Origin of the sequence: Streptomyces sp. NPDC057010 (genome assembly GCF_042673805.1) — a bacterium.
Lineage (GTDB): Bacteria > Actinomycetota > Actinomycetes > Streptomycetales > Streptomycetaceae > Streptomyces.
On sequence record NZ_JBHUSC010000013.1, the window covers coordinates 1 to 57,185 of the forward strand.

The following is a 57,185-nucleotide window of genomic DNA, read 5'->3' on the forward strand; positions in this document are numbered from 1 at the left end:
CGGAGCCCCAGGAGGCGGAGCCGCAGGGTCCCCCGCCCGGCTCCCCGCAGGGGCGCGGCATGCTGGGCGGCATGGATCCGCATCTGCTGCGCACCTTCGTCGCCGTCTCCCGGCTCGGCTCCTTCTCCGGGGCCGCCCGGGAGCTCGGCTACACCCAGTCCGCCGTCTCCCAGCACATCGCCGCCCTCGAAGCCGATCTGCGGGCCGAACTGCTCACCCGGCGGCCCGTGGCACCGACGCCGGCCGGGGTGCGGCTGCTGGAGCACGCCGGGCCGCTGCTGCTGCGGCTCGACGCCGCCCGCGCCGACGTCCTGCGGCTGGCCGCCGCGCCGCCCGGGCGGGTCACGGTCGCCGCGTCCCCGCTCGCCGTCGGCCCCCGGCTGCTCGCCGCGCTGCCCGCCACCGGGGTGACCCTGCGGGTGCTGCCCCCGGCCGAGGTGCCCGCCGCGGTCGCCTCCGGGGAGAGCGATCTCGGTCTCGTCGACGGGCCGGCCGCGCCCAGCGATCCGCTGCGCCTGCCCGACGTGGCCCCGCTCACCGTGACGGGCGTCGGGGAGGAGGAGCTGGCCGTACTGCTGCCGGCCGGGCACCCCTTCGCCGGGCGGGCCGCCCTCCGGATGGACGACCTCGCCGACGCCCGCTGGCTGGACGCCCCCGGCGTGGGGCTGCCGCTGACCGCCGCGCGCACCGCCGCCCGCTACGAGGGCACCGACGTGCAGGCCCTCTGCGCCCTCGCCGCCGCCGGCCACGGCCTCGCGCTGCTGCCGCGCCGCGTCGCCGAGGCCGCCGGCGCGGGGGTCGCCGTACCGCTGTCCGTGCCCCGCCTGGTGCACCGTACGGAACTGCTCTGGTCCGGAACCCCCACCGGCGCGGCCGCTGCGCTCGCCGCACGGCTCGCGGCAGGATCCCCCGTATGACCCATGACACCCATGCCGAAGGCCCCGCCCCCTTCACGGCCGCCGACTACGCCGCCCGCATGGCCGCCGCCGCGCAGACCGCCGCCGACGCGGGACTGGCCGGGCTGCTCATCGCCCCCGGGCCCGACCTCGCGCACCTCACCGGCTACCGCCCCACCGCCGAGACCGAGCGGCTCACCCTGCTGGTGCTCGCCGCCGGCCAGGACCCGGTGCTCGTGGTGCCCGCCCTGGAGGCCCCCGACGCCGCCAAGGCCCCGGGCGCACCGGCCCTGACCCTGCGCGACTGGACCGACGGGAAGAACCCGTACGCCGTGACCGCCCCCCTCCTGGACGTCGCCGGCCGCTTCGGCGTCAGCGACAACACCTGGGCCCTGCATCTCCTCGGCCTCCAGCGGGAGTTGCCCACCACCTCCTACGTGCCGCTGACCGACTCCCTGCCCATGCTGCGCGCGGTGAAGGACGCACGGGAGCTGGAGCGCCTCGCGGCCGCGGGGGCCGCCGCCGACGCCGCCTACGCGCAGGTCCTGCACCTCCCCTTCGCCGACCGCCGCGAGACCGACGTCGCCGCCGACCTGGCCGGACTGCTGCGCGCACACGGCCACTCCCAGGTCGACTTCACCGTCGTCGGCTCCGGCCCCAACGGGGCCAACCCGCACCACGAGGCCGGCGACCGGGTCATCCGCCGCGGCGACATGGTGGTCCTCGACTTCGGCGGCCTGCGCTACGGCTACGGCTCCGACATCTCCCGCACCGTGCACGTCGGCGAGCCGACCGCCGAGGAGCAGCGGGTCCACGACGTCGTCCGCGAGGCCCAGCAGGCCGGCGTGGCGGCGGTCCGGCCCGGGGTCTCCTGCCAGGAGGTGGACCGGGCGGCCCGCGCGGTGATCACCGAATTCGGCTACGGGGAGCGGTTCATCCACCGCACCGGCCACGGCATCGGCGTCACCACCCACGAGCCGCCGTACATGGTCGAGGGCGAGGAGCAGCCCCTCGTCCCCGGCATGTGCTTCTCCGTGGAGCCGGGCGTCTACCTGCCCGGCCGGTTCGGCGTCCGCATCGAGGACATCGTGACCGTCACAGAGGAGGGCGCCCTGCGCCTGAACAACGCCCCGCGCGAGCTGGCGATCGTCGAGTAGCCGCCACGGGCCTCACGGGCCCAGCACCACCGCGGATTCGGCCGACAGGTGGATCCGCCCGTCCGGGCCGGGGTGTTCGAGCGGCTCCCACGCGGCCAGTACCCGTACGCCGTTGCGGCCCAGCGCGATCGTCGCCGGCTCCGGCGAGAGGTTCACCGCCACCCGTACGTCGCCCCGCCGGAAGGTGATCCAGCGGCGCTCCTCGTCGTGGGCGACCCGGACCGCGGCCAGGTCCGGGTCGCGCAGGTCCGGGTGCGTGCGGCGGAGCGCGACGAGGGTGCGGTACCAGGCCAGCAGGCGGGCGGGGCCGGGCTGCCCGGGCTCCTCCCAGTCCAGGCAGGAGCGGTCCCGGGTGGCCGGGTCCTGCGGGTCGGGGATCTCTTCGGCCTTCCAGCCGTGCGCCGCGAACTCCCGGCGCCGGCCGGTCCGTACCGCCTCGGCGAGCTCCGGATCGGGGTGGTCCGTGAAGTACTGCCACGGCGTGGTCGCGCCCCACTCCTCGCCCATGAACAGCATCGGCACGAAGGGCCCGGTCAGCGCGAGCGTGGCGGCGCAGGCCAGCAGCCCGGGGGAGAGGGAGGCGGACAGCCGGTCACCGAGCGCCCGGTTGCCGATCTGGTCGTGGGTCTGGGTGTAGCCGAGGAAACGGTGGGCGGGGGTTCGGCGGCGGTCCACCGGGCGGCCGTGGGTGCGGCCCCGGAAGGAGGACCAGGTGCCGTCGTGGAAGAAGGCCCGGGTCATGGTCTTGGCGAGGGCGGCGAGCGGGGCCTCTGCGAAGTCGGCGTAGTACGCCTGGGATTCGCCGGTCAGCGCACAGTGCAGGGCGTGGTGGAAGTCGTCGTTCCACTGGGCGTGCAGGCCCAGGCCCCCTTCGCCGCGCGCGGTGGTGGTGCGCGGGTCGCAGCGGTCCGACTCGGCGATCAGGAACAGCCTGCGGCCGCTCTCCGCCGCCAAGGCGTCGACGGCCGCGGACAGTTCCTCCAGGAAGGTCAGCGCCCGTCCGTCGGCGAGCGCGTGCACGGCGTCGAGCCGCAGCCCGTCGATCCCGTAGTCGCGCAGCCAGGCGAGCGCGCTGCCGAGGAGGTACGCGCGCACCTCGTCGGAGCCGGGCGCGTCCAGGTTCACCGCCGCGCCCCAGGGGGTGTGGTGGGTGTCGGTGAAGTACGGGCCGAAGGCCGGGAGATGGTTGCCGGCGGGCCCGAGGTGGTTGTGGACCACGTCCAGTACCACGCCCAGCCCGGCGGCGTGCGCGGCGTCCACGAACCGGGCGAGCCCGGCCGGCCCGCCGTAGGGCTCGTGCACCGCCCACGGCGCGACCCCGTCGTAGCCCCAGCCGTGCCGCCCGGGGAAGGGGCAGACCGGCATCAGCTCCACGTGCGTGACCCCGAGCGCGGTGAGGTGCCCCAGGCGGGCGGCGGCGGCGTCGAACGTGCCCTCGGGGGTGAAGGTGCCGATGTGCAGCTCGTACAGGACCGCGTCCTGGAGCGGGGTGCCGGGCGCGGCGGCCTCCGGGGAGGGGAGAGCGGCGAAGTCGACCACCGCCGACGGGCCGTCGGGGCCGTCCGGCAGGCGCCGCCCGCGCGGGTCCGGGCGCACGGTCGTCCCGCCGTCCAGGAGGAACCCGTAGCGGCTCCCGTCGGCGGCCGGGGCCGTGACGGTCCACCAGCCGTCCCGGTCCTGATCGCGTGCCATGTCGTACGTCGCGTCGTCGAGTCGCACGGCGACACGACCTGCCAAAGGTGCCCAGACCTCGAACTGCACGGACGGTCCCCTCGTCTCCGGCGGTGCCCAGCATGCGTATCCTGCCCATCATTCCGGGCGCGGCGCGGGTGTTCTGGACACTCCGGCCCCGACGGGCCGACAATCACCCTGTGACGTCGAGTTTCGAGTTCCCCGCCTTCCCCGCGCCGCGGCTGTCCGACGCCGAGCGCGACCGGGCGCTGGGCCAGCTCAGGGAGGGCGCCGCCCTCGGCAAGCTGTCCCACGACACGTTCCTGCGCCGGATGGAACTCGCCCTCGTCGCGCGCCGCTCCGAGGACCTCGCGGTCCTCACCGCCGACCTCCAGTCACGGGAGGGCGCCGAAAGCCCGTGGACCCGTCGGCTGTTCGGCTGGGTCGGCCGGGCCTCCGCCGTCACGGCCGGAGTCCGGCGGGCCTGGGCCGTCGAGCGGCTGCCGAAGCTGCTGCTCCCGTACCCGAGCGCGGCGGCCCTGCACATCGGCCGCGACCCGGGCAACGGGCTGCGGCTCAGCCACGAGACGGTCTCCCGGGCGCACGCGGAGCTGCGCATGCGCGACGGCGTGTGGGTGCTCACGGACCTCGGCTCCACCAACGGGACCACCGTGAACGGGCGCCGGGTGACGGGCTCCGCGGTGGTCCGGGATGGCGACCAGGTCGGCTTCGGGAAGATGATGTTCCGGCTGTCCGCGCGATAGCGCACCCGGCGGTCGCCGGCGAGGGGCCACCGCGCAGGATGGCACCCATGGAAAACACCGCACACACGCACACGAAGAACGCCGGAGCCCCGGTGGACGGGCCGGTCGTACGCCGCGCACGCGTCGGGGACCTGCCCCGGCTGGTCGAGCTCATGCACGAGCACATCGCGTACGAGAAGTCGGCCCCCCGGCCGCCCGGCCTCGCCGAGCGGCTCGGGCCGCAGCTGTTCGCCGAGGACGCCCGCCTGTGGGTGCTGCTCGCCGAGGACCCGGACGGCACGGTCGTCGGATACGCCGCCTGCTCGGCCGAGTTCGCCTTCTGGGACGCCGGGTACTACCTCCACATGGACTGCCTCTACCTGGCCGAGGACGCCCGCGGCCACGGACTCGGCGCCGCCCTGATGGCCGGCGTGACGGACCTCGCCCGCGAGCTCGGTCTCGTACAGGTCCAGTGGCAGACCCCCGACTGGAACGAGGGCGCGGTCCGCTTCTACGACCGGCTCGGCGCCACCGGCCTGCCCAAGCGGCGCTACGGGCTGTCCACGGACTGAGGGCGCTGGGCCGCGAGGAGGCGCTCGTACGTCGCCAGGACGGTACGGGCCTGGTGCTCCACCTGGGTGGCCACCGGGACCCAGCGGGCCTGGAAGCGCGCCGCGAACTCCTCGCACCACCCCGTCACCAGCCGGTCCAGCCCGGGAGCCGACGGATGGCCCTGCACGCGCAGCACGCGCAGCAGCATCGCGGCGGCCCGCAGCGACAGGCGACGCCCGAAGGCGTCGATGCTGGCGATGTACGCCGCCGTGGCCTCGGCCGGGGCCCCGCTGCCCGCCCATTCGGCGGTGATCCGGGGGATGAGGGCGAGCGTCCAGTCCACCGCGCGCAGCAGGGGCGCCGCGGCCGGGTCCCCGTACAGCAGCGGGCGGGGCCGGAAGGCCTCCCGCATGCGGGCGACGAGCGCGGCGTCGGCGGCGAGCCGCCCGGCCAGTACGCGCAGGGCGCCGCGCGGGTCGGGGTGCGGGGCCGGGTCGTCCACCAGGTCGGAGGCCCACATGGGGACTTCGACGATCGCGGTGGTGCCGGCGTACCGGTGGGCGTGGTACCAGGTGCTGAGCCGGGTGTCCTCCGGGTGGAAGACCCCGGCGGCCTCGCTCCCGGGCTGCGGGATCACGAAGATCCCGGGCCCGGGGGAGGGCCAGCCGGCGGCGTCCGAGGCCCCGTTCTCCACCGGGATGCGCAGCTCGGCGGCCGACTTCCCGAAGGGCTCGGCGAGGCCCGGTATGTCCCGGGTGAGCTGCACCCAGGAGCCGCCGAGGTCGGTGGCGTGCAGGGAGACCTGGAGGACGGGCCGCAGCTCGTCGATGAGGGCGGTCAGCGCCACGGTCTCCGGCGGCAGCCGGTCCGGGGGCAGTAAAGACGGCGCCCACTCCGGCTGTTCGGGCCCGGGAGGGCGGAAGAAGTTCCGGTGGTAGTCGAGGAGCGAGTACGGGCGGGGCGTGCGGTGCAGGTCCGCGCCGTCGGGATCGGCGCAGAGGAGGAAGTGCCAGCCGCAGCCGGCCCGGGGCGCGGGTTCGTGCAGGAGCCGCCGGGCGAGGGAGAGCGCGGTGGCCCCGCCGACGGGCTCGTTGGCGTGGGCTCCGGCGACGACGAGGACGTTGTGGCTGCCCCGGGCGCCGGCGGGGGCTGCGGTGGGGGCGACGGACAGCACCCACAGGGGCTGCCCGGCGCGGGAGGTACCGGCCTGGCGGAGCCGGGCGTGGCCGGGGTGCTCGTCGGCCAGGGCGCGGGCGGTCAGGGCGAGTTCGTGCGGTGTGGGGTAGCGCGTGTCGCGGAGGAGGGTCACAAGGGATGCCATGCCCGCCGGGCAGGCCCCCTACTGCTCCCGGAGCCCCGGATTTCCCCCGGCTTGCGGGGGAACGCCCCTGACCGGCCCACCTCCTTTCGTACTTAGCCAATGTGCTAAGTTCCTCGGCATGGGTACAGCGGACGAGGACGAGGCAGGCGCGTTCCGGGCACTGGCCGACCCCACGAGGCGCCAGATCCTCGAGGACCTGCGGGACGGCGAACTCGCGGCCGGGGAGATCGCCGGCCGGTTCTCCATCAGCGCGCCGTCGATCTCCCGGCACCTGGGCGTGCTGAAGGGGGCGGGGCTGGTCACCGAACGGCGCGACGGCAACCGCATCCTCTACGCGCTGGCCGAGGAACGGCTGGCCATGCACGTCGGCCGGTTCCTCAGCGCCGTCTGCCCCGAGCAGGTCGTGCTGCGCCACACCAAGTGGCGCAAGGCCGACGGGAGCGGGCCTGGGGCCGCGGCGACCGGCACGGACGGCTGAGGCGCCCTGCTGTAACACCGACCCACCCTCCCGCCGCCGGCCCGTGCCCCCGCCGCCCGCGGCTACTGCTGGTGGAGGCCCCGCCCCGCCAGGGAGAGGAAGGCCTCGCCGACCGCCTCCGACAGCGTCGGGTGGGCGTGGACGTGGCGGGCGACATCCTCCGGCGCCGCCTCCCAGCCCACGATCAGCTGGCTCTCCGCGATCATCTCCGAGACGTGCGGCCCGACGAGGTGGACCCCCAGCACCCGGCCGTCCCGCTCCGCGACCACCTTCACCGTGCCGCCCTGCCCGTGCACCATCCCCTTGGCCACGGCCGTCAGCGGCATCGTGTTCACCACCACGTCGTACGCCGCCTCGCGCGCCTGTGCCTCCGTCAGGCCGACGGCCGCCGTCTGCGGCGCCGAGTACGTCACCCGCGGCACGGCCGCGTAGTCCACCGGCACCGAGGGGACCCCCGCCAGGGTCTCCGCGACCAGCAGGCCCTCCGCGAAGGAGGCGTGCGCCAGGCCCAGCGAAGGGGGCGGCAGCAGATCCCCCACGACGTGGATCCCCGGGACCGAGGTCTCCAGCCGGGACCAGTCGGCCGGCGCCACGAACCCCCGCTCGTCGGTGGCGAGCCCGGCCGCCGCCAGGTCCAGCCCGTCGGTGACCGGGACCCGCCCGACCGCCACGAGCAGCCGCTCGGCCTTCAGCTCGCGCAGCTCCCCGCGCGCGGTGCGCACCGTGGCCCGTACGATCCCGCCCTCCACGACGGCCCCCTCCAGCCGGGCTCCGGTCTGCACGTCGATCCCGCGCTTCTTCAGGCCCCGCGCCAGATGCCGGGACACGTCCGCGTCCTCCAGCGGGACCAGCCGGTCCGCGGCCTCGACCAGGGTCACCTCGGCGCCCATCGAGCGGTGGAAGGAGGCGTACTCCACCCCGATCGCGCCGCCGCCCAGCACCAGCACCGACCCGGGCAGCCCGGGGGCGAACAGGGCGTCGTCGCTGGTCACCACCGTGTGCCCGTCGGGCTCCAGCCCGGGCAGGGTGCGCGGCCGGGACCCGGTGGCCAGCACGATCCCCCTGGTGGCGGTGAACTCCCGTCCGTCCTCGATCCGGACGGACCGCGGCCCGGTCAGCCGCGCGCTGCCGGCCACCACGCGCACCCCGGCGTGCGCCAAGTGCCCTTCCACGCCCTTGTGGTTGCGGGAGACGATGTCGTCCCGGGTCGCGGTGAGCGCCGACCAGTCCACCGACTCCACGCTCGCCCGCACCCCCCACCGCTCGCGCGCCTCGGCCACGCCGTCGACGAGTTCGGCCGCGTGCAGCATCGCCTTGCTCGGGATGCAGCCGCGGTGCAGGCAGGTCCCGCCGACCTTGTCCCGCTCGGCGAGCAGGACGCTCAGGCCCAGGGCCGAGGCGCGCAGGGCGGTGCTGTAGCCGCCGGTGCCACCGCCGATCACGATCACGTCCACCGTGCCGTTGCCGTTGCCGTTGCTGTTGACGTCTTCGTTGGTCATGTGCCAAGCCTGTCCGGCCCGTTCCCCGCAGTCCAAGGAAATGATCTTCTGGGGTCCATGCACGTTCTTTATGCTTCCCGGTCATGAGCCTGCGCCAGATGGAGTACTTCCTCGCCGTCGTGGAGGAGTCCTCCTTCACCCGCGCCGCCGACGCCCTCCACGTCACCCAGCCCGCCCTCTCCCACCAGGTCAAGGCGCTGGAGCGGTCCGTGGGCGGCGCCCTCCTGGAGCGCATGCCGCGCGGGGTGCGGCTCACCCCCATGGGCCGTGCCTTCCTCCCGCACGCACAGCTCGCCGTCCGCAGCGCCCGCCAGGCCGAGCGGGCCGCCCGCGCCGCCGCCGGTGTCGCCGGTGGCGAGCTGCACCTGGCCACCGTGCACGCCCTGGCCGTCGGCATGCTCCCCGTCATCGCCGCCCGCTGGCGGGCCCTGCACCCGGGCGTCTCGCTGGTGGTGCGCGAATACGGCTCCAACGAGGCCCTGGAGGAGCAGCTGGAGCGCGGGGTCGCCGACCTCGCCGTGGGCCCCGAGCCCAAGGAGTGGACCGGTCCGGTGCTCCGGGTCGGCCGCGAGGAACTGGTCCTCGTCGTCCCCTTCGACGATCCGCTCGCCGGCCGGGGCGCCGTCCGCCTCGCCGAGCTCGCCGACCGCGACTGGGTCCGCTGCGCCATGGAACCGCTGGTCGAGGGGCAGCTCGTGCTGGACTGGGCCTGCGGAGCGGCGGGTTTCACCCCGCGCACGGTCCTGCGTACGGAACACACCTCGACGGCCGTACGGATGGCGGCCGCCGGGGTCGGCATCGTCGTGGCCCCGGCCCACATGGTCCGCGGCGCCGTCGGCGAGGAGTGCGTACTGCTCTCCCTCGACCCGCCGTGGCACCGGCCCCTGGCCGTCTTCTCCCGGGTCCCGCTGACCGGCGCGGCCGCGGCCTTCGCCGAGCTGACCGCCGACAGCCAGGCGGCCGTCGATCCGGCGCCGCGGTCCTAGCCGGCTCCACCGGCCCATGTAGCGCTCGTAGGCGTCCCCGGCCGCCCACACGTCGTACCGCTGCTCCTCCATGCCGTCAGCCTTCCACGCGGGACCGGCTACGCCGTGGCGCGCAGCAGCAGTGCCACGGGCGCGTCGGCGAGCAGGTCCGCCGGCTGCAGCCCGTTCTCGTACGAGGTCTCCCGGGCGCCCGGCATCCCCGCGAGCGGTACCCACCGGCCCGGCGGCAGGGGCAGCACGGTGTCGCGCCAGCCGCCCGCCGCGGCCAGCCGGTGCGAGAGCCGGGTCGCGACCGCCAGCAGCCCGGGCGAACGGGTGAAGGCCAGGCAGTGCTCCGCCGCCGGGCCGCGGGCGGAGAGGGGGGCGTAGCCGTCGAACAGCTCGGGCCGGTCGCGGCGCAGTCGCAGGACCGCGGCCGTGAGCGCCAGCTTCTCCTGCGCGGGCCCGAGCGGCGCGCCCCCCGCGTCCAGCCGGGCCAGGGCCTCCCGCGGGAAGTGGGCCGGCCGCCGGTTGTCGGGGTCCACGAGGGCGCGGTACTCCGTCTCGGCGCCCTGGTAGACCTCCGGGACCCCGGGCATCGCCAGGTGCAGCAGCGCCATCCCGAGCAGGTTCGCCCGGGCCGCCTCCGCGACGTGCGGCGGCAGGTCCAGGGGGTGCGGGGCGTAGCCGGGGACGGTCGCCTCGTAGGCCTCGTCCCGGTCGGTCCAGCTGGTGTGCAGGGCGGCCTCGCGGACCGCCTTGAGCAGCGCCTCCTCCAGCCGGGGCACGGCCTGCGGGACCTCGCCCAGCCCGAGCGCGGTCTGCCGGGCCGTCCACGCCAGCTGGGGGTCCGGGCCGGCCAGGCCGTCCATCAGCTCCGGCGCCTGTGACAGCACCGAGATCCGGGCCCGGACGTCCGCGCTGCGCTTGGTGTCGTGCGTGGACAGCACCGTCCCCGACCGGGGCCAGTCCCGGGCCAGCGCGGCGCAGTACGCGTGGAACTCCTCGGCCGACACCGCCGGATGCCCCGGGTCCCCGCCGACCTCGGTGGCCGACAGCAACGCCCCGTACCGGTAGAAGGCGCGGTCCTCCAGGGACTTGGCGCGCAGCGCGGCCGAGGTCTGGGCGAAGCGGGCCGCGAACGCCGGGTCCCGCAGCAGCAGTTCCCGTACGCGGGCCACAGCGGCCGGACCGGCCGGCGAGGCGGCCCGTTCCAGGGCCTGCGGCGCGGGCTCCGGCTCGTCGGGGTACGGCCGGTAGACGGGATGGGCGATCAGCAACTCCCGTACGGTCTCCGCGAGTTCCGTGCCCACGTGCCGTTCGAGCGCGCCCAGCTCGGCGGCCAGGTCGCCGGTCAGGACCTCCCGCGCGCACGCCGCCGCCGTCCGCTCCCATTCCGGGATTCCGGTGAACTGCACGTACCGCCGGGCCAGTTCGGCGGCGCCGGCCGGGTCGGTGAACACGCCGTCCACCCGGTGCAGCGCGTCGTAGCCGGTGGTTCCCGCCACGGGCCACGCGGGTGGCAGCCGCTCCTGGCGGGCCAGGATCTTCTCGACCACCACCCAGCAGTGCGGTCCCGCCGCGGCCCGCAGCCGCCGCAGGTACTCCCCGGGATCCGCCAGCCCGTCCACGTGGTCGATCCGCAGGCCCTCGACGACCCCGTCCCGCACCAGTTCCAGCACCTTGGCGTGGGTGGCCGTGAACACCTCCGGATCCTCCACACGGACCCCGATCAGGTCCGAAATGGTGAAGAAGCGGCGGTAGTTGAGCGAGGTGCGGGCTTCCCGCCACCACGCCGGCCGGTACCACTGGGCGGCCAGCAGCGCGGGCAGCTCCAGCCCCGCCGTACCCGCCCGCAGCGGGAACTCCTGCTCCCCGTAGCGCAGCACCTCGCCGTCGGCCTCCAGCGCGCAGGTCTCCACCGGACCGGCGAGCACCGGCAGCAGCACCTGCCCGCCGCCCGCCTCCCAGTCGATGTCGAACCAGCGTGCGAACGGCGAGTCCGGGCCCTCCCGCAGGACCTCCCACAGGGGCCGGTTCAGTCGCAGCGGGGTCGGCACGGCCATGTGGTTGGGCACGATGTCCAGCACCAGGCCCAGCCCGTGCGCCCGGGCGGCCGCGCCCAGGGCCCGGAGCCCCGGCTCGCCGCCGAGCTCCGCTCGCACAGCAGTGTGATCGGTGACGTCGTACCCATGCGCCGAGCCGGGAACCGCCTCCAGGACCGGAGACAGGTGCAGGTGTGACACGCCGAGGGAGGCGAGGTACGGTACGGCTGCCTCGGCCGCCGCGAACGGGAACTCCGGGCGCAGTTGGAGACGGTAGGTCGACGCCGGAGTGACAGGTTTCGGAACATCAGATTCCGATTGGATGCTTGGCTGCGGCTGGCTCATGAGAACGTACGTACCCAGCCTGCCGGATTCCGTGCCATTACCCAATGCATCCGGGTGACTCCACCGCGTTAACGTTGCTCAAGTGGTTGGAACCGTCAACACCTATCGAAGAGTCATCGCCCTGACCGGGCCCCTACTCCCGCTCGTCTCCTTTTTCGCCCGACTGCCCGTCGCGATGTCCCAGTTCGGGAGCGTCCTCCTGGTCGCCGAGACCAGCGGCTCCCTCGCCACCGCCGGCATCGTCGGCGGCACCCTCTCCGCCGGCCAGGTGGTCTTCGGACCCGTCCTGGGCCGGCTCGCCGACCGCCACGGCCAGCGGCCCGTCGTCCTCACCGCCGCGGCGGTCAACGCCGTCGCCACCGGGGCCCTCGTCGCCGGGGCCCTGGGCGGCCTCGACACCGTCCCGCTCGCCGCGATCGGCGCCGTCACCGGCGCCTCCGTACCGCTGATCGGGCCGCTCGCCCGGACCCGCTCCGTCGCGCTGGCGCACCGCGCCAAGGCCGACGAGAGTGTGGTCGGCGCCGTGCACTCGCTCGAAGGCACCCTGGACGAGGTCTCGTTCGTCTTCGGACCGGCCCTCGTCGGGCTCGCCGCCCTCGTCGCCCATCCGGCCGTCGCCCTCGGCGCCGCCGCCGGGCTCGTCGCCGTCTTCGGCACCACCTACGCGCTGCACCCGACCGCCGCCGTCACGGCCGGGGCCCCCGCCAAGGCGCGCGGCAAGGCCCCCCGGGCCCGGCAGCCGCGCGTGGTGCACGCCGTCCGCGGCTCGCTCGCCCTCCAGGGCGCCATGTTCGGCGGCTGTCAGGCCGGAATCGCCGCGCTCACCGCGCAGTTGGGCGTCCCCGGCCAGGCCGGGATCGTCTACGCCGCCATGGGCGTGGTCAGCGCCGCCGTCGGCCTCGCGCTCGGCGCGCTGCCCGCCCGCTTCGGGCTGCGGCTGCGCTGGCGGGTGGCCACCGGCGCCGCGCTCGTCCTCTCGGTGCCGCTGCTGTTCACCGACACCCTGTGGCCGCTGTACGCGGTCGTCACCGTGCTCGGCGCGGCCTACGCCCCGCACCTCATCACCGCCTTCGCGCTCACCGAACGCGTCGTCGAACCGGCCCGGCTCGCCGAGTCGATGGCCTTCGCCGCCAGCTCGCTGGTCGCCGGCCAGGCCATCGCACTCGCCGTCTCCGGGCGGCTCGCCGAGTGGTACGGGCCCGCCGGGGCCTTCGCCGTGGCGGTCGGGGCGGCCGCCGCCTGTCTGACCCTGGCCCTCGTCACCCGGATGCCCGCCGCCCGGCCCCCCGTCAAGGCCTTCATCCCGGCGCAGCAGACCGCCTCCCCGGTGGTCGGCAACAGCACCGGAGCCGGCAGCGGAGCCGGCTCCGGCACCGCCTACGCCGGCCGCTGAAGCAGCACCAGGCACCGCCCCGTCAGCGCCACCCGGTCCCCGGCCGCATACTGCGGCCCGGTACCGGGTGGCAGTACGTCCGGCCGCGCCGTGTCCACCACCAGGCGCCACTGCGCCCCGTGCCCCGCCGGAATGGTGAACTCCTGGGGTTCGGCGCCCGCGTTGAACATCAGCAGGAACGAGTCGTCGGTGATCCGCTCCCCGCGCGAGCCCGGCTCCGAGATCGCCTCCCCGTTGAGGAACACCGTCAGCGCCCGCGCGTGCTGCGCCTGCCAGTCCCGGGCCCGCATCTCCTCGCCGTGCGGGGTGAACCAGGCGATGTCCGAGAGCTCGTCGTGCGTCCCCTCCACCGGCCGCCCGTGGAAGAACCGGCGCCGCCGGAACACCGGGTGGTCCCGCCGTAGCCACACCATCCGCCGGGTGAACTCCAGCAGTGCGGGCGGCGGTTTGCCCGGCTCCGGCCAGCTCACCCACGACAGCTCGTTGTCCTGGCAGTAGGCGTTGTTGTTGCCGCCCTGCGTGCGCCCGAACTCGTCCCCGTGGCTGAGCATCGGCACGCCCTGCGACAGCATCAGGGTGGCCGTGAAGTTGCGCATCTGGCGCTCGCGCAGCTCCAGGACCTCCGGGTCCTCGGTCGGCCCCTCCACCCCGCAGTTCCACGACCGGTTGTGGGTCTCGCCGTCCCGATTGCCCTCACGGTTGGCCTCGTTGTGCTTCTCGTTGTACGAGACCAGGTCGTGCAGGGTGAAACCGTCGTGGCAGGTGGTGAAGTTGATGGACGCCAGCGGCCGCCGCCCGTCGTCCTGGTAGAGGTCCGAGGAACCGGTCAGCCTTCCCGCGAACTCCGCCAGCGTGCGCGGCTGCCCGCGCCACAAGTCCCGTACGGTGTCGCGGTACTTGCCGTTCCACTCGGTCCACAGCGGCGGGAAGTTGCCCACCTGGTAGCCGCCCTCGCCCAGGTCCCAGGGCTCCGCGATCAGCTTCACCTGGCTCACCACCGGGTCCTGCTGGACCAGGTCGAAGAACGAGGACAGCCGGTCCACCTCGTGGAACTGCCGGGCGAGCGTCGCCGCCAGGTCGAAGCGGAAGCCGTCCACGTGCATCTCGGTGACCCAGTACCGCAGCGAGTCCATGATCAGCTGGAGCACGTGCGGGGAGCGCATCAGCAGCGAGTTCCCCGTCCCGGTGGTGTCCATGTAGTGCCGGGGATCGTCCGCCAGCCGGTAGTACGAGGCGTTGTCCAGCCCGCGGAAGGACAGGGTCGGGCCCAGGTGGTTGCCCTCGGCCGTGTGGTTGTAGACCACGTCCAGGATCACCTCGATCCCGGCCTCGTGCAGGGCCCGCACCGCCGACTTGAACTCCAGCACCTGCTGGCCGCGGTCACCCGAGGCGTAGCCGTTGTGCGGGGCGAAGAAACCGATGGTGTTGTAGCCCCAGTAGTTGCTCAGGCCGTCGTTGACCAGCCGGTGGTCGTTGACGAACTGGTGGACCGGCATCAGCTCCAGCGCCGTCACCCCGAGCTTGGCGAGGTGGCCGATCACCGCCGGGTGCGCGAGGGCCCCGTACGTGCCCCGCAGCTCCTCCGGGAGCTCCGGATGGTTCATGGTCAGACCCTTGACGTGGGCCTCGTACAGCACGGTGTGGTGGTACTCGTGGCGCGGCGGCCGGTCGTTGGCCCAGTCGAAGTACGGGTTCACCACGACCGAGCTCATGGTGTGCGGGGCGGAGTCCAGGTCGTTGCGGGAGTCCGGCCGGCCGAAGTGGTAGCCGTACACCGCCTCTCCCCACTGGACGCGGCCGCTGATCGCCCGCGCGTACGGGTCGAGCAGCAGCTTCGCCGCGTTGCAGCGGCGGCCGCGCTCGGGCTCGTACGGGCCGTGGACCCGGAACCCGTAGCGCTGGCCCGGCATGATGCCCGGCAGGTACGCGTGCCGGACGAAGGCGTCCGTCTCGCGCAGCTCCACGGCGGTCTCCGAACCGTCGTCGTGGAGCAGGCACAGCTCGATGCGTCGGGCGGCCTCGGAGTAGACCGCGAAATTGGTGCCGGCGCCGTCGTAAGTGGCGCCGAGCGGGTAAGCCTGTCCCGGCCAGACCTGCATAGATAACGACTCTTCCCATCCTGCTCCGGCTGCTGCGGCTGATCCGGCTGGACCACGTCACTGCCAGATCTTCCCCGAAAGAGGGTCCCCACGCGCGGACTTGGGCTGGTGCTGCCGGGTGACCCGCAGAGCTGATATGCGGGTCAGCGGACTGTCCGCGCATCGGATAATGGGTCAACGGACAGCCGGTGTACGGGCCATCGGGCTGCACCGGGACGTGCGCGCGGAGTACCCTTCCGTGATCACTGGAGACGGGCGTCCAGACGCAGAAGGCGGTGCACGGGTGAGCTCGGGAGGTCTGGAGCTGCCCCCTGGTGACAGCGGTCACGAGGGTGGCCCGGCGGACGCCGTCGGCGCGGCCCCCGGAGGGTTGCCGAGCGGGGCGGTGTCGCTGGCCCCGCAGGCGGCGACGGGGAACACCCGGGCCGGGGCCGAGCTCGACTGGGGCGCGGAGGCCTGGAGCGAGGTCCGGACGCGGGCGCAGCGGGCCGGACGTGCGTACATCTGGCTGAACCTGATCGAGCAGCGGCTGCGGTCGGTGGTCGGCGCGGTCCTGCGCCCGATCTACGAGCCGGTGCACGGCGGGGACGACTGGGTCGTCGCGGCCGCCGGGCCCGCCGGGCAGGAGTGGGTGCAGCGGGCCGTGGCCGTGCGCGAGGTCAGCCGGCGCAAGGGCTACCTGCTCGACTCGGCCGACGACAACGTCCTGAGCTTCCTGACCCTGCCCCAGCTGCGGGAGCTGATGGTCCAGCACTGGCCCTGCTTCGAACCGTACTTCGACGACCGGCGCGAGATCGAGCTCGCGCTGGACGAGCTGGAGGTCACCCGCAACGTCGTCTCCCGCAACCGGGCCCTTTCGCGGCCCGTGCTGGAACAGGCGGAGCGGGCCTCGGCGCGGCTCCTGGAGGTCCTGGGCGGGGGCGCGGGCAGCCCGTCGGCGGACCGGCTCCCGATCGACGCCGTCGAGGACCTGGTGGGCGACCGGTACGCGGACGTCATCTCCGTCCACCCGGACCGGGTGCGGCTCCAGCGGCAGCTGCCGGCCGAGGACCTCTTCGGGGGCGCGCGGCGGCTCGACGCCATCGGCATAGGGCTCAACCTGCTGGTCCAGAACTTCTCGGGCCGAAGACTCGTCCGGCTCACGGAGGCCGGCTGCCGGGTGCGGCTGCTGTTCCTGAACCCGGCGAGCAGCGCCGTCAAGCGGCGCGAGCGGGAGCTCGGGCTGCGCAAGGGCGAGCTGAGCCGCTCGGTGGAGATGAACATCCTCCACGTCCGCCGGGTCCGCGCGGGCCTGCGCGACCCCTCGCGCTTCGAGATCCACGTCTTCGACGAGACCCCGCGCTTCACCGCCTACCTGGTGGAGGGGCAGTCCTCGGGCATCGCGGTCGTCCAGTCCTACCTGCGCCGGGCCCGCGGCATGGAGTCCCCGGTGCTGGTGCTGAGAGGCGGCGGCCGCGGGGTGCCGAGGGACGCCGACCACGGGCTGTTCACGACGTACCGGGAGGAGTTCGAATCGGTGTGGGAGGACTCCCGCCCGGTGTCGTGACCCCCGGCGCCCTCGTGACGGGTGGGGGGTGTCGGCCGGCCTGTCAGTGCCCCGTGGCAGGCTGAAAGCCGTTGACCGAAGGTGTACGGGGGAGGGGCGCGGCATGGGGGACTGGCACGGCGGTGTGCTGATCGGGTTCGACCTGGAGACGACCGGCACGGAGCCGGGGGAGTCGCGGATCGTGACGGCGGCGCTGGTCGAGGTGCGGGCCGGCGAGGTGCGCGAGCGGCGCGGCTGGCTCGCGGACCCGGGGATACCGATCCCCGAACAGGCCTCGGCGATCCACGGGATCAGCACCGAGCGGGCGGTCGCCGAGGGGCGGCCCGTGCGGGAGGTGGCGGACGAGATCGCGCAGGCCCTGGTCGGGCACTGGCGGCGCGGAGCGGTGGTCGTCGCCTACAACGCGGCCTTCGACCTCACCCTGCTCACGGCGGAGCTGGCCCGGCACGGGCTGCCGTCGCTGGCCGACCGGCTGGGCGGCGCCGAGACCGGGCCGGTGGCCGACCCGCTGACCATCGACCGGGCGGTGGACCGCTACCGGCGCGGCAAGCGGACCCTGGAGGCGGTCTGCGGGGTGTACGGGGTGACCCTCGACGCCGCGCACGACGCCGGGGCCGATGCGCTGGCCGCGGTCCAGGTGGCCCGGGCGATAGCCGAGCGGCATCCGGAGGTGGCCGCGCTCACCCCGGGCGACCTGCACGCCCGGCAGGGCACCTGGCACGCGCGCTGGGCCCGGGACTTCCAGGCCTACCTGCGCCGCCAGGGCACGCCGGACGTGGTGATCGACACGGCCTGGCCGCTGCGGGGCCTGGTCCCGGCGTGACGGCCGCCGCCGATGTGATGCCGGGTCAGCGCGTGCCCTCGTAGTCGCCGACCTTCTTGGAGACCGCCCCCTGGAGCGGTCCCATACGGTCGACGAGCTGCTGGAAGTCGGCGGTCCGGCCGTCGGACCACTGGCCCATGGCGACCACCATGACCCGGCCGTGCCCCGTGAAGGCCTGCACCAGCCCGCTGTCCGCGGGCAGGGTCTTCAGACCGGATCCGGGCGGCGGGCCCTGCACGGCCACCTGGTAGTCGTTGAAGGCCATCGCCAGCTCGGTCGTGAGCATCACGGCGTCCTTCGGGTCCTTCATCGTGAAGACGGCCAGGTTGAACTGGTTGTCCTGCGCGTCCTTGTAGAGCGCGACCTGCTCGCCGACGCAGCCGGCGCTGTCCTCGATGAGGGCGGCCAGGCGGGGGCCGATGCTGTCGGCCTCGGTGCAGGACTCCAGTACGACGGAGCCCAGCCGCGTGAAGGTGGCGCCGGAGGCACCCTTGACCTCGGCCGGGAAGACGTCGCCGAGCGGGATCATCGGCCGGGTGTCCAGGGTGTTCTTCGACGGGGAGGGCGACGGCGCTGCGGACGCCGCCCGGGCGGGGGCGGGGGCCGGCGCCTTCGTGTCGGGCGACGTGTCCATGAGCGTCAGCACGACGAACGCCGAGCCGGCGGCCAGCAGCGCCAGTGCCGTGTTCAGGGGCCACGCCCGCCTGGGCCGGGCAGCCGGCGGCGCCGGCTCCTGCGGCATGGCGCCCCAGCCGGAGTACTCCTCCCGCAGCGCGTTCCACTTGTCTTCGTCGGACCCGCCCGGGCCCGTGGGTATCTCATGGTTCTTCGGCACGCTCGAACCCTAGTGATCATCAGGGCTCATCTGAACAGCCCCAGGTCACAGCCTCATTACTATGCCGACGCCCGGTCTCCCGTCGCGGCCCGCCCGGCGTTCCGCCCGCCGTGGCCCCACCGCGCCCCGCCGGTTCCGGATCGCCCCGCCCCTAGAAGGGGTGCCAGCGCGTTTCGCGGTCGCCGTCGCGGAGGGAGGCGACGCGGCGGCGGAATTCGGTGAGTGCCTTCGGGTTGGCCGGGGCGTGCTGGGCGACCCAGGCGCAACTGGCCGTCTCGCGGGCGCCGCGCAGGACCGCGCAGCCCTCCCAGTCGCGCACGTCCCACCCGTAGGCGGCCGTGAACGCCTCGTACGCCTCGGCCGGCAGGCCGTACCGGTCGCGGGAGAGGGCCATCACCACCAGGTCGTGCTCGCGCAGGTCCGCCGATACGGTCTCCAGGTCCACCAGGACCGGCCCGTCCGGGCCCACGTGGACGTTGCGCGGCAGCGCGTCCCCGTGCACGGTGCCCGGCGGCAGGTGCGGGGTCAGGGCCGCCACCTCGCCGGCGTAGGCGTCGCGCCGGGCCCGCAGGTACGCCGCGTCCGCCGGGTCCACGGCGTCCCCGGCCAGCCGCAGCCAGCGCTCCACCCCGCCCCGCAGGTCCCGCGCCGGCAGCGCGAACGGCGGTGCGGGCAGGGCGTGGACCGTGCGGAGCAGCACCGCCAGGTCCTCCGGGCCGGCGGGCCGGACCGCGTCCGGGAGCCGGTGCCACAGCGTCACCGGGTGCCCCTCCACCAGCCGCGGCTCCGGTTCGGCCGCGCGGACCGCGGGGACCCCGGACCCGGCGAACCAGCCCGCCACCGCGAGCTCCCGCTCGGCCCGCTCCAGCAGCGCCGCCTCCCGGCCCACCTTCACCACCAGCTCGCCGACGGCGAAGACCGCGTTCTCGCCCAGGGCCAGCAGCGCCGCGCCGCCGCCCAGGCCGGCGGCCGCCAGTACGTCCCTGGCCCGCGCCTCGTCCATGTGTCGTTCTCCGGATCCGGATCGTCGTGAATTCGCCCAGTCTCCCAAAAAGAAATTGCACGAGACGTATCGTCTCGTTACGCTCGGCACATGACCTCAGCCAAGCCCGCACACATCGCCATGTTCTCCATCGCCGCCCACGGGCACGTGAACCCGAGCATCGAAGTGGTCCGGGAACTCGTCGCCCGGGGCCACCGCGTCAGCTACGCCATCCCCGCGTCCTTCGCCGAGAAGATCGCCGAGACCGGCGCCACGCCGGTGGTCTACCGCTCCACCCTCCCCACCGAGGACGACGACCCGGAGGCCTGGGGCACCGAGCTCATCGACAACCTGGAGCCGTTCCTGAACGACGCCGTCCAGGTCCTCCCACAGCTCGCGGCCGCCTTCGAGGGCGACGAGCCGGACCTCGTCATCCACGACATCACCTCCTATCCGGCGCCCGTCCTCGCCCACCGCTGGGGCGTCCCCGCCGTATCCCTCTCCCCGAACCTGGTCGCCTGGGAGGGGTACGAGGAGGAGGTGGCCGGGCCGATGTTCGCCGAACTGAAGGCCTCCGAGCGCGGGCGGGCGTACTACGCCCGGTTCGCCGCCTGGCTCACCGGCAACGGCCTCGACGGCGACGTCGACCGCTTCCAGGGATGCCCGCGCCGCAGCCTCGTCCTGATCCCCCGGGCGCTCCAGCCGCACGCCGACCGCGTCGACCCGACCGCGTACACCTTCGTCGGAGCCTGCCAGGGCGACCGCACCGCGACCGAGGGCACCTGGCAGAGGCCGGCGGCCGCAGAGGGCCGCAAGGTGCTGCTGGTCTCGCTCGGTTCGGCCTTCACCAAGCAGCCCGCCTTCTACCGCGCCTGCGTCGAGGCCTTCGGGGACCTGCCCGACTGGTACGTCGTCCTGCAGATCGGCAAGTTCACCGAGGAGGCCGAACTGGGCGAGATCCCCGCCAACGTCGAGGTCCACCGCTGGGTTCCCCAGCTGGACGTCCTGCGCCAGGCCGACGCCTTCATCACCCACGCGGGCGCCGGAGGCAGCCAGGAGGGCCTCGCCACCGGCACCCCGATGGTCGCCGTCCCGCAGGCCGTCGACCAGTTCGGCAACGCCGACATGCTGGCCGCGCTCGGCGTGGCCCGGCACGTCCCCATGGCGGACGCGGACGCCACGACCCTCCGGGAGGCGGTCCTCGCCCTGGTCTCCGACCCCGAGGTCGCGGCCCGCTGCGAGGCCGTGCGCGCGCAGACCGCCGCCGAGGGGGGCACGCGCCAGGCCGCCGACCTGATCGAGGCGGAACTGTCATAGCCGGTCCCTAGGCTTCCCCCATGACCAAGACGGCGGACACCAGGAAGACCTACGCGGCGCTGCTGCGCGGCATCAACGTCGGCGGCAGCAGGAAGGTCCCGATGGCGGAGCTGCGCTCCGTGCTGGAGGGGCTCGGGCACGGCGACGTGCGGACGTACCTGCAGAGCGGCAACGCCGTCTTCAGCAGTACGGGCAAGGACCCGGCCGCCCTCGCCCGGGAGCTGGAGAAGGCCATCGAGGCCCACTTCGGCTTCCGGGTGTCGTGCCTGGTCGTCGACGGCGCGTATCTGCGCGCCGTCGCCGAGGCCTGTCCCTTCCCGGCCGCCGAGCTGGAGGGCAAGCAGCTCCACGCCACCTTCTTCTCCGAACAGCCCGGCGAGGAGCGCTTCGCCGCGATCGACCGGGCCGCGTACCTCCCGGAGGAGTACCGGCTCGGCGACCGCGTCCTCTACCTCTACGCGCCCGACGGCCTGGGCCGCTCCAAACTGGCCGAGACCCTCGCCAGGCCGGCCGTCGTCAAGGGCATCGACGCGACCACCCGCAACTGGAACACCGTCGCCAAGCTCGTCGAACTGACGGCGACGCCCGGCTGATCGGACCTACAGCGAGGACCTACAGCGAGAACCTACAGCGAGTCCAGCACCGCCAGTTCGCGCGGCGACAGGTGGACCGTCGCCGCTTCCAGGTTCTGCGCCAGATGCGCCGGGGAACCGGTGCCGGGCGTCGGGCACAGGACGGGGGAGTGGTGCAGCAGCCACGCCAGCGCGATCTGGCCCGTCCCCGCGCCGTGCGCCGCCGCCACCGCGGTGAGCGCGGCCGCGCTCTCGCGGGTCAGGGAACCGCTGCCCAGCGGGTAGTACGGGAGGAAGGCGATCCCGCGCTCCTCGCACAGCGCGAGCACCTCCGCCGAGCCGCGCTCCAGCAGGTTGTACGCGTTCTGGACCGAGGCGATCGGAACGCACTCCAGCGCCCGCCGCAGCTGCTCCGCGGTGACGGTGTCCAGCCCGATGTGCCGGATCTTGCCCTCGGCCCGCAACTCGGCGAGCGCGCCCAGCTGTTCGGCCATCGGGACCGAGGGGTCGAAGCGGTGCAGCTGGTACAGGTCGATGCGCTCCACCCGCAGCCGCCGCAGGCTCGCCTCGCACATCTCCCGCAGCTGCTCCGGGCGGCCCGCCACGTGCCACTGATCGGGGCCGGTGCGCACCACCCCGCCCTTGGTGGCGACGACCAGCTGCTCCCCGTACGGGTGCAGGGCGTCGGCGATCAGCTCCTCCGCCAGGTCGGGGCCGTAGTTGTCGGCCGTGTCGATGAGGGTGACCCCGCGCTCCACCGCCGCCCGCAGCAGCTCCCGGGCCTCGGCGCGGCCGCCGCGCGGACCCCAGTAGCCGGGGCCGACGAGGCCGCCCGTGCCGAACCCGAGGCGTCGTACGGGGAGATCCCCACCCAGGTTGAATATGTGTTCCGCCATGCCCCGACCGTAACGCAGGGCGGCGGGTGTGCCAGGCTCATGGCATGCGGTACATCATCATCGGCGCGGGCGCGGTCGGCGCCACCATCGGCGGACGGCTCGCGGAGGCGGGCGGCGAGGTCGTCCTCGTCGCGCGCGGCGCGCACGCGGAGGCCCTGCGGGCCGGCGGGCTGCGGCTCACGACGGCGGACGGGGAGCGCGTGCACCGGCTGCCCGTGGTCACGGGACCGGACGAACTGGGCGAACTGCGGCCGGACGACGTCCTGCTGCTGACCGTGAAGACCCAGGACGCGATCGCCGCGCTCGACGGGTGGGGCGACGCGGAGGTCGCGGGAGGCGGGACGGCGGCGCAGCGGCTGCCGGTGCTGTGCGCGCAGAACGGCGTGGAGAGCGAGCGGCTGGCGCTACGGCGCTTCGCGCGGGTGTACGGGGTGTGCGTATGGCTGCCCGCCACCTTCCTGGAGCCGGGCGTGGTCTCCGCGCTGTGCACGCCCCTGACCGGCATCCTGCACCTGGGGCCGGCGGCCGGCGGCACGGACGCGCAGGCCCGGGCGGTCGCGGCGGACCTGGACAAGGCCGGGTTCGAGGCGCCGGTGGTCGGGGACGTGATGCGGTGGAAGTACGCGAAGCTGCTGGGGAACCTGGGCAACGCGATCCAGGCGACGACGGGCCCCGAGCCGGCCGCCGCGAAGTCGGCACTGCTGGGCCGGGCCGTCGCCGAGGCGAAGGCGGCCTTCGCGGCGGCGGGCATCGCCTACGCCTCGGAGGCCGAGCAGTCCGCCGCGCGCGACGGCAAGGTGAACCAGCCGCCGGGCATCCGCGGCGGCTCCTCCTGGCAGAGCCTGGCCCGCGGCACGGGCTCGGTCGAGGCGGACTACCTCAACGGGGAGATCTCCCTGCTGGGCCGCCTGCACGGCGTCCCGACCCCGGTCAACGACGTCCTGCGGCACGCCGCGAACATCTTCGCCCGCGAGGGCCTGCCCCCGGGCGCGATGTCCATCGAGGACCTGACCGCCCTCGCGGACGAAGCCGCCGCCCGCGCGTAGCCGGCGCCTCCCCCCGCACACCCTCCCCGGGCCGCTGCGCGAGCAGTCGCTTTCGACCGCAACGCCGTACCGAAGCCCGTTCACTCGGACGTTGACACCCTGCATCCCGTGTCTGTGTCATGGATATCCGGTTTCTCGGTCAGTTGCCGACAGGAGTGTGGCGACGGCCGCCTCCCCCGGTTCGGGAAGCGGCCGTCTGGGCACGTGGAGATGTTGTTATGGGGTCGGAGTAGGCAGGGTTACCGTGGCCAGGGCCGGGATGGTCCAGCGTTGGGCGTCTGTCCCGTTGCAGTCCCAGAGCCAGAGCTGGATGCCTGGTGTGGTGTACGCGTGGTCGAGGTCGACGCAGCGGCCGGAGGCCGGGTTGTAGATCGAGCCGTCCGCACGGGGGAGGAATTGCTGGTTGCCCCCGCCGTTGCAGGTCCACAGCTCAAGCAGGGTGCCGGCTGCTGTGCCCGCACCGGTGGCATCGAGGCATTTGCCTTGGACGCGGAGGGTCCCGTCCCCCTTTACCTCGAAGTTCTGGTTGTCGCCACCGCCGCAGGTCCAGATCTCGATCTTGCTGCCGTCTGCGGTGCTGCTGCGCTCGTTGTCGATGCAGTTGCCAGCTGAGGCGGTCAGAGTGATCGGGCTCGTGGTTCCGGCGGCGGGGGCGGCGGCGTAAGGGTAGGTGGCGAAGTTGCTGACGCCGCCCTCGAGGCTGTCCCAAGGCGCCCCGTTGAGTTTGAAGCGGCCGAGGACCAGCGGGCCGCTGGGGGCGGGGCTGGTGGCAGCCTGGTGATGGGCACTGCCTGCGAGGATGCCGTTGACGTAGAGGTTCATGAGACCGCTGTCCGCGTTGTAGGCAGCTGTCAGGCGGGACCAGGAGTTGGGCGTGAAACGGGCCGCTTCGTTGGTGGCGTGGGTGAAATCGAAGGGCCAGCCGTCGGAGTCGGCGTTGGCCAGGGCGAAAATCCACTGACCAGTACTGACATCCGCGTAGAGGATGAAGGAGCTGCTGCGGGTGGTGTCCTGGCTGGCGATGATGCTGGTCTTGGTGCCGGGCTTGGCCCAAGTGGTGATGGTGAAGCTCTTGCGGGTGTCGATGACCGGGCCGGCCGTCGTGATGGTCGACTGCGCGCCGGCGAAGGCGGCGTAGGGGGTGTTACGGCTTTCGATGGAGCCGGTGGGCCAAGTGATTCCGGCCGCGGTCGCCGGATAGTTGCCGACAGCGCTGGGCGTCGTACTGCCGTTCTGATTGGTCAGCTTCCACTGGGCCGTAGGCTTGTTGAGGTTGCCCAGGGAGATTGGTTTGGGCGCGAAGCCCGTGCTCGTGCCGGTGAAGGCCACAAGCAGCTGGTTGGTGTCGATCGCCCAGATGTCCGCCCGACCGTCTCCGTTGAGATCCCCGTACGATCCGACCTGCGGGAAGAGCTTGGGATCGATGATAGTGATGGCGGAAGCCGGAGCCTGGGCCGATGGCGGTGTCAGCACGTTGGCGGGGACGCCATTGGCATTGAAGGCCAGCGCGTAGCTGTGCACGCGGCCCGTGATCTCGTCTCGCGCCCACAGGGTGGGAGTTCCACCGACCTTGCCCGGGGCGATGAGGGTGGTGCGGGACCAGTCGCCCGAGCCGAGCAGCATGCCCTGACCGAGGTGGGTGCTGCCGAGTGAGGCTCCGGGGTAGTACCAGAGGCGGTTGTCCTCGACGGTGATCAGATCGGCGAGCCCGCCTGGGTTGTCGAAGCCTCCCGGGGCCAGAATCTGCGTGACCTTGGACCAGTCGGAGACGTAGCCCGTGCACTGGGCTGCCGCATTGCAGGAGGGCTTGGTGGCGATGGGCATGATGCTCTCGGTGAGGCTGAAGCGCCCCGGAGCCCCGTTGGCAGAAGCATCGTTGCCGTACGCGTACATGCGGCGAGTGGTTTTGTTGTAGGCGAAGATGTCGTCCACGCCGGACTGGCTGAGGCTTCCCCGGTGGGTGATGAGGTAGTTGTCCCAGCCCGTCTTGTCGGGGCTCTGGGCTGCAATCGAAGAAGTGATCGCAGGTGCTGACACATCGGTGTTGCCGGGTATGAGCAGCAGGCTTCCGCTACCGCTCCGGTCGGGCCTGAGGATGTCCGGGATCCCGTCGCCGGTCAGGTCCCCCGCGGTGACCGGCGCCGCCGGGTTCCACGGGGCGTAGAAGCTGTAACTGGCGGTGCCGGCGTTGTTGGCTCCGTCCACGGCCTGGACGTAGAGGGTGTGGGTGCCCCACTGCTGGGCAGTGAGATTGATCGGGATGCTGGCGGTAGCCATGCCGTTCGCATCGGGTGTGGTGCTGACCGACTGGGCCCCGTTCGCCGGAATGGGCATGTCGAGGGAGTACTCGAAGCGGCGGATGTCGCTCTTGATGCAGGCGGTGAGCTCACAGCCGGTGGGAACGACGTCCTTGCTGGAGACGGGGATGGTGATCCCCGTGTCGCCGGCGTGAGCGGTGGGAGTACGGCCGCTGGCGAGGGGAGGGAATGCCTTGGAGTCGCCGAACGCGGTGGCGGTGGGGGGTGTCAGGTCCACTTTGAAGTTGCATTCCGAGACCCAGGGTCCCTCCAGCGTGCCGTCGAAGGCTTTCACACCCCAGCCGTAGTGGTGCCCGTCTGCCACGGCAAAGCCCACATTGGTCCGAGCCGTCGTCCCCGATGCCACGTACGGGCTTCTGGGCTGGGACACGGTGGCGGGACCGCCGACGCCGTTGTTCTTCATGTTGTCCCAGACCTGGTAGACGGCCTGGAGGTTCACGCCCTCCATCGGAGTCGTCAGGCGGGCATTGAGCGAGATGTTGCTCGTTCCCCCGGTCGTGGAGGTCCGGCCGATCCAGCCCGCGGTACCGCCGTTGCAGGCGGCGCCGGTGGGGTTCGCGGAGTCTGGTGTCGTGCTGACCGAGTCCGGGGCGGCCGGCGGGATGTCGAAGACCGTGGTGATGTAGGGGTTGGTGCTGAACCGCATGAAGCCGAGGTTCGACCGGTCCTTGTTGCTCTTGCCGTAGAGCCCGAACGTCCATGTGTCCCCGTCCAGTGAGGCGACTTGCCGCATGTGATCGGTGACGTCGAAGCTGGCGTACTTGAAGCCGCAGTCGAAGTAGGCGCTGGAGATCTGCTGGGTGCCCACCGTCGAGTTGACGCCAGGGCGGTGGCTCCAGTTCGTTCCGCTGTTTATGCCGCCAACGTGCTTTACCGTGATGGGCCACGTGTTGGAGCATCCGTGGTCGGCCCCGTAGGTCGCGGTCAGGTTCAGGGTCGACTTCTGGATCACCATCTGGGGTGTCAGCGCACTGGTGTTGATCTCGAAGAAGGACTCCTGCAGGCCAAAGCAGTTGGAGGTGTACTGCTGGTAGCCGACACCTTCGCCGTAGTCCTGTGCCGTGTCGTAGGTGGTTGCGCTCGGGCAGCCCTCCTGGGCGACGACGAAGTGGCCCGTTGCCGACGTCACCGGATTGACGACGGGGTCGATGTAAACGGGATAGGTCGTCTTCGAGCCGGTGAGCAGTTCCTGGTCGGGCGTGAGCGTCACAGCGTTGGGCTGCATCGAGATGCCGATCGGCTTGACCTGAGCGCCGGTGCCGGGCCTGGCGGCGGATGACTGTGCATCCGGCTCGCCCGGGGCTGAGGGGCCTGCGTTGTCGTCGGCGGATGCGCTGCGGTTGACCGCTGTGTTCTTGAGGGAGGCGGCCTCCCGGCCGACGGCTGTGCTGGAGTCCCACATGAGCGGCGTGGCGCTGGTGTACGCCGCTGCTCCGTCGGAGGTGGTGGCCTGGAAATTGCCCGCGGGGTCGCTGCCCAGGGTCAGGCCGTCGGCCTTGGTCGCCAGCCGCAGGCTGCGCAGGGCCGGGTTGGCCGCGGCCTCCGCGTTGCGGACGATCAGTACTTCGCTGAAGGCGCCCTGGTCGTTGACGGAGGCCTGAAGGTCCACTCCGGGGAAGACGTCCGGATACAGGGCGCTGTTGCCGGTGACCTTGGGGGCGGGCAGTGCAACGGGGAAGGACAGCTCAAGGCGACGCCCCTTGCTGTGCTCCAGTGTCGCGAGCAGTCCCGTACCGCCGCCGGACAAGGTCACGCTCGAGGGTGTCGCGAGCGGGCTGTAGGTGCCCTCGGGGTTCCGTTTCAGTGTGGCGTCGACAGCGCTCCACTTGCCGGACTTCAGGACACGTACGGGCTTGAGATGGGTGGTAGTGCTCAGCGAGCCGTCCGGATTGGCGACGGTCTCGCCGGTCGGTGTGGTCAATGTGGTGACCGCAACCGGCTTCCCTTCCGCCTTTGCGTGCTGGACGGCGTACGGGATCGAACCGGCGGGTGGTTCGGCAGGCGTGGCGGAGGTGATGGGCGGCGCTGTAGGTCGCGCGTCGGCGAGTGCGGGTCCCGGTGCTCCGGAAAGCAGACCGAGGGCGGTCATCAGGACGGTGGCCCGTCTGATGCCCCAAATTCTACGGTTTTGCATACGTGGTATCCCCCCACATGGCGCTCCTGCTGGATGTCTTTATCCAGCCAATGTGCGACCGGAAATGGTCAAAGATTCGCTATGTTGACCATAGTCGAATCTTCCATTCCGGTTTTTCTGAGTCGAATCAGCCAGCCTCGACTGGGTGTTATTGGGACACATGCGCCTAAAGGTTGGGGCTGATTCGCGAAGAGGCTATTGCGGTTAGCACTGTTGTGGCAATACGGTGCCGTTGATCTTTGGGTGTGCTGGTCACACCCCTGTTTCTCTCGGCCCTTGCGGGCCGCGCACTTGGGGTGGGGACTGTCAAGGTGCGTTCATCAATGCGCAGATCTGTCGGCATGCCTGTTAGAGGCTGGAGACGTCGGGCCCTGCTCGTCACGGTGATGACGGCAGCAATTTCGCTCGTCGTGCCGCTGGCCAATGCCGACGTGATCGTCGGGTACAAGTACACGGGCAAATCATGGGCGGATGGGGAACTCCCCGATATGCCTGTGGTGAAGGGGCATCCGGCCAAGGGCTCCCCGAAGCCGCCGGCTCCGCGTACGCCGCAGGGGGCGCGTGAGCTGCGTGCCCACGTCCCCAAGGCCCCCAAGTGGCCGACGGCGGGCACGGAAACCGTCACAGTTGGTCAGACCGCCAAGGCGGCATCCGGCGCCGGGCTCCTCTCGGACAGTGCTGCCATCTCGCCGGCCACGCCGCTACGAGCCGGGAAGTCGCCGGTATGGATAGCGCGGGCCACCCCTGGCGTGCCTCCGAGCTCGGCGCGGTCCACCGCTAACGTGCAGAACGCTCCGGCAGCCGACGGCCCGGCCGCGGTGCGGGTGCAGACGGCGAGTCGGCAGCAGGCTGCATCGGCGAACGTCAACGGCCTGCTTGTCGGTGTGGCGTCTTCCGACGGGAAAGCCACCGGAGGCCAGCTGTCCGTAGGCCTCGATTACAGCGCGCTGGCGAACGCCTATGGCGGCGGGTGGGCATCCCGGCTGCACCTCGTGTCCATGCCCGGCTGTGCACTCACCACCCCTTCGGTTGCCGCCTGCCGGGTTCAGACCCCCTTGCAGACGGTCAACGACCCGACGACCCAGCGGCTCACCGCCAACGTCGACATGCCCAGCAGCGCGCCCAAGTTCAAGGACGCGGCCCTGTCCGGTGCGGCGACCCCGCTGATGGCCGCGTCGGCGGCGACCCAGTCGACCGTCGTCGCGGCGGTATCGGACTCGGGCGGCTCACAGGGTGACTTTGCGGCGACCTCGCTGTCCACCTCCGGGGCGTGGACCCAGTCCGCCTCAGGGTCCTTCACGTACAGCTACCCGATCGCGGTCCCGCCGTCGCTCGGTGGTAAGGGGCCCTCGGTGGCCCTCGGTTACGACTCGCAGTCCATTGACGGCAAGACGTCGGCGCGCAACTCGCAGTCCTCGTGGATCGGTGACGGCTGGGGGTACTCCCCGGGCTTCATTGAACGCTCGTACAAGCCGTGCAAGCAGGCCGGGATCGAGGATTCAGCTGACCGGTGCTGGGGCGGCTTCAACGCCACCCTCTCGCTCGGCTCGCACACCGGGCAGCTGGTGCGGGCCAGTGACGGTGTCTACCACCTGGAGTCCGACGACGGCACGAAGATCGAGCGGTTGACCGGTGCCACGAACGGGCTGTGGGAAGGCGAGCACTTCAAGGTCACCACGACCGATGGCACGGCCTACTACCTGGGCCTCAATCACACTCCCGGTACATCTTCCGACGCCGCGACCAACAGTGCCTGGGGCCTTCCCGTCTACCACCCGAACTCCGGCGACCCCTGCTACAGCTCGGCCAAGGGTGATGCGTCCCAGTGTGACAAGCAGCTCGGCTACCGATTCAACCTCGACTTCGTCGTGGACCCGAGCGGCAACGTCCAGCGGTACGACTACGCCACCGAGACGAATTACTACAACATGGGGTACGGGCAGGTCGCCAAGGACGGTGAAGGCGGCACTCTGACCCAGTACACCCGCTCGGGCTACCTCACCCGCATCTCCTACGGCTACAAGCTCGCCGACGCTGCCGCGGGCAAGGACCCGGCAGCGCGGATCAACTTCGACACCAAGCAGCGGTGTACGACCTCCGATGCCGTCTGCCAGCCCGACAACCTGAAGTCGGACACGGCGAGCAACTGGCCCGACGTTCCGTATGACCTCAACTGCCCATCCACCTACCAGACAAAGGGTGAGGGCGACGACGTCTGCAAGATCGGCTCACCCACATTCTGGTCCACGTACCGCCTCAAGGACATCACCACCCAGGTCAAGATCGGGACGCGCTGGCAGGACGTCGACCGGTACACCCTGACCCATGTCTTCTCCGACGCCGGCGGAGTTATCGACCCCGTCACCGGCAAGTCGGTCGACCCGAAGAACGCCGGACTCCTGCAGTCCATCATGTGGCTGTCCTCCATCCAGCACACCGGACTCGACACCACCGCAGGGGGCGCCGGGGCGATCACTCTGGAGCCGGTGACGTTCACCGGCATCGAGATGGACAACCGCGTCGACGGGCTCACCCCCGGAGCGCCACCGCTGTATCACCCTCGGATCTCAAGCATTCGGACGGAGATGGGCGAGTCCATCTCCGTCAAGTACCAGGACCCTGAGTGCTCGCGGGTCAAGGGCACCATGCCAGTCTCGCCAGACACGAACACCATGGCCTGCTACCCGGCGTACTGGTACCCCCCGGGCGCAGCCACGCCCCTCGAAGACTGGTTCGTCAAGACGCTGGTCAGCGAGGTCGTGAGCAGCGACCTCACCAAGGCGGGCTCCCCCTCCAAGGTCACCAAGTCCGCATACGGGGGCGGCGCGGCCTGGCACCGCGACGACTCGGAGCTTACCGACGACCAGTACCGGACTTGGAACAGCTTCCGGGGATACCGCACCGTCACCACGACCTCGGGTGTGGCACCCGATCCCGTCATGCAGACGGTGTCGACGTACCTGCAGGGCATGGACGGTGATTACAAGGCGGACGGCACCAAGCGTTCGGTCTCCGTGGCGAACTCCCTGGGGGAGTCCACGCCGGACGACAGCTGGCTTGCAGGCTCCTTGCTGGAGACCCAGGTCTACACCAAGGCCGGCGGAACGGTCACGTCCAAGACCCTGAACGGTCCGCTTTCCTCCACGGTGACGACAAGCAGCCCGCGCACTGCCTGGACGTCGAAGGAGCCGGCACCAGCAAAGCTGTCCTCGCTTCCTGACCTGACGGCGCGGAGAGTCAACGAGGTCACCAACCGCTCATCGAACCTGCTGTCCACCGGCAAGTGGCGCACGACGAAGAACATCACCACGTACGACAGCCTCGGCCGTCCCTACCAGATCAATGAGAAGGGCGACGTCGACCAACCCGCCCAGGAGAACTGCACCACTGCCAGCTACGCGTCCGCGCCCTCGGACAACCCGATGATGCTCAGCTACCCCAGCGAGACCATCGCAGTAGCCGGCCCCTGTACTACCACCCCTGGCCCCAACACGACGCTGAGCCATAAGCGCTTCTTCTACGACGGGGATGGCTCTGTCACCAGCCCCGGGACCCACGGGAAGCTGGGACAGGCGTGGGCCTCCGACGGCAAAACGCACTCCCGCGGCTACACCACCGCTGTCCAAGTCGCCACCAAGTACGACGGAGCCGGCAAGCCGGTCTTCCAGACCAACGGGGCCGTCACCTATGACAGCTACGGCCGGGTCACCAAGCAGCTCGACGCCTTGTCGAACGCCACCACCACGACGTACGCACCCGCCGCAGACACCCTGCCCACACAGGTCACGACGACCTACCCCCAGCCATTCGGCTGGACCTCCACATCCGACCTGGCACCCACCCGCGGTCTGAAGAAGCGGACCGTCGACGCCAACAACCGCATCACCGAGAGCACGTTCGACGCGCTCGGCCGACGCACTCAGGTGTGGGCTCCGGGCCGGGACAGGGCCACCCAGTCACCGGACCGGAAGTTCACCTACGCCGTGAACACCGCAGGCGACAACCCCAACCCACCTACGGTGACCACCGAGACCCTCCGCGAGCACGGAAGCTACGGCAAGTCCGTCACCATCTACGACGGCATGCTCCAGGTCCGCCAGCAGCAGACGACGACCGCGAACAACTCCGCGGGTCGCCTGATCGCCTCTACGGCGTACGACAGCCACGGCTGGACCGTATCCAGCATTGCCGCCTACGCCGACCCGACCACCGACCCCGGCACCACCATGTGGATCGAGACGGAGAACACCGTCCCGTCCCAGACCAAGCAGGTCTACGACGGACTGGGCCGGGCCACGGCCACCCAGCAGTGGTCGAAGGGCGCCCAGCTCTGGCAGTCGAGCACTACCTACTACGGCTCGGACAAGACCTCCACGACACCGCCCAAGGGCGGCCAGGCGACCACCACGTACACCAACGCCCTCGGCCAGACGACGTCGAGCCTGACCCGGGACACCACTGCTGACCAGAAGCTGACCGCCGGCACCGCGATCCTCTCCGGGACCAGTGTCAGCTCCCGCAGCGTGCGGCTGAACATGCAGGCAGACGGCAACCTCGTCCTGACCGGGATCGCCAACAACAAGGTGCTCTGGTCTTCCGGAACCGCAGGCAACCCTGGCGCAACCGGCAGCGTGCGGGCGGACGGCAGCTTGGCCGTCATCAGCACGACGGGCGCGGTCCTGTGGTCCTCGGGCAGCGGCACAGCCGGTGCGACCGGCGCCTACGCCATGGTCAAGGCCGACGCCACCCTGCAGATGTACAACGCCTCGGGCACCAGCATCTGGACGACCGGCACGGCCGGCAAGGCCACCACTGCGGATACCACGACCACCTACACCTACACCCCCGCCGGCAACATCGATTCCATCAGCGACACAGTCGGCAACAAGTGGACGTACACCTACGACCTGCTGGGCCAGAAGACCTCGCAAACCGACCCCGACACCGGACGCAGCACCTACGCCTACGACCTGTTCGGCCGCCAGACCCTTGCCACGGACTCCCTGGGTAAGAGCCTCTCGTACACCTACGACGGCCTGGGCCGCAAGACCGGAGAGTACGAGGGCACGAGCACCACCGACCCGGCCAAGAAGCTGGCCGAGTGGACGTACGACACCCTTGCCAAGGGCTACCCCACGTCCTCCACGCGGTTCGTCGGCGGAGCAAACGGCAGCGCCTACACCAAGAAGATCAACGGCTATACGACCGCCTACCAGCCCGCCGGAACGACGACAGTCATCCCGGCCGCGGAAGGCAAGCTCGCCGGCACCTACACGGCAACCGCTGAGTACACCCCCGACGTCGGCCTCCTGGCCTCTACGACCTATGGCGCTGACGGCGGTCTCCCAGCCGAGACCATCGGCTACGGCTACAACCTGCAAGGCCAGCTGACCCAGACCGGTACCGCCACTACGCCGTATCTGAACAAGGCCATCTACACCCCGCTCGGCCAGATCATCCAGTCCACCTACGGCGTCTATGGCAAGCAGCTGCGTACAGCGCAGACATACGACGAGGCGACCGGCCGGCTGGCCACCACGTCAACCAGTCTGCAGACGGCCAGCACCTCTCCGATCGACGCCACTACGTACGCCTACGACGAGGCGGGCAACCTCACTGGCACGAGCACCGTTCAGTCCAGTGACGGCGCGATCACCGGCACCGACACCCAGTGCTTCCTCTATGACGGACAGAACCGCCTTGCCGAGGCCTGGACGGACACCAAGGGGCTCACCGCTCCGGCAGCCGGGCAGCTCTCCCGATGCAACACCCGCAAGCCTTCCTCGTCGACGGTCGGTGGGCCCAGCCCGTACTGGCAGTCCTTCACGTACAACCGGCTGGGCGACCGCATACAGCAGGTCAAGCACGACACCGGCGGCAACCCGGTGAAGAACGTCACTCAGGACACCGTCTACCCCGGCAACGGCATCACCCCTGCCGCCCAGCCCAACACCGCCACATCCATCACCACCACAGGCCCCGACGGGACCACCACCCTCACCCCGCACTACGACCCTGCGGGCAACACCACCAGCCGGGACACCAAGGTTGGCGCAGCGGCGGCGACGACGCAGACCTTCACTTACAACGCCCAGGGCCGCACCCAGAGCGTCACGACGCCCAAGCCGGGTGGCGGAACCCAGACCGCTGACTACTTGTACGACGCAGACGGCGCTCTCCTCCTTCAGAGATCACCCGACAGCGATGTCCTGTACCTCTTCTCCGGTGCAGAACAGCTGAGCCTCACCAAGTCCACGAAAACCGTCAGCGGCCTGCGCCACTTCACCAACCCCGACGGCACTCGCATCACCCGCGCGTCGACCGGCACGGTCACCTACCAGCCCACGACGCGCCAGAACACGTCTCAGCTCCAGATCGATGCCGCGACGCTCACCGTCACACGCCGCGCCTTCGATCCCTACGGTGCCCCCCGCGGCACCGCACCGCCCAATTGGGCCGACAACCGCGGCTACCTGGGCCAACCCGTCGACGCCACGAGCGGTCTCAACCTCCTCGGTGCCCGCAACTACGACGCGGCCCTAGGACGGTTCCTGACAGTCGACCCCGTGTTCGAAGCCGGCGACCCCAACCAGATGGGCGGCTACGCCTACGCCGGCAACGACCCGGTCAACATGAGCGACCCGTCCGGGCTCTACAGCTGGAGCGACTTCGGGGCAAGCGTGTCCGGCGTACTCGACGCCCTCTTCGGCGGACTCAATTCATCATTCCTGGGCCCCGTGCTCAATCCAATTGGCTGGGCTTTCAACGAACTCACCAACATCTACAACGGTGACAACGAGACCTGGAATGACTGGACGGGCTACGAGGGGCCCGAGGACCGCGTACCAAACCTGTGGGGTGAGCACCCCACCGCCGAGCTATTCGACGTAGACCAATCCTCTGACGCCTATCGCGGTGGATACATTGTAGGCCTCGTAGGCTCCCTCCTCGTCGACGGTGTCGGACTGGGTATGGCTCTGGTCAAGGGCTACCGATTCCTCAGGGCAGCGGGAGGAATTAAGGAAGCCCTCGACGCAGCCAAGAACCTCCTCAAGAACGAACACCCGGAACCCCCTCGGGCCAAGCCGGACCCGCACGCCACCCCCGAGGATGTGGCGCCGACTGGGCCCGGTACGGGTGCACCCAAGTCTGCGGAGCCAGAGAGTTCGGCCGACGCATTCAAGGACAGTCCCAGGGAGGATGGAAAGGTCCTTGACAGCGCGCGCGCCGAAGCGGATGCCACGACAAACGATAAGAGCTACTCCTCAAGGACTCGCCCCTCCGCAGCGGAGGCTCTGGAGCTGCCAAATGGTAGGATTTACAGCAGTCCGAGTGTGACCGGAGAGGCGCCTCAACTTCATCCCGTCGTCCAAGAGATTCTCGATGCTGTGCCCGCCCTTGAACGGGGGAGGTCACATGGACAGTGCGGGCTTCCCATCTGTCTTTCGGCGGCGCTGGATGACGGGCACAACCCGACGGGCGCGCGAGTGGCTGCAGTCATGGTGCGAAACCAATTGACTCATGCCAAGCATGGCAATCGGATCGGCCCGTGTGATAGTTGTGTTGCGCTTGAAGATGCGTTCGATCTGGACTTCACGACGGCCGGAGGGTTGGATGACAAGTAGATTTTCGAGTGATGTGGAGGAGGAGCTATATGCGTCGGGTTGGGTCCCTGGAAGGTCGGTGGAAACCGCAGGATGGATTTCCCGATTCGAATCCGTAGGACTTGTGGCGCATGATGCTGCACGGGAGTTTCTGACAGAATTCGGCGGTCTGAAGTTCGTCTTCTCCGGCCCAGGCGTTGAGTGTGCGCGCGAGCCATTCGAACTTGATCCAGATTTGTGCGAAGGGGAGGAGGATCGGTTCATTGAGTGGGGTGAAGAACTCGGAATTTCCTTCTTCCCTGTTGGTCACCTCGATTCAGGTCGATTCTTCCTTGGTGTTGACGAGGCTGGCATTGTCTATCTCATTGAAACGTGGGTGGCCAGCTTCGGCAGGGTGCCAGAAGCGTTCGAACGGCTTCTGCTCGGGATGAATCCAGAGAGAATCAGTTGAGGGTGCCTGACGGCATCGTGATTCTCGTGATTCATGTCTACGTATCGGCCGCCACCGCGGGAGCAGTGGTCGGCTGATACGTGTTTCCGGGTCGTCTGGCTTTGTTACCGAGGTTGCACTCGTGGAGTCGTAGAGGCTGACGGCTCGTCGCCCCTGCGGGATCACCGAGGCATGCGTATCCCAAAGGGGGCGGGCTGACCTCCGAACGTCAGCAGGTCCGCGAGGAGTTACGGCTGAAGGCGGCCGAGAGGTTCGCCCGGGGTGAGGCGAGCTCGGTGATCGCCAAGGACCTGCGGGTCAGCGTCCGCTCGGTGCAGCGGTGTCGGCAGATGCGGGACGAGGGCGGTCCGCGGGCTCTGCGGTCACAGGGGCCGGCGTCGCTGCCGAGGTTGAGTCAGAAGCAGTTCGCACAGCTGGAGGCGGAGCTGGCCAAGGGGCCGGCCGCGCACGGTTGGAGGACAGCGGTGGACGCTGGCCCGGGTCAAGACAGTGATCGGCGGGCGTTTCCACCTGACCTACACGGTCCAGGGCGTGCGGAAGCTGCTGGTGCGCAATGGCTGGTCCTGCCAGGTCCCGGCTCGACGAGCGATGGAGCGGGACAACGATGCCGTGGCTGGGTGGGTCAAGGAGGTGTGGCCGTGCGCGGAATACTCGCGGCGGCCCGTGGGGCCTGGCTCATCTTCGAGGACGAAGCCGGATTCTCCATGACGCAGCCGCAGGCGAAGACCTCGTCGCAGCGCGGCCGGACCCCGGTGGTGCGGGTCCCGCGGCCGTTCCCGCACGCCTGGCGAGGCCGGATTGCCCTGCGGGAAATCGAGCCCGCAGGGCGTGTTGTTTCGGCGCGGAGTGCGGTTCAGTGGCTGCCGAGCAGGCGGCATCGGCTGCATTCAGTCTCGCCGGCGTTTGAGGCGCGGGGCTGGTGCCGAGACCCAGGGGTTTGGGCGGGAGACCGGGGGGCTTGCGCGGCGGGGGTCGCGGCGGAAGCGGGTTAGGCCGACAGGGCGGGGACGCGGGCGGGAGCCGGTACGGCGGCGTCGTAGCGCCGCAGCAGGAGGCGGGCCAGCTGTGGGGCCGCGCCCAGGACGTCCGCGATGACATCCGCGCCCGCGGCCTCGGCGCCCGCCGCGATGCGGTCCGGGAGGCGGCCGGGGGCTATGACGTACGGGGCGACCGCCACCCGGGCGAAGCCCTCGGCCCGCAGGGCCCGTACGGCGTCCTCCGTACGGGGAAGGGCAGCGGAGGCGAACGCAGGCCGCACGGCGCACCAACCGGTACGCCGCCACTCCCGCGCGGTTTCAGCGATCGCTGCGATCGCCTCCGGGTCTGTGGAGCCGGCGGACGCGAGCACCACCGCGGTGGTGGCGCGGTCCGCCGGGGTGATTCCGGCCTCGGCCAGCCGGAGTTCGAGGGCGGAGAGGAGGAGCGGGGACGGCCCCAGGACGTCGGCCACCCGGACCGACAGCCCCGGCAGCCGCGCCGGGGACTCGGACAGCGCCGCCGGGATGTCGGACTTCGCGTGGAAGGCCCGGGTGAGGAGCAGCGGGAGCGCCACGACCTCTCGTACGCCCGACAGGTGGAGCGAGGACAGGACCTGGCCCACCGACGGGGCGTTGAAGTCCAGGAAGGCCGTCTCCACCCGCACCCCGGGCCGCAGCGCCCGCACCCGCCGGGTGAGGGCGTGCACGGTCGCGGCGTGCCGCGGGTCGCGGCTGCCGTGGGCGATGACCAGGAGTGCGGGTGCGGACGACACGGCGATCAGCTCTTGACCAGCAGGCCGCGGCTGCGCAGCACCCACCGCTCGACCGGGCTGAAGATCAGCAGGTCGATCGCGATGCCGACGACCAGGATCAGGATGATCGCGAGGAACACGCCCGGCAGGTCGATGTTGTTGCGGCCGTTCTCCAGGAGCTGGCCCAGGCCCAGGCCCAGGTCGGGGGAGCTGGCGATGATCTCGGCGGCCATCAGCGAGCGCCAGGAGAAGGCCCAGCCCTGCTTCAGACCGGCCAGGTAGCCCGGCAGCGCGGCCGGCATGACGATGTGCCGGGCCCCACGCAGGCCGGTGGCGCCCAGGGTGCGCCCGGCCCGCAGGTACAGCGGAGGGATCTGGTCGATGCCGGAGACGAGGCCGTTGGCGATGGACGGGACGGCACCCAGCAGGATCACCGTGTACATCATGCCGTCGTTCAGGCCGAACCAGAGCACCGCCGGCGGCACCCAGGCCACCGACGGCAGCGACTGGAGGCCCTGGAGGATCGGGCCGATCGCGGCGCGGACGAACTTCACCCGGGCGACGAGCAGGCCGAGCGGCGTGCCGATGGCCAGGGCCAGCAGGAAGCCGAGCAGACCGCGCGAGACGCTGGTCCAGACGACCTCCAGCAGGGTGCCCTTGAGCCACATGTCGGACAGGCTGTCCCACACCGCGGTCAGCGGGGGCAGCTTGGTCTCCTCGGTGGCCTTCGCCGCGACGAGGATCTCCCAGACCAGGAGCACGAGGCCCACGGCCAGGAACGGCGGGAGGACCTTCTTGACGAGGACCTCGCGGACCGGGGTGCGGTGGGTCTGGACCGCGTCGAGGGCGTCCAGGCCGGCCTCGAGACCGGCGAGGTCGTCCGTCTTCGCCTTGGGGGCGGTGTCAGTGCTGGCCATGGCGGCGGATCTCCCCACGCAGGTGTTCAGTGATCTCAAGGGACAGTTCCGCGACGTCCGCGTCCTCGATGCGGCGCGGCTGCGGGATGTCCACGGTCCACTCCTTGGCGACCCGGCCGGGCCGCGAGGACAGCAGGACCACGCGCTCGGCGAGCCGCACGGCCTCGCGGACGTTGTGCGTGACGAAGAGGACGGAGAGGCCCGTCTCGGCCCAGATGCGCGTGAGTTCGCCGTGCAGCACGTCACGCGTGATGGCGTCGAGGGCCGCGAACGGCTCGTCCATCAGCAGCAGCCGGCTGTCCTGGGCGAGCGCCCGGGCCAGGGCCACACGCTGGCGCATGCCGCCCGACAGCTCGTGCACGCGCTTGCCGTACGCGCCGCCGAGCCGGACCAGCTCCAGCAGCCGCTCGGCCTCCTGCTTGCGGTCGGCCTTGGCCACCCCGCGCAGCCGCAGGGCGAGTTCGATGTTCTTGCCCGCGGTCAGCCACGGGAAGAGGGCGTGCTCCTGGAACATGAGGGCGGGACGGCCGCCGGGGGTCTCGATCGACCCCGCGGACGGCTTGTCCAGGCCCGCGACCAGGTTCAGCAGGGTGGACTTCCCACACCCGGACGCCCCCAGGATGGTGACGAACTCTCCGGGAGCGACATCGAGGCTGATGTCGTCCAGGACGAGCTGCGATCCGGCCGGGCCGGAGAAGGACTTCGAGACGTGCTCGATGCGCGCGGCGTGAGCGTGCTGCTCCGCTACGGTGCCCTCGGCAGCCTTGGCAAGCGTGGTGGCCATGGTCGTCACCTCCTGGGTTTGCTGGGTTTCGGGATTACTTCTTGGCGCCGAGACCGGCGTCGGAGACCTCGGGCTTGCCGGCGGCCTTCAGGACCTTGTTCAGGAGCGTCAGGTCGTAGATGCCGGCCAGGTCGGGCTGCTCGATGAGCTTCGCCTTGACCGCGTACTCGGCCTGCTTCTGCAGCGTGGAGGCCAGCGGGTCGTCGGTGACGAGGATGCTCGACCACGCCGGGTCGATGACCTTCGCGTCGAGCGGCTTGCCGCCCTCCGCCGCCAGCTTGGCGTTCGCGGAGGCCTTCGCCTTGTCCGGGTTGGCGTTGATCCACTCGTTGGTCTTCACCGTGCCCTTGAGCACGGCCTCGACCACGTCCGCGTGCTCCTTGAGGAACTTCTGCGACACGATGACGTTCGTGATCACGAACTTCTTGTCGGGCCACAGGGAGGTCTCGTCGAGGAGGACGCTGCCGCCGTCGGAGACGAGCTTGGAGGCCGTCGGCTCCGGCACCCAGGCGCCGTCGATGGAGCCCTCCTTGAAGGCGTCCGGGGTGACCTTGTTGTCCGTACGGACGACGGAGACGTCGCCCTTGCCGGACTCGGGGTCGACCGACCAGCCCTTCTCGGCGATCCAGTTGAGGAACGCGACGTCCTGGGTGTTCCCCTTCTGCGGGGTGGCGATCTTCTTGCCCTTGAGGTCGTCCAGGGTCTTGATCTTCTCCGGGTTCACGACGAGCTTGACGCCGCCGGAGGCGGAGCCGGAGATGATGCGGAGGTTGGAGCCCTTGGACTTGACGTAGCCGTTGATCGACGGCGAGGGGCCGATGAAGCCGATGTCGAGAGAGCCGCCGTTGAGCGCCTCGATCTCGGACGGGCCGGCGTTGAAGGACTGCGGCTTGATCGTGGTGCCGCCCAGTTCCTTCTGGATCAGGCCCTCCTGGAGGCCGACCAGCGCGGTGGCGTGCGTCAGGTTCGGGAAGTACCCGATGCGGACCTCGGAGGCGGAGAGCTTCTGACCGTCGGTGGCGGCGGCGTTGGCCGGCTTGTCCTCGGTCTTCTTGGCTTCGGAGCCGTAGCCGCAGGAGGCGAGCGCACCGATCAGGAGCGGCAGGGCGGCGGCGGCGACGACGCCGCGGCGGATGGTCTTGCGAGTGGTGTTACCGGTGGCAAGCACGGGAGGACTTCCTCTCGTGACGCGGTCATCTCATGACGCACGTCTTCGTCTGTGGAGCAAGGGCAGGTACAGCTCTTGGGGGGTGTGGGCGCGCAAGCGGTGCGCGTACGTCATCGCGCACATCGCGCCACCCCTCCCTGGCCGCTGCCAAGGTGGCCGCTGCCTACGCGGCCGCCCTCCTTGGCGAAGGTGGAGTAGATGTCGGCAAGCATGATCTAGAAGTCCCACCCTTCTTCATCTGCCTGGACGGTCGTCTCGGCCTTGGAGGCGAAGGACTCGCCGGCCATGCCCGCCGCCAGGGTGGTTCCGTCGGCCGGGTCGATCAGGAGGAAGGACCCGGTGCGGCGCGAGTCGGCGTACGCGTCGAGCGCGAGGGGCTCGGCGGTACGGACGACCACGCGGCCGATGTCGTTGGCCACCAGCTGCCCGGGGTTCGGGTGCTGGGACAGGTCGTCGAGGGTCAGCCGCGAGGGGATCTCCTTGACGATCGCCTTGACCGTCCGCGTCGTGTGCTTGATCAGCACCCGGGCACCGACGGACAGCGGCTGGTCGGCCACGTGGCAGACCGTCGCCTCGACGTCCTGCGTGGTGGCCGGCGGGTTCGCGGACGGCGCGATCAGGTCGCCGCGCGAGATGTCGATGTCGTCCGCGAGGCGCAGGGTCACCGACTGCGGGGCCCAGGCGATGTCCACCGACTCACCCAGCGCGTCGATGCCGACGATCGTGCTCGTACGGCCCGAGGGCAGCACGGTCACGGCCTCGCCGACGCGCAGCACGCCGGAGGCGATCTGGCCCGCGTAGCCGCGGTAGTCGGGGTGCTCGGCGGACTGCGGGCGGATCACGTACTGCACCGGGAAGCGCGCCGGGCAGGCGGTGAGGTCGTGGCTGACCGGGACGGTCTCCAGGTGCTCCAGCACCGTCGGGCCGCCGTACCAGTCCATGTTCGCGGAGGGCTCCACCACGTTGTCCCCGGCCAGGGCCGAGATCGGGATCGCGGTGATCTCCGGGACGCCCAGGTCGGTGGCGTACGCGGTGAACTCCTCGGCGATGGCCGCGAAGACCTTCTCCTCGTAGCCCACCAGGTCCATCTTGTTGACGGCCAGCACCACGTGCGGGACGCGCAGCAGCGCGGCGACGGCCGCGTGCCGGCGGGTCTGCTCGATCACGCCGTTGCGGGCGTCGACGAGGACCACGGCCAGGTCGGCGGTGGAGGCGCCGGTGACCATGTTCCGGGTGTACTGCACGTGCCCCGGGGTGTCCGCCAGGATGAACCGGCGGCGCGCGGTGGCGAAGTAGCGGTACGCGACGTCGATGGTGATGCCCTGCTCGCGCTCGGCCCGCAGGCCGTCGGTGAGCAGCGCGAGGTCGGGGGCCTCCTGGCCGCGCTGGGCGGAGACGGCCTCGACGGCCTCCATCTGGTCGGTCAGGACCGACTTGGAGTCGTGCAGCAGCCGGCCGACCAGCGTGGACTTGCCGTCGTCGACGGATCCGGCGGTCGCGAAGCGCAGCAGGGTGGTCGCCGACAGGTCGGCGAACTGCTCGGTGGTGCTGGTCATGTCTAGAAGTACCCTTCGCGCTTGCGGTCTTCCATCGCGGCCTCGGACATCTTGTCGTCGGCGCGGGTCGCGCCCCGCTCGGTGAGGCGGGATACGGCGATCTCGGCGATCACGGCGTCCAGCGTGGCGGCGTCGGAGTCGACGGCGCCGGTGCAGGACATGTCACCGACGGTGCGGTAGCGGATGAGGCGCGTCTCGGGCGTCTCGCCCTCCTTCGGGCCGCCCCACTCGCCGGCCGTCAGCCACATGCCGTTGCGCTGGAAGACCTCGCGCTCGTGGGCGAAGTAGATCTCCGGCAGCTCGATGCCCTCGCGGGCGATGTACTGCCAGATGTCCAGCTCGGTCCAGTTGGACAGCGGGAAGACGCGCACGTGCTCGCCGGGCGCGTGGCGGCCGTTGTAGAGCTGCCACAGCTCGGGGCGCTGGCGGCGCGGGTCCCACTGGGAGAACTCGTCGCGGAGGCTGAACACCCGCTCCTTGGCGCGGGCCTTCTCCTCGTCGCGGCGGCCGCCGCCGAAGACGGCGTCGAACTTCAGCTGCTGGATCGCCTCGGTCAGCGGGACGGTCTGCAGCGGGTTGCGGGTGCCGTCCGGGCGCTCGCGCAGCTTGCCCGCGTCGATGTACTCCTGGACGGAGGCCACGTGCAGGCGCAGGCCGTGCTTGGCGACCGTGCGGTCGCGGTACTCCAGCACCTCGGGGAAGTTGTGGCCCGTGTCGACGTGCAGCAGCGTGAAGGGCACCGGCGCCGGCGCGAACGCCTTCAGCGCCAGGTGCAGCATGACGATGGAGTCCTTGCCGCCGGAGAACAGGATCACCGGCTTCTCGAACTCGCCCGCCACCTCGCGGAAGATGTGCACGGCCTCGGACTCGAGGGCGTCGAGGTGCGACAGCGCGTAGGGCGCGTCGGCGTCGGACTCGGTGTGCACGTGTGCGGCGGTGGTCATGCCAGACCCCTCTCGGTGAGCAGCGCGTGCAGGGCCGAAGCCGACTCCTGCACGGTCTGCGTGTGCGACTCGATACGGAGGTCCGGAGTCTCCGGAGCCTCGTACGGGTCGTCGACCCCGGTCAGACCGGAGATCTCGCCCGCCGCCTGCTTGGCGTACAGGCCCTTCACGTCACGCTCGGAGCACACCTCGACCGGGGTGGCCACGTGTACTTCGAGGTAGTTCGTCTCGGCGGCCGCGTGCCGCTTGCGAACGGCGTCACGGCTGTCCGCGAACGGCGCGATCACCGGTACCAGCGCCTTGACGCCGTTGCTCGCGAGGAGCTCGGCGACGAAGCCGATCCGCTGCACGTTGGTGTGCCGGTCCTCGCGGCTGAAGCCGAGGCCGGCGGAGAGGAACTCGCGGATCTCGTCGCCGTCGAGGACCTCCACGCGGTGGCCCTCGGCGCGCAGCCGCTCGGCCAGCGCGTAGGCGATGGTGGTCTTGCCCGCGCTCGGCAGCCCGGTCAGCCACACGGTGGCGCCCTGGTCGCTCACGCTCATCTGCTCAGTCTCCGTAGGTTCTTTGCTGTCCGTCATCAGCCGTGCAGTCCGCACTCGGTCTTGCCGCGCCCGGCCCAGCGGCCGGCCCGCGCGTCCTCGCCCTCCGCCACGCGGCGGGTGCAGGGGGCGCAGCCGACGGAGGCGTAGCCGTCCATCAGCAGCGGGTTGGTGAGCACGCCGTGCTCGGCGACGTAGGCATCCACGTCGTCCTGCGTCCAGCGGGCGATCGGCGAGATCTTGACCTTCTGCCGCTTCTCGTCCCAGCCGACCACCGGGGTGTTCGCCCGGGTCGGGGACTCGTCGCGGCGCAGGCCCGTCGCCCACGCGTCGTACGCGGTCAGGCCTTCTTCGAGGGGCTTGACCTTGCGCAGCGCGCAGCACAGGTCGGGGTCGCGGTCGTGCAGCTTGGGACCGTACTCCGCGTCCTGCTCGGCGACCGTCTGGCGCGGGGTGAGGGTGATGACGTTGACGTCCATCACGGCCTCGACCGCGTCGCGGGTGCCGATGGTCTCCTCGAAGTGGTAGCCGGTGTCGAGGAAGACCACGTCCACGCCGGGCATCGCCCGGGAGGCCAGGTGGGCGACGACCGCGTCCTCCATGGAGGAGGTGACGCAGAACTTCTTGCCGAAGGTCTCGGCGGCCCAGGTGAGGATCTCGAGCGCCGAGGCGTCCTCGAGGTCCCGCCCGGCCTGCTCGGCCACGGCTTTGAGACTCACGTCTTGAGTGGTGGTCATATCTCGTCCCCTCCAGCGGTGTTCGACTGAACGCCCCGGGCCAGCAGCCCGAGGTACTTCAGCTGGAAGGCTCGGTTGCAGGCCCTGCATTCCCAGGCGCCGTGGCCGGTTTCGTTCGGAAACAGGTCCTCGTCGCCGCAGTACGGGCAGTAGAACGGTGCGGCGCGCTCGCTCACGACAGGTCCTCGTCCTTCGCCCGGCCGACCCAGGCGGCGAAGCGCTCGCCGTCCTCACGCTGCTCCTCGAAGCGCGTGACGACCCGCTCGACGTAGTCGGGCAGACCGGCCGAGGTGACCTTGAGGCCGCGGACCTTGCGGCCGAAACCCGCCTCCAGGCCGAGGGCGCCGCCCAGGTGGACCTGGTAGCCCTCCACCTGGTTGCCGTCCTCGTCCAGGACCAGCTGGCCCTTGAGACCGATGTCCGCCACCTGGATACGGGCGCAGGCGTTCGGGCAGCCGTTGATGTTGATGGTCAGCGGCTCGGCGAACTCGGGCAGGCGGCGCTCCAGCTCGTCGATCAGCGAGGCGCCGCGCGCCTTGGTCTCGACGATGGCCAGCTTGCAGAACTCGATGCCGGTGCAGGCCATCGTGCCGCGGCGGAACGGGGACGGCTTGACCCGCAGGTCCAGCGCCTCCAGGGCCGCGACCACCGAGTCGACCTGGTCGGCCTCGATGTCGAGGACGATCATCTTCTGCTCGGCGGTGGTGCGCAGGCGGCCGGAGCCGTGCTGCTCGGCGACGTCCGCGATCTTGGTCAGGGTGGCGCCGTCGACGCGGCCGACGCGGGGCGCGAAGCCGACGTAGAACCTGCCGTCCTGCTGCTGGTGGACGCCGACGTGGTCGCGCCACTGGCCGCTGGGCTGCTCGGGCGCGGGGCCGTCGGTCAGCTTCCGCTTCAGGTACTCGTCCTCCAGGACCTGGCGGAACTTGGCCGGGCCCCAGTCGGCGACGAGGAACTTCAGGCGAGCGCGGGTGCGCAGGCGGCGGTAGCCGTAGTCGCGGAAGATCGAGATGACACCCTCGTAGACGTCCGGGACCTCGTCGAGCGAGACCCAGGTGCCCAGGCGCACGCCGAGCTTCGGGTTCGTGGACAGGCCGCCGCCGACCCAGACGTCGAAGCCGGCACCGTGCTCGGGGTGGTTCACGCCCACGAAGGCGATGTCGTTGATCTCGTGCGCCACGTCGAGCAGCGGCGAGCCGGAGATCGCGGACTTGAACTTGCGGGGCAGGTTCGAGAACGCCGGGTTGCCGACGATGCGGCGGTAGATCTCGTCGATGGCGGGCGTGCCGTCGATGATCTCGTCCTGGGCGATGCCGGCCACGGGCGAACCGAGGATGACGCGGGGCGTGTCACCGCAGGCCTCGGTGGTGGACAGGCCGACGGCCTCCAGGCGGCGCCAGATCTCCGGGACGTCCTCGATACGGATCCAGTGGTACTGCACGTTCTGGCGGTCGGTGAGGTCCGCGGTCCCGCGCGCGAACTCCTCCGAGATCTCGCCGATGACGCGGAGCTGCTCGGTGGTCAGCCGGCCGCCGTCGATGCGCACGCGCAGCATGAAGTACTTGTCGTCCAGCTCCTCCGGCTCCAGGATCGCGGTCTTGCCGCCGTCGATCCCGGGCTTGCGCTGGGTGTAGAGACCCCACCAGCGCATGCGGCCGCGGAGGTCGTTCGGGTCGATCGAGTCGAAGCCCGTCTTGGAGTAGATGTTCTCGATGCGCGTCCGCACATTGAGACCGTCGTCGTCCTTTTTGAACTGCTCGTTGCCGTTGAGGGGCGTGTGGTGTCCGACGGCCCACTGACCCTCACCGCGGTGACGGCCGGTCTTGCGGCGCGCGGCGGCTGCGGGGGCGGCTGCGGGCGTTTCGGGGGTGGCGGCCATGGCGGTACGTCCTTCTTCGGCGGCTCGGGGCAGGGGCAAGGGCAGGGAGTGTTGCGGCGGCGAGCCCCTGTCCAGGTCAGAGACGCTGAGCGGGTGTGGCTGAGTGCCGCGCCTTTGCCGGGGTGGCCGGCGGGCAGCGGTATTCGGCCTTCAGGGGACTGCGATGATCGACACTCCCACGGCGACGATGCCGGGTTTGTGGCGATGTGCGGCGGTTGCTGGTTCCGTCAGCGAGCCGGACAGATGGCGCTGGACATGCGGCCGAGGTCGACGTGCCGCCGACTCACCAAGGCAATTCCAGCTCCATTCATGGCGGAAGCGTGTCATGTGCCGATTGGAGGAGTCCACTACTGTCCACGATCCGGACGAACTCGTCCCGAATACCGGGATGGCGTGACGGGGGTCACCCCCTTGGACCCCCGCGCCCGTGGGGGTGCGGCCCTCCCCCCACGGGCATGGCTGAATCTCGCGGCCGGGGACCGCCGCGGAGGGGTTACGCGCCGGGCCAGGGGCCCGGCGTCGGAGTGTCTTCCTTCGGTTCCGTTTCCGTCTTGAAGAGCTTGAAGCCGCGCCGGAGGTAGTTGTCCATGGCCGTCGGGCCGTCCTGGCTGCACGTGTGGAGCCAGACCCGACGGGTCGCCTCCCGCTGCGGCCAGCGGGACGCGAGGTCCCACGCCCGGGCGATCCCCACCGACAGCAGGTGCCCGCCGATCCGCCGCCCCCGGAAATCCGGCAGGAGGCCGAAGTAGATGATCTCCACCACACCGTCGTCCTGCGGGTCGAACTCCACGTACCCCGCCGGCGTGCCCCGGTCGTACGCCACCCACGTCTCCACGCCCGGCCGCCCCAGCTGCTCCACCCACTGCGCGCGGGTCAGGGACAGCCGGTCCGTCCAGTGGATGTCCCCGCCGACCGAGGCGTAGAGGAACCGGCTGAATTCGGGGGAAGGGACCTCCGCCCGGGCGATGGTGATCTCGGGGCCCGGGGGAGTCGCCGGTATGAGGTCCGCAGGAGAGGTCATTTCCAGGGACCAGGTGGTGAGTGTGATGGTGCTCATGCACGTCAGGGAATCACGCCGGGCCCCGAACGGCCCAGGCGGGCCCTGATCACCGCCGGGGCGGTGGAGTGGGGGAGCAGCGCCGCCGGGTCCTGGGGGCGGATCAGCTCCACCTCCACGTCCTGCGCGAACCGGTACGGCCGGTGGGTCAGCACGCCCGCCAGGTTCCGGCGTACGCGCGAGAGCTCCGCCCGCACCGTCACCGTGCGCGTCGGGTCCCCGAACAGCTCCGCGGCCAGCTCCGCCGCCGAGCGGCCCCGCGGGCTCTCCGCCAGCAGGAACAGCAGCTCGGCGTGGCGCGGGCTGAGCTCCTGCGACCAGCTCCCGGCGGCCCCGTACACCGTCGCCGACCAGGATCCGGCCCGGCTGAGGTCGAGGACGACCCGCGTCACCCCCGTACGCGTACGGTCCTGCGCGATCCGCAGCAGCCAGCCCCCGGGCAGCGGCTCCACCGCGCAGTCCCCGAGCTGTGGCACCCACACCCGGCCCGGCCCGAACGGCTTCGGCAGCGGGATGCGGTCCACGGGGGCCAGGCCCGTCACGGCCGCCGTCCAGCCGTTGGGGTCCACGGCGAGGGCCTGCCCCGGCAGCCGGGCCAGCAGCGGGGCCGCCACCGACCGCAGCCGCTCCAGGGACTCCAGGTGCCGGATGCGCAGCTCCCGCTCGGCGAGCCGGGCCACCGAGCCGACCCACGCCAGGGTCGCCGGGTGCATGGTGGCCAGCGGCCCGCTGACGTCGACCACGCCCAGCAGCCGGCCGTCGCGCGGATCCCGTACGGGCGCTCCCGCGCAGGTCCAGTCGTGGTGGCTGGAGACGAAGTGCTCCGCCGAGAACACCTGGACCGGCCGCCGGGCCACCAGCGCCGTGCCGACCCCGTTCGTGCCGACCACGGCCTCGTCCCAGTCGGCCCCCACGGCGAAGCCGAGCCGGTCCGCCTTGCGCAGGATGGAGCTGTGGCCCTCGCGCCACAGCAGCCGCCCGTCGGCGTCGGCGACGACCATGATGTGCAGGGCCTCGTCCAGCGACGGGAGCAGTCCCTCCCGCAGCACCGGAAGGATCTCCCGCAGCGGCGAGACGTGCCGCCGTTCCTCGGTCTCGGCGGCCGACAGCAACCGCGAGCGCGCGTCCCGGTCCGGGTGCACCCCGCCCGCCATCATCCGGCGCCAGGACTCGGCGATCTCCGGGCGCGGCGCGGCCGGCGGCCGGTCCCCGGCGAGCGCGGCCGCCCGCACCCCCTTGAGCAGACGCGCGGCCTCGCGCGCGTCCATGGCCGAAATACGCGCCACATCGACCGCGCTGCCTGCGGTGTTGGCCACCAGAACCTCCCCGTGAGAACTGGACGTACGGACGTACCGCCCGGTCCGCGCGGACCGGGTCCCCCGGCACCCCTGGGGGCGGCTGCCGGTCCAAGGGTTGCAACGGTATGCAACTCTCGCCAAGTCCCGGTCGGCCGACCGAAACTGTCCGTCACGCCGCCCTGCGGCGTGACAGCTCCTCCTCGGGGCTTCTCGGATCAGGGGTGGTGCCGAGTCGGCGCGGCGCCACCCCTGTCCCGGTCGACGGGCCCGGATCCCGGCTCGGCGTGGTGGTGGGGACCTTGGGGGGTCCCCGTGGCGGGGACCTTGGGGGGTCCCCGGTGCCCCCGCCTAGCCCGCGATCCGCGCCCGTTCCACGACCCCTCGCAGGTCCAGGCTGTGCGGCAGCGTGCCGAAGGCCGTGCCCCAGTCGCCGCCCAGCCGCGAGGCGCAGAAGGCGTCCGCCACCTCGGGCGGAGCCCAGCGGACCAGCAGCGATCCCTGGAGCACCAGCGCCATGCGCTCGACCACCCGGCGGGCCCGGGCCTCGATGCCCTCCAGGTCGGCGAGCTCCGTCAGCAGGTCCTTGATGGCCGAATCCAGCCGGTGGTCGGCGCCCCGGGCCAGCCCGACCTCCTGGAGGAAGGCGCCCAGGGCCTGCGGCTCGCGCTGGAGGGCGCGGAGCACGTCGAGGGCCTGGACGTTGCCCGAACCCTCCCAGATGGAGTTCAGCGGGGATTCGCGCAGCAGTCTCGGCAGCCCGGACTCCTCGACGTAGCCGTTGCCCCCCAGACACTCCAGGGCCTCCGCCACCATCGGCGTACAGCGCTTGGTCACCCAGTACTTGGCGGCGGGCACCGCCAGGCGCAGGAAGGCCTTCTCCTGCTCGGTGCCGGCGTCGTAGGCGGCCGCGAGGCGCAGGGTCAGGTTGGTGGCCGCCTCCGACTCCAGGGCGAGGTCGGCGAGGACGTTGCGCATCAGCGGCTGGTCGATGAGCGGTGCTCCGAAAGCAGAGCGGTGCTCCGTGTGGTGTACGGCCTGCGTCAGTGCCTGCCGCATCAGCGAGGCCGACCCGATCACGCAGTCCAGCCGGGTCGCCGCCACCATCTCGATGATGGTCCGCACCCCCCGGCCCTCCTCGCCCACCCGCTGCGCCCAGGTCCCGTCGAACTCCACCTCGCTCGACGCGTTCGACCGGTTGCCCAGCTTGTCCTTCAGCCGCTGGATCGCGAAGACGTTGCGCGTGCCGTCCGGCAGCACCCGCGGCACCAGGAAGCAGGTCAGCCCGCCCGGAGCCTGCGCCAGCACCAGGAAGCCGTCGCACATCGGCGCCGAGCAGAACCACTTGTGCCCCGTCAGCAGGTACTCGCCCGCCGCGTCCAGCGGCACCGCCGCCGTCGTGTTCGCCCGTACGTCGCTGCCGCCCTGCTTCTCGGTCATCCCCATGCCGAAGAGCACACCGGCCTTCTCCGCGGCCGGCCGCAGCCCCTCCTCGTAGATGTGCGAGGTCAGCCGCGGCTCCCACTCGGCGGCGAGCGCGGGATTGGCCCGCAGCGCCGGTACGGCGGCGTGCGTCATCGAGACCGGGCAGCCGTGCCCCGCCTCGGCCTGCGACCACACGAAGAATCCGGCGGCCCGGCGCAGGTGCCCTGCCGGGCGCCCCCAGGCGTCGGTGAGCCCGGAGGTCACCGCCTTGCCGAGCAGCCGGTGCCAGGCCGGATGGAAGTCCACCTCGTCGATCCGGTTCCCGTACCGGTCGTGCGTCCGCAGCTTCGGCGGGTTCTCGTTCGCCTGGACCCCCCATTCCTGGGCCTGCTCGGAGCCCGCCGAACGCCCGATGCGGGTGAGCTCCTCCTGCACCTCACCGAGCAGTTCGGGGTCCGCGGAGGCGAGATGACGCTCCACGCCCTCGGTGAGGGCCCGGTCGCCCCCGTAGACGTCGTGCCCCACGAGCGGCGGGACCTGATTGGTGACTGTGTGGGTGGTGGCTGCCATGCGGATACCGTAAGGACGTGCAGCCAGCAAAAGAAACACCCGAGGGGATCCCCGGACGCCACGGACGGCTCCACCGGGCCCGCGCCCTCTACCGCAACGTCTCCAAGCGGAAGATGGGCTGGCTGCTCCTGAAGGACACCGTCAACTCCTGCATCGAGTACCGGATCCTCGGGCTCGCGGCCGAGGCGGCCTTCTTCACCCTGCTCTCGCTGCCCCCGCTCTTCCTCGGCCTGCTCGGCCTCCTCGGCTACGTCGACGGCTGGACGAACACCCAGTCGGTGCAGAGCATCGAGGAGAACATCCTGCGCGCGGTCGGCACCGTCCTGTCCGACCGGGGCGTCAACCAGATCGCGAGACCGATGCTGGACGACGTCACCAGGAGCGGCCGCCCGGACCTGATCTCGCTCGGCTTCGCCTTCGCCCTGTGGTCGGGCTCCCGCGCCGTCAACGTCTTCATCGACACCATCACCGTGATGTACGGGCTCGACGGGCAGCGCGGCATCGTCAAGACCCGCCTGCTGGCCTTCCTGCTGTACGTGGTCGCCCTGCTGATCGGGGCCGTGGTGCTGCCGCTGATGGTGGTGGGGCCGGACGCGGTGGTGCGGCTGGTGCCCTGGGGCACGGACGTGATCGCGGTCCTGTACTGGCCGACGGTCACCCTGCTGTCCATCGTCTTCCTGACGACGCTCTACCACGTGTCGGTGCCGGTGCGCTCGCCGTGGATCGAGGACGTGCCGGGGGCGCTGGTGGCCCTCGCCATGTGGGTGCTGGGCTCGTTCCTGCTGCGGATCTACCTGACCAACACCGTGGAGGGGCCCACGATCTACGGCTCCCTGGCCGCCCCGGTGGCCGTGCTCCTGTGGATCGGCATCTCGGCCTTCGCGGTGCTCGTGGGCGCCGCCGTGAACGCGGCCATCGACCGGGTCTGGCCGTCCGTGGCCACGGCGGCGGCGCGCGAGGCGAACGAGCGGGCGCGCGAGGCGGAGGCCGCGCAGCTGATCGCGCGGGCCGCGGCCTGGCGGGCCCTGGCCGAGGGCGAGTCGGAGGACGACGAGGACGGCGGGATGCCCTCGGAGTTCCCGGAACGCTGGTCGAACTTCCTGCCGCCGGACGACTACTCCTCGCGGCTGCGCAAGCACTAGAGGGCGGGCGTAGCCTGGAGCGATGTACGAGGAGGCGCCCTCGGCGGCGGTGCCCGGGGCCGTGCTGTGGCGGGCCCGGGGCAACGGCGGGGCCGTGCTGCCCGACGGCTGCATGGACCTGCTGTGGGTCGACGGGAGGCTGCTCGTGGCCGGGCCCGACACCGTGCCGCACCCCGCCGGGGAGGTCCCGGGCGGGGCCTTCGCCGGGATCCGGCTCGCGCCCGGCACCGCGCCCGCGCTGCTCGGCGTACCGGCGCACGTGCTGCGCGACCGGCGCGTCGAGCTGGCCGAGCTGTGGCCGGCCCGGGAGGTACGCCGCCTCGCGGGGCTGGTCGCGGGCTTCGGGGACCCCCGTACCGGACTGGAGGTGCTGGCCGCCCGCCGCGCCGCCGGGGCCGGGCCGCCCGACCCACTCGCCGCCGAGGTCGTGGCCCGGCTCCGGGCCGGCGAGGCGGTGGCCGGGATCGCCGCGGCGGTCGGCCTCGGGGAGCGGCAGCTGCGGCGGCGCTCCCAGGCCGCCTTCGGCTACGGGCCCCGCACGCTCGGCCGGATCCTGCGGCTGCGCCGCGCCCTGGCGCTGGCGGTGGCGGGCCTGCCGTACGCGGAGGTGGCCTGCGCCGCCGGGTACGCCGACCAGGCCCACCTGGCCCGCGAGGTGCGGGCGCTGGCCGGGACCACGCTGAGCGCCTACGCCGGGGCGAAGAGGGATACCTCGCAGCCGTCCGGATCGAGGACGACGGCGTAGCGCTGCCCCCAGAAGGCGTCCCAGGGCTTCAGGTGCCCGGTGTACCCGGCGTCGGTGAGCCCGGCGTACACCGCGTCCACCTCGGCGGGGGAGTCGCACAGGAAGGCGAGCCCGGTGCGGCCGCTGCCGGAGGGCGGGGTCCAGGAGGGGTCGAAGGAGCGGATCGTCCCTTCCGTGTCCCACCCGATCCGCATCCCGCCGGGCAGGGCGGCCTCCACGTGCGGCTGCCCGTCGGCCTCGGCCGGGATGTCCAGCCCGAGGCGGCGGTAGAAGGCGAGCGAGGCGGCCATGTCGGAGACGACCAGGCCGATCATGTCGAGTCGTGGAGTCATACCGGCAGGCTAGGCACGCCCCACCCGGCCCGTCTTGAACGAAACGGTCTCGAGGCCCCCCAACCCGGCCGGTGCCGCCGGGGTGTGTGGCGGGGCGTTCCCGCGGGGCCGGTGCCGGCGTGGCCGGGCGCGCGTCGGGGCGCCCCCGCGGGGTCGGTGCCGGCGTGGCCGGGCGTGCGGTGGGGCGTCCTCGCAGGGTTGGTGTCGGTGTGGGCGGGCGCGTGGCGGGGCGTCCTCGCAGGGTCGGTGCAGCCGTGGCCGGGCGTGTGGTGGGGCGTCCTCGCAGGGTTGGTGCCGGTGTGGCCGGGCGTGTGGTGGGGCGTCCTCGCAGGGTTGGTGTCGGCGGGGCCGGGCGTGCGGTGGGGCGTCCTCGCAGGGTTGGTGTCGGCGGGGCCGGGCGTGCGGTGGGGCGTCCTTGCAGGGTTGGTGCCGGTGTGGGCGGGCGTGCGGTGGGGTGCCCCCGCAGGGCGCCGAACACGGTTCCGCTGCACTCTCCACCTCCTGGCCGCGTTCGCCGCCCGAGGAGGTGGCCCGGCGCGCGACCGGCCCCGTCGACACCGACCCGGCACGGGGATTGACGAACCGTCAGGTGCGGGCGCAACTTATATCGGAACCCCGATATAACCCGGGAGCCCCCATGGCACGCCACGACCACCTCGGCCCGTCGCACCCGCCCCAGGCGGACCAGGACCCCGACCGGCCACACCCGCCGCACCCGCCGCACGCGGGACCGCGGGCGCAGCCCGAGCGGCCCCGGGCCCGCCGCCCGCCGGAGTCGGGGAACCACCCGCAACCGCCGAGCCCGCCGCAGGCGAACCGGCAAGCCGTGCGGAAGTCCGAGACCCGGTCGCGCCTCATCGACGCCGCCGCCGAGCTGTTCGCCCGCAAGGGGTACCACGCCGTCTCGGCCGAAGCCGTCGCCGAGGCGGCCGGGCGGACCACCGGTGCGCTCTACAGCCACTTCGGCGGCAAGGAGGGGCTGCTGCTGGCCCTCCTGGAGGTCTGGAAGGAGCGCACCGCCGAAGAGCTCGCCGCCGAGATCGCCGGCAGCGCCGACCCGGCGGACCCCGCCGTGCACTTCTCCGCGATGTGGCGCAGCCTCACCCGCCCGCACCCCGCGCACGGCGACTCCTGGCTGCTCCTGGAGGCCGAGCTCTGGCTGCACGGCGCCCGCGGCCCCCTCATCGGCACGCAACTGGCACACCGCTACGCCGAGATCCGCGCCCAGCTGGGCGAGGGCCTCGCCGAGTGGGCCGAAGCCACCGGCACCCCGCTCGGCCGCCCGCCAGAGGAGACCGGCGCCCTCGTCCTCGGCGTCCTGCTCGGCCTCGCCATGCAGCACCGCCTGGACCCCCGCGGCGTCCCCGACGCCCTCGTCGTCGAAGCACTGGGCTCCCTCCTGGAGGCGCCCCGAAGGGAAGTGGACTCGTGACCCCCACCGGCACCCCGCCCGCCACCCCGCCCGGCATCCCCGCCGGCGACATCGACCTCCTCGAAGACACCTGGGCCCGCGAGGTCCCGCACGCGCAGTTCACCCGGCTGCGCCGCGAGGACCCCGTCCACTGGCACGAGATACCGGGCCCGGGCCCCCAGCACGGCTTCTACGCGGTCACCCGCCACGCCGACGTCAAGGCGATCAGCCGGGACCCCGAGCTCTGGTCCACCGAACTCGGCTCCTTCATGGTCCGCGACCAGAGCCCCGAGTCCCTGGAGTCCCTGCGCCTGGTGCTGCTCGGCATGGACGCCCCGCGCCACTCCCGCTACCGCGCCCTGGTCAGCGCCGGCTTCACCCCCCGGGTGGTACGCCGCCTGGCGGCCCGCATCGGCGAGCGCGCGGCCGCGCTCGTGGCCACGGCGGTCGCCCCGGGCCGGGACGTGGACTTCGTCTCCGAGGTGGCCGCCTGGCTGCCGATCCAGACGATCTGCGAGATGGTCGGCGTGCCCCCGGGCGACGAGCGGCTGGTCTTCGACTGGAGCAACCGGATGGCCGGCGGCCAGGACCCGGAGCTCTCCGCGGGCCGCCACGACAGCGACACGGCCGCCGCCGAGATCTACGCCTACTGCGACGCGCTGGCCGCCGAACGCCGCGCGCACCCCCGGGAGGACATCCTCTCGACCCTGGTGCACGCCGAGGTGGACGGGGACCGGCTCACCCCGCACGAGATCAACATGTTCTTCGTGCTGCTGTGCGTCGCGGGCAACGAAACGACCCGCAACCTGCTGTCCGCCACCCTGCTGGCCCTGGCCGAACACCCGGCCGCCCGCGCCGAACTGGCCGCCTCCCCGCGGGACGAGGCGCTGTGGACCTCGGCCACCGAGGAGTTCCTGCGCTGGGGCGGCTCGATCCACAACTTCCGGCGGACCGCGACCCGCGACACCGTGCTGCGCGGGCGTGCGATCTCCGCGGGCCAGAAGGTGGTCACGTACTACACCTCCGCCAACCGCGACGAGGAGGTCTTCGCCGACCCCTTCACCTTCGACATCCGCCGCACCCCCAACGACCACCTCGCCTTCGGCGGCGGGGGCCCGCACTTCTGCCTGGGCGCGGGTCTGGCCCGTACGCAGATCAAGGCGCTGGTCCGCGAACTGCTCGCCCACCACCCGGACTTCGAAGTGACCGGCCCGGTGCGCAGGCTCCGCTCCGACTTCATCAACGGCATCAAGTACCTGCCCGTACGGTTCGGTTCCTGAATCGGTCCCGCCTAGCGGCGGCGCGCGGCCACCACGGCGCACGCCGCGGCGAGGGGCAGCTCCGCGGCCGCCGCCAGGAGCAGCGCCGTGCCCTGGCCGCCGGTCCCGGCCGAGGTCGTCACGTCGAACCAGGCGTCCATCACCAGCAGCGCGGCGGTCGCGGCGGCCACCGGGGCGACCCGCGGGTCGCCCCTGCGCAGCAGCACGCCGGTCCCGGTCAGCCCGGCGGCCAGCATCAGGTCGAGGCCGATCCACGCCGTGGCCCAGTTGTTGACCTCGGTGGTCTGCGGCACGGTCTTCGCCAGCACGACCATCCACGGCACCAGCACCACACCGGCTCCGGTCAGGGCCGTGGCCAGCCGGGGGGTGCGCCAGATGCGGGCCTGGGGGGCGACGAGTGCCATGGCTGCGGATCTCCTTCCGGCCCGGCGGTCCGTCCCCCGGGCACACCGAAAGCCTCGTCCGCGGGGCCGCCGAGATCAGTAGCGCCTCTGTCCGAACCGGGGGTGGTGCCAGCTACACCCCCGGGCGGGAGCCAGGGTGATGGCAGGCCCCTGATCAGTGCGATTACCGTACGGGCATGGCAACTCCCGGCCCGCTGCGGCGTACGTACACCTGGATCGCGGGCCACGCACCGTGGTCGGCGTGGGCCTGGCGCCACACGGCCTTCACGGTCGCCGCCATCCCTCCGGCGCTCCCCGCCCTCCTCGGCCTCACGTACCTGGCGTTGGAGCCCGGACAGGCCGTGGTCCCCCTGCTCCTGATCCTGCTGCTCTCCCCGCTGCTCACCCTCCTGCAGCGCAGCCGCTTCTGGGCGCTGCTCGGCCTCGACGTGCCGGCGGTCGTGCGGCGGAGCCGGTGGGCGAGCCCGCGCGGCCTGGCGGAGCGGCTGCGCTCCGAGGCGACGTGGCGCCAGTACGGCTACCACCTCCTCGTCAGCCCGCTCACCGCCGTCGCCGGCGCCGCGGTGGTCCTGGCCTGGGCCGTCGGCGCGGCCGCCGCCGGCGTGTACGGCTGGTTCTGGTTCCTGCCCGCGGACACCCGTACCCCCGGCTGGACGGGCTCCTACGACCTCATCACCGCCGGCGGCGCCCTGCTGCTCCTGGCAGCGCCCTGGCTGGCCGTGCTCTTCACCCGCCTGGACGCCTTCGCGGCGGCCGCCCTTCTCGGCCCGAACCGGGCCCGCGAACTGGAACGGCGCGTCGAGGACCTGGCGGAGAGCCGGGCCGGGGTGCTGGACGCCGCCGACCTCGAACGCCGGCGGATCGAGCGGGACCTGCACGACGGGGCCCAGCAGCGGCTGGTCGCCCTCGCCATGAACCTCGGCATCGCCCGCGCCACCCTGCCGGACCTGCCGCCCGAGGCCAAGGCCGTCATCGACGAGGCCCACCGGGAGGCGAAGGAGGCGATCGAGGAACTCAGCAACCTCGTACGGGGTCTGCACCCGGCCGTGCTGGAGGACCGGGGGCTGGACGCGGCCCTCTCCGGGATCGCCGCCCGCGCCCCCTTCCCCGTGGAGCTGACCGTGGACCTGGCGTCCCGGCCGGGGGCCACGGTCGAGGCCGTCGCCTACTTCGTGGTCTCCGAAGCCCTGGCCAATGTGGCCAAGCACGCCCGGGCGGACCGCTGTTCGGTACGGCTCGTACGAAGGCCGGGCCGCCGCGGGGACGTACTGGCCATCACCGTCACCGACGACGGGGTGGGCGGAGCCGACCCGGGGCGCGGCACCGGTCTGGTGGGCCTGCGCAAACGCGTAGGGTCGGTGGACGGAACCATCATGATCAGCAGCCCTCCCGGGGGCCCGACCGACATCACCGTGGAGCTGCCGTGCGGGCTGTGATCGCCGAGGACTCCGTCCTGCTGCGCATAGGACTCGTCAAAGTCCTCGAAATGGCCGGGTTCGAGGTGGCCGCCGAGACGGGCGACGCCGAGGCCCTGCTCGCCGCCGTCGACGAACACCGCCCCGAACTGGCCCTCGTGGACGTAC

Annotated in this window: 44 protein-coding genes and 2 pseudogenes (1 of these 46 running past the window's edge); 21 read left to right on the top strand and 25 right to left on the bottom strand. The window is 71.8% G+C overall.

The window, feature by feature from the left end; all coding sequences use genetic code 11:
* The first annotated feature begins 71 nt into the window (after positions 1–71).
* Both ACFTXQ_RS14980 and ACFTXQ_RS14985 read left to right on the top strand, forming a co-directional pair.
* Positions 72–917, top strand: coding sequence for a LysR family transcriptional regulator (locus tag ACFTXQ_RS14980; protein WP_382640739.1), 846 nt, complete (start codon positions 72–74; stop codon positions 915–917).
* A complete protein-coding gene (locus ACFTXQ_RS14985; protein WP_382640525.1) occupies positions 914–2,053 on the top strand; it encodes an aminopeptidase P family protein in 1,140 nt (379 codons plus the stop codon). Before ACFTXQ_RS14980 ends, ACFTXQ_RS14985 begins: the two co-directional genes overlap by 4 nt.
* Positions 2,054–2,065: 12 nt before the next feature.
* Here the strand turns inward: ACFTXQ_RS14985 and treZ are convergent, their stop codons facing one another.
* Complete coding sequence (gene treZ / locus ACFTXQ_RS14990) at positions 2,066–3,814, bottom strand: malto-oligosyltrehalose trehalohydrolase (protein WP_382640528.1); 1,749 nt, start codon at positions 3,812–3,814, stop codon at positions 2,066–2,068.
* A gap of 110 nt (positions 3,815–3,924) precedes the next feature.
* On the opposite strand from treZ, the gene ACFTXQ_RS14995 reads away from it, so the two are divergent.
* Positions 3,925–4,488, top strand: coding sequence for an FHA domain-containing protein (locus ACFTXQ_RS14995; RefSeq protein ID WP_382640531.1), 564 nt, complete (start codon positions 3,925–3,927; stop codon positions 4,486–4,488).
* 47 nt (positions 4,489–4,535) lie between these two features.
* Positions 4,536–5,039 carry a GNAT family N-acetyltransferase gene (locus ACFTXQ_RS15000; RefSeq protein ID WP_382640534.1) on the top strand — a complete coding sequence of 168 codons (504 nt, stop codon included), beginning with the start codon at positions 4,536–4,538 and terminating at the stop codon, positions 5,037–5,039.
* Here ACFTXQ_RS15000 and ACFTXQ_RS15005 read toward each other — a convergent pair.
* The gene (locus ACFTXQ_RS15005) at positions 5,018–6,340 is read right to left on the bottom strand and encodes a M14 family zinc carboxypeptidase (protein WP_382640537.1); all 1,323 of its coding nucleotides are present in this window, start codon (positions 6,338–6,340) and stop codon (positions 5,018–5,020) included. The two genes, ACFTXQ_RS15000 and ACFTXQ_RS15005, sit on opposite strands and share 22 nt — an antisense overlap.
* A gap of 118 nt (positions 6,341–6,458) precedes the next feature.
* Here ACFTXQ_RS15005 and ACFTXQ_RS15010 point away from each other — a divergent pair, with 118 nt between their 5' ends.
* Complete coding sequence (locus tag ACFTXQ_RS15010) at positions 6,459–6,818, top strand: metalloregulator ArsR/SmtB family transcription factor (protein ID WP_382640540.1); 360 nt, start codon at positions 6,459–6,461, stop codon at positions 6,816–6,818.
* A 62-nt stretch (positions 6,819–6,880) separates the two neighbouring features.
* Here the strand turns inward: ACFTXQ_RS15010 and lpdA are convergent, their stop codons facing one another.
* Positions 6,881–8,317, bottom strand: coding sequence for a dihydrolipoyl dehydrogenase (gene lpdA, locus ACFTXQ_RS15015; RefSeq protein WP_382640543.1), 1,437 nt, complete (start codon positions 8,315–8,317; stop codon positions 6,881–6,883).
* Between the two features lie 83 nt (positions 8,318–8,400).
* Here lpdA and ACFTXQ_RS15020 point away from each other — a divergent pair, with 83 nt between their 5' ends.
* Positions 8,401–9,303 (top strand): LysR family transcriptional regulator, encoded by a 903-nt coding sequence (locus ACFTXQ_RS15020; protein ID WP_382640546.1) that lies wholly within the window; start codon positions 8,401–8,403, stop codon positions 9,301–9,303.
* A 98-nt stretch (positions 9,304–9,401) separates the two neighbouring features.
* On the opposite strand, the gene treY is transcribed toward ACFTXQ_RS15020, so the two are convergent.
* Positions 9,402–11,672 (bottom strand): malto-oligosyltrehalose synthase, encoded by a 2,271-nt coding sequence (gene treY, locus ACFTXQ_RS15025; RefSeq protein WP_382640549.1) that lies wholly within the window; start codon positions 11,670–11,672, stop codon positions 9,402–9,404.
* 82 nt (positions 11,673–11,754) lie between these two features.
* Between treY and ACFTXQ_RS15030 the strand changes: the two genes are divergently transcribed.
* Entirely contained in the window at positions 11,755–13,065 is a 1,311-nt protein-coding gene (locus ACFTXQ_RS15030) for an MFS transporter (protein WP_382640552.1), read from the top strand.
* Here ACFTXQ_RS15030 and glgX read toward each other — a convergent pair.
* On the bottom strand, positions 13,050–15,164 hold the full coding sequence (gene glgX / locus ACFTXQ_RS15035) for a glycogen debranching protein GlgX (RefSeq protein WP_382640555.1): 2,115 nt from the start codon (positions 15,162–15,164) through the stop codon (positions 13,050–13,052). The genes ACFTXQ_RS15030 and glgX overlap by 16 nt on opposite strands.
* A gap of 283 nt (positions 15,165–15,447) precedes the next feature.
* Here glgX and ACFTXQ_RS15040 point away from each other — a divergent pair, with 283 nt between their 5' ends.
* Positions 15,448–16,710: an SAV2148 family HEPN domain-containing protein gene (locus ACFTXQ_RS15040; protein ID WP_382640557.1), complete on the top strand. Its 1,263-nt coding sequence runs from the start codon at positions 15,448–15,450 to the stop codon at positions 16,708–16,710.
* A gap of 103 nt (positions 16,711–16,813) precedes the next feature.
* Complete coding sequence (locus ACFTXQ_RS15045; RefSeq protein WP_382640560.1) at positions 16,814–17,533, top strand: 3'-5' exonuclease; 720 nt, start codon at positions 16,814–16,816, stop codon at positions 17,531–17,533.
* A gap of 25 nt (positions 17,534–17,558) precedes the next feature.
* Here the strand turns inward: ACFTXQ_RS15045 and ACFTXQ_RS15050 are convergent, their stop codons facing one another.
* Both ACFTXQ_RS15050 and ACFTXQ_RS15055 read right to left on the bottom strand, forming a co-directional pair.
* On the bottom strand, positions 17,559–18,368 hold the full coding sequence (locus ACFTXQ_RS15050) for a hypothetical protein (RefSeq protein ID WP_382640563.1): 810 nt from the start codon (positions 18,366–18,368) through the stop codon (positions 17,559–17,561).
* A 151-nt stretch (positions 18,369–18,519) separates the two neighbouring features.
* Positions 18,520–19,371 (bottom strand): aminoglycoside phosphotransferase family protein, encoded by an 852-nt coding sequence (locus ACFTXQ_RS15055; protein ID WP_382640565.1) that lies wholly within the window; start codon positions 19,369–19,371, stop codon positions 18,520–18,522.
* Between ACFTXQ_RS15055 and mgt the strand changes: the two are divergent.
* Positions 19,370–20,667: pseudogene (gene mgt / locus ACFTXQ_RS15060) on the top strand (macrolide-inactivating glycosyltransferase). The gene ACFTXQ_RS15055 and the pseudogene mgt sit on opposite strands and share 2 nt — an antisense overlap.
* Positions 20,668–20,687: 20 nt before the next feature.
* On the top strand, positions 20,688–21,260 hold the full coding sequence (locus ACFTXQ_RS15065; RefSeq protein ID WP_382640568.1) for a DUF1697 domain-containing protein: 573 nt from the start codon (positions 20,688–20,690) through the stop codon (positions 21,258–21,260).
* A 32-nt stretch (positions 21,261–21,292) separates the two neighbouring features.
* Here ACFTXQ_RS15065 and ACFTXQ_RS15070 read toward each other — a convergent pair whose 3' ends face one another.
* The gene (locus ACFTXQ_RS15070; protein ID WP_382640571.1) at positions 21,293–22,135 is read right to left on the bottom strand and encodes an aldo/keto reductase; all 843 of its coding nucleotides are present in this window, start codon (positions 22,133–22,135) and stop codon (positions 21,293–21,295) included.
* Positions 22,136–22,179: 44 nt separating this feature from the next.
* Here ACFTXQ_RS15070 and ACFTXQ_RS15075 point away from each other — a divergent pair, with 44 nt between their 5' ends.
* On the top strand, positions 22,180–23,181 hold the full coding sequence (locus ACFTXQ_RS15075; protein ID WP_382640573.1) for a ketopantoate reductase family protein: 1,002 nt from the start codon (positions 22,180–22,182) through the stop codon (positions 23,179–23,181).
* 216 nt (positions 23,182–23,397) lie between these two features.
* Here ACFTXQ_RS15075 and ACFTXQ_RS15080 read toward each other — a convergent pair whose 3' ends face one another.
* Complete coding sequence (locus tag ACFTXQ_RS15080; protein ID WP_382640576.1) at positions 23,398–27,588, bottom strand: ricin-type beta-trefoil lectin domain protein; 4,191 nt, start codon at positions 27,586–27,588, stop codon at positions 23,398–23,400.
* Positions 27,589–27,956: 368 nt separating this feature from the next.
* Here ACFTXQ_RS15080 and ACFTXQ_RS15085 point away from each other — a divergent pair, with 368 nt between their 5' ends.
* The 3 genes and pseudogenes from ACFTXQ_RS15085 to ACFTXQ_RS15095 all read left to right on the top strand — a co-directional run bounded on the left by ACFTXQ_RS15085 (position 27,957) and on the right by ACFTXQ_RS15095 (position 36,396).
* Complete coding sequence (locus ACFTXQ_RS15085) at positions 27,957–35,258, top strand: RHS repeat-associated core domain-containing protein (protein ID WP_382640577.1); 7,302 nt, start codon at positions 27,957–27,959, stop codon at positions 35,256–35,258.
* Entirely contained in the window at positions 35,248–35,688 is a 441-nt protein-coding gene (locus ACFTXQ_RS15090) for an SUKH-3 domain-containing protein (protein WP_382640580.1), read from the top strand. The genes ACFTXQ_RS15085 and ACFTXQ_RS15090 overlap by 11 nt, the downstream gene beginning before the upstream one ends.
* A gap of 233 nt (positions 35,689–35,921) precedes the next feature.
* Positions 35,922–36,396: pseudogene (locus ACFTXQ_RS15095) on the top strand (winged helix-turn-helix domain-containing protein).
* A 280-nt stretch (positions 36,397–36,676) separates the two neighbouring features.
* On the opposite strand, the gene ACFTXQ_RS15100 reads toward ACFTXQ_RS15095, so the two are convergent.
* The 14 genes from ACFTXQ_RS15100 to ACFTXQ_RS15165 all read right to left on the bottom strand — a co-directional run bounded on the left by ACFTXQ_RS15100 (position 36,677) and on the right by ACFTXQ_RS15165 (position 50,288).
* Positions 36,677–37,438 carry a sirohydrochlorin chelatase gene (locus tag ACFTXQ_RS15100; protein WP_382640582.1) on the bottom strand — a complete coding sequence of 254 codons (762 nt, stop codon included), beginning with the start codon at positions 37,436–37,438 and terminating at the stop codon, positions 36,677–36,679.
* 5 nt (positions 37,439–37,443) lie between these two features.
* Entirely contained in the window at positions 37,444–38,334 is an 891-nt protein-coding gene (locus ACFTXQ_RS15105; protein ID WP_382640584.1) for an ABC transporter permease, read from the bottom strand.
* Positions 38,321–39,118, bottom strand: a complete 798-nt coding sequence (locus ACFTXQ_RS15110; RefSeq protein WP_382640586.1) for an ABC transporter ATP-binding protein — start codon at positions 39,116–39,118, stop codon at positions 38,321–38,323. The genes ACFTXQ_RS15105 and ACFTXQ_RS15110 overlap by 14 nt, the downstream gene beginning before the upstream one ends.
* A 34-nt stretch (positions 39,119–39,152) precedes the next feature.
* On the bottom strand, positions 39,153–40,286 hold the full coding sequence (locus ACFTXQ_RS15115) for an aliphatic sulfonate ABC transporter substrate-binding protein (protein WP_382640589.1): 1,134 nt from the start codon (positions 40,284–40,286) through the stop codon (positions 39,153–39,155).
* A 215-nt stretch (positions 40,287–40,501) separates the two neighbouring features.
* Entirely contained in the window at positions 40,502–41,842 is a 1,341-nt protein-coding gene (locus ACFTXQ_RS15120) for a sulfate adenylyltransferase subunit 1 (RefSeq protein WP_382640592.1), read from the bottom strand.
* Between the two features lie 2 nt (positions 41,843–41,844).
* Positions 41,845–42,786 carry a sulfate adenylyltransferase subunit CysD gene (gene cysD / locus ACFTXQ_RS15125; protein WP_382640594.1) on the bottom strand — a complete coding sequence of 314 codons (942 nt, stop codon included), beginning with the start codon at positions 42,784–42,786 and terminating at the stop codon, positions 41,845–41,847.
* Positions 42,783–43,328 (bottom strand): adenylyl-sulfate kinase, encoded by a 546-nt coding sequence (gene cysC / locus ACFTXQ_RS15130; protein ID WP_382640597.1) that lies wholly within the window; start codon positions 43,326–43,328, stop codon positions 42,783–42,785. The genes cysD and cysC overlap by 4 nt, the downstream gene beginning before the upstream one ends.
* Positions 43,329–43,363: 35 nt before the next feature.
* Positions 43,364–44,062 carry a phosphoadenylyl-sulfate reductase gene (locus ACFTXQ_RS15135; protein WP_382640600.1) on the bottom strand — a complete coding sequence of 233 codons (699 nt, stop codon included), beginning with the start codon at positions 44,060–44,062 and terminating at the stop codon, positions 43,364–43,366.
* The gene (locus ACFTXQ_RS15140; protein ID WP_053785636.1) at positions 44,059–44,238 is read right to left on the bottom strand and encodes a hypothetical protein; all 180 of its coding nucleotides are present in this window, start codon (positions 44,236–44,238) and stop codon (positions 44,059–44,061) included. The genes ACFTXQ_RS15135 and ACFTXQ_RS15140 overlap by 4 nt, the downstream gene beginning before the upstream one ends.
* Positions 44,235–45,941, bottom strand: a complete 1,707-nt coding sequence (locus ACFTXQ_RS15145) for a nitrite/sulfite reductase (protein WP_382640603.1) — start codon at positions 45,939–45,941, stop codon at positions 44,235–44,237. The genes ACFTXQ_RS15140 and ACFTXQ_RS15145 overlap by 4 nt, the downstream gene beginning before the upstream one ends.
* A gap of 227 nt (positions 45,942–46,168) precedes the next feature.
* Positions 46,169–46,252, bottom strand: a complete 84-nt coding sequence (locus ACFTXQ_RS15150; RefSeq protein WP_312847410.1) for a putative leader peptide — start codon at positions 46,250–46,252, stop codon at positions 46,169–46,171.
* A 182-nt stretch (positions 46,253–46,434) separates the two neighbouring features.
* Positions 46,435–46,998: a GNAT family N-acetyltransferase gene (locus ACFTXQ_RS15155; RefSeq protein WP_382640605.1), complete on the bottom strand. Its 564-nt coding sequence runs from the start codon at positions 46,996–46,998 to the stop codon at positions 46,435–46,437.
* A 5-nt stretch (positions 46,999–47,003) separates the two neighbouring features.
* On the bottom strand, positions 47,004–48,266 hold the full coding sequence (locus ACFTXQ_RS15160) for a GAF domain-containing protein (RefSeq protein WP_382640742.1): 1,263 nt from the start codon (positions 48,264–48,266) through the stop codon (positions 47,004–47,006).
* 378 nt (positions 48,267–48,644) lie between these two features.
* Entirely contained in the window at positions 48,645–50,288 is a 1,644-nt protein-coding gene (locus ACFTXQ_RS15165; RefSeq protein ID WP_382640608.1) for an acyl-CoA dehydrogenase family protein, read from the bottom strand.
* Positions 50,289–50,305: 17 nt separating this feature from the next.
* Between ACFTXQ_RS15165 and ACFTXQ_RS15170 the strand changes: the two genes are divergently transcribed.
* On the top strand, positions 50,306–51,430 hold the full coding sequence (locus tag ACFTXQ_RS15170; RefSeq protein WP_382640611.1) for a YihY/virulence factor BrkB family protein: 1,125 nt from the start codon (positions 50,306–50,308) through the stop codon (positions 51,428–51,430).
* Between the two features lie 22 nt (positions 51,431–51,452).
* Positions 51,453–52,175, top strand: coding sequence for a helix-turn-helix domain-containing protein (locus ACFTXQ_RS15175; RefSeq protein WP_382640614.1), 723 nt, complete (start codon positions 51,453–51,455; stop codon positions 52,173–52,175).
* Here the strand turns inward: ACFTXQ_RS15175 and ACFTXQ_RS15180 are convergent.
* Positions 52,118–52,507 (bottom strand): VOC family protein, encoded by a 390-nt coding sequence (locus tag ACFTXQ_RS15180; RefSeq protein ID WP_382640615.1) that lies wholly within the window; start codon positions 52,505–52,507, stop codon positions 52,118–52,120. The genes ACFTXQ_RS15175 and ACFTXQ_RS15180 overlap by 58 nt on opposite strands.
* A gap of 637 nt (positions 52,508–53,144) precedes the next feature.
* Here ACFTXQ_RS15180 and ACFTXQ_RS15185 point away from each other — a divergent pair.
* Together ACFTXQ_RS15185 and ACFTXQ_RS15190 are read left to right on the top strand one after the other, a co-directional pair.
* A complete protein-coding gene (locus ACFTXQ_RS15185) occupies positions 53,145–53,939 on the top strand; it encodes a TetR/AcrR family transcriptional regulator (protein WP_382640618.1) in 795 nt (264 codons plus the stop codon).
* Positions 53,936–55,198 carry a cytochrome P450 gene (locus ACFTXQ_RS15190; protein WP_382640621.1) on the top strand — a complete coding sequence of 421 codons (1,263 nt, stop codon included), beginning with the start codon at positions 53,936–53,938 and terminating at the stop codon, positions 55,196–55,198. Before ACFTXQ_RS15185 ends, ACFTXQ_RS15190 begins: the two co-directional genes overlap by 4 nt.
* A gap of 11 nt (positions 55,199–55,209) precedes the next feature.
* Here the strand turns inward: ACFTXQ_RS15190 and ACFTXQ_RS15195 are convergent, their stop codons facing one another.
* The gene (locus ACFTXQ_RS15195; protein ID WP_382640624.1) at positions 55,210–55,602 is read right to left on the bottom strand and encodes a hypothetical protein; all 393 of its coding nucleotides are present in this window, start codon (positions 55,600–55,602) and stop codon (positions 55,210–55,212) included.
* Positions 55,603–55,778: 176 nt separating this feature from the next.
* On the opposite strand from ACFTXQ_RS15195, the gene ACFTXQ_RS15200 reads away from it, so the two are divergent.
* On the top strand, positions 55,779–57,038 hold the full coding sequence (locus ACFTXQ_RS15200; RefSeq protein WP_382640627.1) for a sensor histidine kinase: 1,260 nt from the start codon (positions 55,779–55,781) through the stop codon (positions 57,036–57,038).
* A protein-coding gene (locus tag ACFTXQ_RS15205) for a response regulator (protein WP_382640630.1) crosses the window boundary here: on the top strand, positions 57,026–57,185 show its 5' end (the start). It continues 497 nt past the right edge of the window; only the first 160 of its 657 coding nucleotides appear in the window; it begins with the start codon at positions 57,026–57,028; its stop codon lies beyond the right edge, outside the window. Before ACFTXQ_RS15200 ends, ACFTXQ_RS15205 begins: the two co-directional genes overlap by 13 nt.

What these genes read in the sequence shown, in the direction of transcription:
- ACFTXQ_RS14980 (WP_382640739.1), top strand. Translation starts at nt 72, where the DNA reads ATGGATCCGCATCTGCTGCGCACCTTCGTCGCCGTCTCCCGGCTCGGC.
- ACFTXQ_RS14985 (WP_382640525.1), top strand. Translation starts at nt 914, where the DNA reads ATGACCCATGACACCCATGCCGAAGGCCCCGCCCCCTTCACGGCCGCC.
- ACFTXQ_RS15000 (WP_382640534.1), top strand. Translation starts at nt 4,536, where the DNA reads ATGGAAAACACCGCACACACGCACACGAAGAACGCCGGAGCCCCGGTG.
- ACFTXQ_RS15005 (WP_382640537.1), bottom strand. Translation starts at nt 6,340, where the DNA reads ATGGCATCCCTTGTGACCCTCCTCCGCGACACGCGCTACCCCACACCG.
- ACFTXQ_RS15010 (WP_382640540.1), top strand. Translation starts at nt 6,459, where the DNA reads ATGGGTACAGCGGACGAGGACGAGGCAGGCGCGTTCCGGGCACTGGCC.
- lpdA (WP_382640543.1), bottom strand. Translation starts at nt 8,317, where the DNA reads ATGACCAACGAAGACGTCAACAGCAACGGCAACGGCAACGGCACGGTG.
- ACFTXQ_RS15020 (WP_382640546.1), top strand. Translation starts at nt 8,401, where the DNA reads ATGAGCCTGCGCCAGATGGAGTACTTCCTCGCCGTCGTGGAGGAGTCC.
- treY (WP_382640549.1), bottom strand. Translation starts at nt 11,672, where the DNA reads ATGAGCCAGCCGCAGCCAAGCATCCAATCGGAATCTGATGTTCCGAAA.
- glgX (WP_382640555.1), bottom strand. Translation starts at nt 15,164, where the DNA reads ATGCAGGTCTGGCCGGGACAGGCTTACCCGCTCGGCGCCACTTACGAC.
- ACFTXQ_RS15045 (WP_382640560.1), top strand. Translation starts at nt 16,814, where the DNA reads ATGGGGGACTGGCACGGCGGTGTGCTGATCGGGTTCGACCTGGAGACG.
- ACFTXQ_RS15055 (WP_382640565.1), bottom strand. Translation starts at nt 19,371, where the DNA reads ATGGACGAGGCGCGGGCCAGGGACGTACTGGCGGCCGCCGGCCTGGGC.
- ACFTXQ_RS15065 (WP_382640568.1), top strand. Translation starts at nt 20,688, where the DNA reads ATGACCAAGACGGCGGACACCAGGAAGACCTACGCGGCGCTGCTGCGC.
- ACFTXQ_RS15070 (WP_382640571.1), bottom strand. Translation starts at nt 22,135, where the DNA reads ATGGCGGAACACATATTCAACCTGGGTGGGGATCTCCCCGTACGACGC.
- ACFTXQ_RS15075 (WP_382640573.1), top strand. Translation starts at nt 22,180, where the DNA reads ATGCGGTACATCATCATCGGCGCGGGCGCGGTCGGCGCCACCATCGGC.
- ACFTXQ_RS15080 (WP_382640576.1), bottom strand. Translation starts at nt 27,588, where the DNA reads ATGACCGCCCTCGGTCTGCTTTCCGGAGCACCGGGACCCGCACTCGCC.
- ACFTXQ_RS15085 (WP_382640577.1), top strand. Translation starts at nt 27,957, where the DNA reads ATGCGCAGATCTGTCGGCATGCCTGTTAGAGGCTGGAGACGTCGGGCC.
- ACFTXQ_RS15090 (WP_382640580.1), top strand. Translation starts at nt 35,248, where the DNA reads ATGACAAGTAGATTTTCGAGTGATGTGGAGGAGGAGCTATATGCGTCG.
- ACFTXQ_RS15105 (WP_382640584.1), bottom strand. Translation starts at nt 38,334, where the DNA reads ATGGCCAGCACTGACACCGCCCCCAAGGCGAAGACGGACGACCTCGCC.
- ACFTXQ_RS15110 (WP_382640586.1), bottom strand. Translation starts at nt 39,118, where the DNA reads ATGGCCACCACGCTTGCCAAGGCTGCCGAGGGCACCGTAGCGGAGCAG.
- ACFTXQ_RS15120 (WP_382640592.1), bottom strand. Translation starts at nt 41,842, where the DNA reads ATGACCAGCACCACCGAGCAGTTCGCCGACCTGTCGGCGACCACCCTG.
- cysD (WP_382640594.1), bottom strand. Translation starts at nt 42,786, where the DNA reads ATGACCACCGCCGCACACGTGCACACCGAGTCCGACGCCGACGCGCCC.
- cysC (WP_382640597.1), bottom strand. Translation starts at nt 43,328, where the DNA reads ATGAGCGTGAGCGACCAGGGCGCCACCGTGTGGCTGACCGGGCTGCCG.
- ACFTXQ_RS15135 (WP_382640600.1), bottom strand. Translation starts at nt 44,062, where the DNA reads ATGACCACCACTCAAGACGTGAGTCTCAAAGCCGTGGCCGAGCAGGCC.
- ACFTXQ_RS15145 (WP_382640603.1), bottom strand. Translation starts at nt 45,941, where the DNA reads ATGGCCGCCACCCCCGAAACGCCCGCAGCCGCCCCCGCAGCCGCCGCG.
- ACFTXQ_RS15150 (WP_312847410.1), bottom strand. Translation starts at nt 46,252, where the DNA reads ATGAATGGAGCTGGAATTGCCTTGGTGAGTCGGCGGCACGTCGACCTC.
- ACFTXQ_RS15155 (WP_382640605.1), bottom strand. Translation starts at nt 46,998, where the DNA reads ATGAGCACCATCACACTCACCACCTGGTCCCTGGAAATGACCTCTCCT.
- ACFTXQ_RS15160 (WP_382640742.1), bottom strand. Translation starts at nt 48,266, where the DNA reads ATGGACGCGCGCGAGGCCGCGCGTCTGCTCAAGGGGGTGCGGGCGGCC.
- ACFTXQ_RS15165 (WP_382640608.1), bottom strand. Translation starts at nt 50,288, where the DNA reads ATGGCAGCCACCACCCACACAGTCACCAATCAGGTCCCGCCGCTCGTG.
- ACFTXQ_RS15175 (WP_382640614.1), top strand. Translation starts at nt 51,453, where the DNA reads ATGTACGAGGAGGCGCCCTCGGCGGCGGTGCCCGGGGCCGTGCTGTGG.
- ACFTXQ_RS15180 (WP_382640615.1), bottom strand. Translation starts at nt 52,507, where the DNA reads ATGACTCCACGACTCGACATGATCGGCCTGGTCGTCTCCGACATGGCC.
- ACFTXQ_RS15185 (WP_382640618.1), top strand. Translation starts at nt 53,145, where the DNA reads ATGGCACGCCACGACCACCTCGGCCCGTCGCACCCGCCCCAGGCGGAC.
- ACFTXQ_RS15195 (WP_382640624.1), bottom strand. Translation starts at nt 55,602, where the DNA reads ATGGCACTCGTCGCCCCCCAGGCCCGCATCTGGCGCACCCCCCGGCTG.
- ACFTXQ_RS15200 (WP_382640627.1), top strand. Translation starts at nt 55,779, where the DNA reads ATGGCAACTCCCGGCCCGCTGCGGCGTACGTACACCTGGATCGCGGGC.